This is a genomic window from Stomatobaculum sp., assembly GCF_057248925.1.
Window position 1 is genome coordinate 1 of sequence record NZ_DBHIHF010000001.1, and the last position, 57,671, is coordinate 57,671.

Genomic DNA, 57,671 nt, shown 5'->3' on the forward strand with positions numbered 1-57,671 from the left:
CGGTCTCGCCGCCCTGCAGGGCACCGAAGTCTCCGAAGAGAAGCTTACTCACGTCGAAGCTGTCGCTGACCGGCGTAACCGGCTGCCAGATTGCATAGAGTGTGACGGTTCCGTTGTTCTGCGTTGTGAGATTCAGCACGTTGTCACCGTCGTTCAAGTCGACCGTCGTGCCGCTCGTCGTGCGGCTCCACCCCGCAAAGTAGTAGCCGGGGTTCGTATAGCCGTTTGTTGTAAGTGCGCGTGTTTGGTCATAGACATGAGTGGAATCCGCCGTCGAGCCGCTTGCGCTTGTCGCATTTTTATCATACTTCACAGTATACGCATTCGGTGCATAGACCGCACGTATGGTCAGCGGACCCGTGACCGGGTTTCCGAAGGTGAAGGTACTGTGATTTGCGTCGTTCTCCCAGTGGTCAAAGTGGTAACCGGTTTTATTCTCCGGCGCGGTCGGCGCATTCAGCACCGTGCCGTGCGTCATCTGCGCACCGCCGTTGTTAAAGATGACCTCATTCGCATGCGGTGCGTCTGCCGATGCGGAGTCGAGCACTTTGACCGGGTAGGTATTGATCTCCCAGACCGCGGTCAGCGTGAGATTCGCTCTGACAGAGCTTCCGACAAACTGGAACTGTGTGCCGTCCGGCGCCTTCCAGTGCTTAAAGTGATAGCCGTAGCGCTCTCCCGCCGGGGAGGTCGCAACGCCTGCCGCATTGTTCTGTACCGGCGGCTCGGTCACGCGGTCGCCGTAGCGATGCGTCTGGGTCGGCGGCGTAAAGCTGCCCTGATCCGGATCGAAGGTAACCGTGTAACGCGGCAAGGTATAGGTATTCTCAAAACTTGCCTGTGTATCGGTCACCGCTGCGCCGCTCGTCGGATCGATGTGCGAAATGGTTCGGACTGCCGTCAGGCCGTTGCCGAGTCCGGCACCCGTCTGCGTCACCACGTAGGTAATCGTATAGACCTTCGCATCGTAGCCGTAATACTGGGCACTTCCTGCGTTCTCCTTTAACGTATAGACATAGGTGCCGGGCATCGTAAATGTCAGATTGCCGCTTGTAAAGGTAGCACCCGCTGTCGCATTGACCGTCGCATCCGGGGAGCCCGGTGTAATCAGCGAGAGGTCATTGGAGGAAAGCGTATAGTTCACAACCGGGTTCTGCCCCGGCGTCTCATCGCGAGAGCTCTCTTTCGCGGAACCGGTCGGCATCGGCTCTGCCGTCACATGTGCTGCCGTAAACGAAGTGCCGGTCAGCGTGAAGCTGAAGTTCTCTGCAGTGAGCGGAGCGCGCTGACCGTCCGGCAGGAGGCCGTAATCGCCCTTTAAGAGTTTCTCGATGCTGAAGCTATCCGTCGCCGGCGTCACCGGTCTCCAGACCGCGTAGAGTGTTAAGTCTCCGTCAATCTTGCCGGTCTTAATCGCAGCGCTCGCCGCATACGCGGTACCTGTGCCGTCCGGCTTTGTGTTCCAGCCGTCAAAGTAGTAGCCTGCACGGACTAACTGTGTGTCTACGCCCGCCGTTCCCGCTGAACTCTTCGCCGTCGTCTCATCCGTGTGCGCATCCGCGCCCGCGGCTGTCGTAGACGGGTAGAGCTGTTCACCGTTTGCCGAGATGCTGCCGCTGTCCGCGCCGTTGCTGTCGTACTTCACATCGGCCCAGACTGTGACCTTTACATCCTTGGTAATCAGTTCTCCGTAACCGTCGTCCGTTGTGAGTCGCACAGTTGTGATACCTGTCTTCTGTGGCGTCAATGTACCGCTTACCGTGCCGCTGCCGGTCGCCGTCACGAGGTCCGTCGGCGCGCCCGTCTGAATCGCATAGTTCACGACCGGGTTCGTCGGATCCACCGGGTTCGTGAGTGTCGGCGTCACCGTGGTCGCGGCATCGCCTACGTGGAGTACCTGGTCCGCGAGGTCAAGCTGCGGCACGTTATAGTAGCCCGCGTTTACATTGGGAAGATTAAACTGTCTCGCCGGAATATCTGCCATCACCGTGACCGTTGCAAGATCTGTATTCCGGTCAAAGCGAGAACTCACACTCGGATCGCTGCCCTGATCCTTTTTGACCAGCTTTCTCGCAGGCGATACCCCGGAACGGTCAGCCCAGACCGTCCAGTTGCCTTCGTGCGGAACGTAGAGACTGTAATACCCTAAGCCGTTGGTTCCGTTGGCAAACACCTGATTGTTGTCGTTTCGCAGCACTTCCGTGACACCGTCCGCCTCGCGAAGACGCATTTGGATGCCGCTCAGATAGCTGTCTGTCCCGGCATCATACACCGAGTTAAAATCGGTATCCTGGAAGACATATCCATTCAAGGTCAAGTCTCGCAAAATATAGCGCAGTGTATTGCTGGACTGTCCGCTTGCACCGTAAAACGGTGTCGGGTTCGTGCCCATACGGAAGTTTCCGTAGGTCACGATATAATCATCCATGTTGAGAATCTTATTTTTTCGCTCGTGCAACTGATAGCGAAGCGTGACCGATGCCTTTCTTCCCGCCGGCATGTTGCTCACATTCACCTTGACCATGGTAATATCGGCATCTGCAGGTTTGGCCGTGGTCCAGGTTGCAGCCTTTGCACCGGTGTAGCCGTTTGCTGCCGGGTTCGGGTCCGTCGTATACGAAATCGTGTAATTGAGACCCGTGAGCGCCGATGCATCGACACCATAGTAATCCATGGCAAATTGCGCTGCCGGGGTGGTCTGCGTCGTTCCGCCGCTTTGGTAACTGAACTGCTCTCCCTTCTTCGGCACCGGGATATAAATCTCCCAGTCGTTGGTCGGGTTCACATCGTCACTGGTGAGAAAAACCTTCGCACTGAAAATGTTCGGGTTGTTGTTCAAGTCTCGGCTCTCCACGACCGTTGCGCTCTCCGCAAAGGGCTTGGTTGCCTGCGCAAACGCGAGTAAGCCTAGTGCCGTCACCTGGTTGATCTTGTGCGTCGTGTCGTTTGCGGCATAGAGCATCTCCGCTTCGTTCGCACTCGCACCTGCCTTTGCAGCCGTCGCATTTCCGAACTGCGCGCCGCGCGGTCCGTCCTGTACCAACTGCCGGTTCTCATTGTTTGTCTCGACCGTGACATCGTCCGCATTGCCGCCGTTCCCGTCGCGGTTTGCGTCAAACTTGGTGTCGAGCCAAACGCCGGGCAGCGGCTTTACATTGACCGGATCTGCGGAATAACCCGCCTGCAATCGGAAATTTAATTGATAGGAAGTTCCCGTCCAAAGAGAGCCGTTGCTGCTGCCCAGATAGCGGCCGAGTAAAGAGAGTTCCGAATCCGGCGTCTGGTCCATGGAAACAACAAGAACACCGTAATCCGCATGACCGGACTCACCGGCCCCTGTTCCGGCAGGCACAAAATTCACGCTTGCACTGCTCTGCCCCCATACCCACGATCCCGCGGGATTTTTCTGATAGGCCTTAACCACCATGCTGCCGTCAACATAGGTAAAGCTCTTGTCGACCTTAATATAATAAGTCGGACGTATCTTCAAATTCTTACTGAGCGCATAGTTATACGTACTCGGCGTGAGTGCAAAGGGCAGCTCTCCGGCAACGGAGAGTTCCCGTCCCTGATAGGTCGTAATTCCCTGGTAGTTCAGTGAGTTCTGTAAAAAGCCGACATTGACCTGCTGTCCCGCAATTCGCTCGGAAGCGCCTTCCACCGTGAAGCGGTTCGCATCTGTGGTCATATCGTCGCCGTAGACATTCTCAAAGTGGAGTTTTGCCTTGACGGTCAGCTTATCGTAGTTCGCATCACTGTCTTTTTCGCTCAGCGAACCGACCGGGATCGTGGTGCCCGGATATTTTTTCGGAATGTCTTGTTTTACCAAGGAGAGACCGACCGTCGGCAGGAGTCCGTTTCCGCCGACCGAACCGTCCGCCGCCATCTTGGTATTGTTGACACCCCAGTTGAGTTCGTTTGGGAAACTGATCTTGAGCGCCGTGATGTAGGGGCCGTTTTTGACATCGACACCGGGAATCACATAATGGAGTCGTCCGTTAAAACCACTCGTCGCCTGTCCCATCAGGGTGTCTTCAATGTGCTTGGTCGTTCCGTCCGAAAGCGTCGCATCGATGATAAAGTTCTGATAAGTTCTGGAATACTGCACGCCGAAACTGATCGCATTGACCAGCGAAAGCAGCCTGGGACTAGTTCCGGAAAAATCCAGACTTGCATTCTGGTAATAAATCTCCGGCTGCGCGCTATTGGTATATGTCACGCCGGTATTATCTACCTCGATGCGTGTGAGCTCCAGTTCTCGGTAATTGACTTCATTCGGGGTTGTGCGTCCGAGTCCCTGCCCTATGGCATTGACTTTGTAGAGCGTCCGATTCAAATCCGTCGCAGCGCCCGGCGGGAAAAAATCCTGTCCGAGTCTGGATTCGTCAATCACAGACCAGGGATTCACATAGTAGTCGAGATCCAACACGGAAATTCCCTTGGCGCTGTCTCCGAGAATTAATTTCGCTGAATTTCCGTTCGCCTTTCGCGCCGTACCGTGATATTGGCTGATGCCGTGAATCGTGGTATCTTGCGGCGGATTGTGATCCACCACTTCACTTTTATAATCGCTGTAGCGACAATAGAGCGCATTGGAGTATCTCAGCTGCTTCGGCAAATCCGCGGCACCCGCGGTTCCGACCACCGCATCGTAATTCATGTGCCCCGGATATACCTTCTGGGTGAAAAAACGATAATTCTGCTTGTTTCCGCCCACCGTATTGCTCTTTACGCTGTTGATGTTCTCGAGCGCAACCACCATTCCGGTAAAATAACCGGTTCCGAGCTGATTTGCGATTGCCTTTAAATCGTAGACCTTGCCGTCAAACGGACCGTTGTCATTTGCATTTGTGAATACTGTCTCTCGCGTATTCGAATAACGCGAAATACCATCCTTTAAGTAGGCCGGATCCTCGGAGTTAATGCCCTCTGCTGCGAGGTCGTGGTAGGTTCCATTTTGATCCGTAACACCGAGGAGACGTAAATCGGATTTTTCGAGATACTCTGCGAGCGTGACGGCATCTCCCGCGATTTCCATGACAACCGGATCATAGTTCGGCTGTCCGAATGCAATCGGTGCGCCGTTCGCATCTACGTTGTAGTCCATCGTATCCGGATACTTGACCACACCGAAGAGGCCGAAGGCGTTAATCTCCGGATGTTTATTGACCTCCATCGGATTCAAGCCGTCTATGACCGCGCGAAGATTGTCCGAGAGGTGGCGTGTTCTGATTTTGAACTCCTTAGCAAACTGCGCCTCTCCGTTCTCTGCCGCAATCTGATCGGAGGTAACGCTCCGCTGAATCTTTGCCTCGTAGTTATCCGGGATATCGGTGCCGTCCGAAAGGCGGTGATGATAGGCGCGGAGCTTATAGGTAAACCAGTTCTTATCATTGCCCGCCCCCCACTGCCAGAGGCTGTAACTTCCTTTGTGGTTATAGTCGTACTTCTTCTTAAAGACTTCAATGCGGGAAATATACTTCCGGTTGCCCGCCGCATCGGCATCCGCAAAGGTGTAGTCCGTAATGCCGCTGCCGTCTATGACGGACTCGGTAACGGTCTGCCCTGCGTAGCTGATGCTCTGTGGCGTGTAAGTCGGATACTCGTTTCCCGGTACCAGCGTTCTCACTTCTACCTGCCCCGTCACGGCATCCTTGATGTAGAGCCGATAGCTGAGCCCGTATTTCGGATCGAGTCCCAAGTTATTCAGGTAATACGGGGCAAGTGCTTCCTCGTAATCATACTTGACGGAAAGATTGTCCTGAATTTTAAACGCATCGTCCGCATCGTCAAAGCGGAACGAAGCCTTCAATTCCTCGGTGTCGGCATACTCCGGAGAAGTCGTGCTGTACTGGGGAACAGAGTTCAGCACCGTCGGAATATAATCGGCTCCGAGCGTATGATCCAGGATATCGTTTCTCAAACGTATGGGTGTGGTTCCCTGTACTAAGGTAAACTTAAGCGGGGAACCTTCGGTCTTTGCCTTTGCACCGAAGTTCGTGTTATCCGGCTGCTCCAGATAGGAACCGGATGCAGCTGTATAAGTCGTATTCGCCCAGTTGCCTTCATAGAGACGGTTATAATACATCATCGGATAATAGCGCAGATGGAAAGTACCCGGCTTTCGATAGATGTCCGCATAGCTGAGTTGCGATCCCGGAACCGCTTCACGATATGCATTGGCCGTCACCTGCTGGTTATAGAGCGATACGCCGTTGATGGTCAGGTCGCGAATATTTCCGCCGATTGCAAAGGTATTGCGGTCCCCGATATTCGTCCACGGAAGCTCGATTCCGTCATCGGTCTTGTAAGCCCAATAGAGCACACCGCCCTGGTCAAAACGCACGCCCTCATCCGGTAAGACAAAGTGGATTCTTGTTCCGTCCGCAAGATAGCCCTCGTCCTTGTGCACCGTAATTTCAAATCCCTTGCGTCTCCAAGGCCCTTTGAGTCCCATATTTGCATCGCCGAGGATGTAGTAGGCATTGTCCTCTGCCGATGCGCGATAATCCTGGCTCGTCTTGACATTGCGCCCTACCATGTTTCCGGCAAAGGTTGCATTTGCGCTTTGGGCACCGGTTATCTCGCCGGGCATAAAGGTCTGACTGTCCGAGAGATTCGTAACGGTAACCGTCGGATTACCATGGACTGTTGTGAGCTTCAACTCCGCGGTCTTGTCGTGATCTCCGCTATTCAAGGCATAGAGTGTCGGCGGCTTGCTCGGATCGGTAGAACGGTAATTGTTGATAATGCGCATGCGGAACGGCAATTCACCGCCGGAGATCGGCAGCTCATTGATGAGTTTATTGGCATCCTGTGTGACGGTAATCTGACCGCTGACGCTCGCGGTTGTCGGGGTCGGAATGCCCACAAGGACCGTGCTGCCGTCTGCCTGACGGGCACTCGAAAATGACACGCCGTTTAGACTCGGAATTCCGTTTAAGTTAAAGCCGGACGGAATCCAGAGTTCCATCGCAAGGTTGTTTCTGACAAGATCCGAGACTTCACTCGGGCGAAACGCAAACTGCACGCTGAAAATACGCTCGCCGTACTTGCCGATGGCAAAATCCGCGGGCGTTTTCAAGACTGCATTCGCAGGATCCAGTTTGACATAGTTATTGCTCGCCGTGAGACTGGCATCTTCCACCGGTCCCGTCCAGGCCGCATATCCGCCGGTAGCCTGGCGAAATGCGCTGTACGGTGTCGCAAGCAACATATTTCGGAAGAGCGCATTGCTCATTGAGGCATTGGAGCCAGAGGCGCGGAGCGCACTGAGTGAAAACAGTTGCGTACCGGCACTGAGTACCGGCCTGTCATCAACGAGCTCGGCATCTTCGGTATAATCCTCCTCTTCGTCTTCATCCCGACTGCTAATCAACGGAATGTAGCTTCCCCACCGAGGGGCCGCAAATGTCTGAAGCGGTAACCCCTCCAATCCGAGGAGCAGCGCAAGAAGCAATGCGAGCGCACGCTTCCAGTACTTTCGACATCCTTCTTTCATCAAAACCTCCTTGTTGCACGGCAATACCACCGCATTATACATTTAATCTAATATTAATTTTTATCATAGTTTTATACGACTGTCCACCGTAAAGTAGACCAAAAATATCAAAAAAGGCGGAGATGTTGTTATGGCAACATCTCCGCTGAACTGTATCCTTTTCTACTGCCTCATTTACTGCTCTCTTCGCTTTTCTTCTGTGAAGAATACAAAGGTTGTGCTTGCTTCTCCCGTTCTCGGTAGGCGACGTTTTTTCTTTCGTCTGCCCTTCTCCGGGGTATCCTCAGTATATTTCTGTCTTTGCCGTCCCCGCGTGTCACTCTGCGCTACGGTCTCTGCCGTCTGCCTGCTCTCCTCCTCTCCGTTCTCCTCGGTCGGCTTTTCTTCCGTTGTCACGGGTGTAACCGGTACAGCCGGTGTAATCGGCTTGGCCGTCGGTTTCCCGCCGCCCTTTCCGCCGGTTCCGCCACCGCCGCCGCCGATGTTGTCGGGACTGTATTTGTACTCATACTCCGCTACCAGTGTGATGTCGTCATAGACCGGCGCATTGAAGTCATACGGCTGTCCGTTTAAATACCAGCCGATGAACTTGCTCTCGGTGCGGAGCATACGCTGCGCAGGATCCTTACCGTGCTCTCCCTCCTTGACCGACTGCTGCGGAATCCGCATCCAGGAACCGTTCGGATCAAAGGTGATGGTGTAGTAGGGTTTCTCGAACTCATTCGTGAAGACCGCCTCATTCACCGCCTGGCCTCTCTTCTCCATGGTCCGGGTCGCATTCAGAACAGAACCGCTCTGGGTGACCACATAGGTCACGGTCACAGGCTCCGTGTCAAACGTGAAACCCTTTCTGCCGAGCGGAAGCTCCCGAATCTCGTAGACATAGGTTCCCGGAAGGCGGAAGCTAATGTCTCCGAACTCTCCGGTTCCCGCGCCCTGAATTTCGAGCCGCATCTCCTGATTACTTCCCGCTGCGAGCGGCATCGGGAGAACCCCTGCCGCCTCCGGTGCTGTCGTGCTGACCGCGCGGAGCAGGAAGGTAAAGGTCCCCGCATTGTGCGGTGTGCCGCCGGTAATGATTTTTTGCACCGGCGGATCGTGAAGGACTGCCGGGCTCGCCGGATTCCAGACCGCATAGAGGGTCACGGTAACTCCGTCCGAAGTCGTGAGATTCGTAACCGGCTGACCGTCCGCATAATCAGGCGTCGTTGCGCCCGGCGTGCGGCTCCAGCCCCCGAAGGTATAGCCCGGACGCGCGTACTGATTCGGCGGAAGCGGGTTGGTATCTCCGCCGCCGAAGTGCGAATCTGTCATGCTGCCGACGGAATGCGGCGTGCCGGAATCGTAGCGCACTGTATAGCGCTTCTGCCGGTAGACCGCGTGAATCGTGAGATCCCCGGTCAGCGGCTCGTCGAAGTTGTAAGTCGAGCCGTCCGGTTTTGCCCAGTGGTCAAAGATAAAGTTTGTCTTGTTGTCCGGACGCGCAGGCTCGGTCGGCGTACTGCCGTGCACGGCATTCGTGTCTTGCGTGATGATCTGATTCTGATGTCCCGGGTCGGCATCCGGCGCATCCTGCACCGTCACCGTATAGTGACGAAGCGTCCATCCGGCTGTCAGAATCAGGTTGCCGGTCACCGGTGTCGCAAAGTTCACCGGGCTGCCGTCCGGGTTCTGCCAGCCGCCGAAATCATAGCCCGTGCGGGAACCCGCCGGAGAGCCGCCGACCGTGGGCGGTGCAATCACCGGGTCGCCGTAGACAATGACCTGCGGTGCCGGGGTTACGCTGCCGCCGTTCGACTGGAAGCTCACGGTATAGCGCGGCAGGAGGTAATCATTCGTAAAGGCCGGAGCTGTCGCCGTCGTATAGGCAACCGGTGCCGAGAAGGCACCTCCCGCCGTCTGCTTCTCAACCGTCACGCTGCCGTTCATCACCGTTCCGGCCCGCGTGATGTGATAGGTCAGCCGATACACTGCCGCATCATATGTGTAACTGCCCTGTACAGCCGCCGGGCTGCCGGCAAGCGCTGTGCCCGCAAGCTCGCGGAGCTCATAGACATAGTCGCCCGCAAACAGGAAGCGAATCGAACCGAGTTGTTCCGTGCCGTCCCCCGTATGCGTCACGGTGTAGGTCTGTGCGCCGTGTGTATTGGCCGGCATCGGCAGCGTTGTCATGCCCGGCACAGTCGTGCTGACAGCCTTCAGCTCAAAGCGGAAGGTCTCCGGTGTCAGCGGTGTGGTCTCACCGGTCAGCAATGTCCGGTGTGCCTCTCCGCCAAGGATCTTCGTGAGTGCCGGGTCGTGGTCAAACGGCGTCACGGCTGTCCAGAGCGCATAGAGGCGCACGGTCGCACCGTTGGTCGTCGTCAGGTTGTTGACCGAAGCACTGTCATAGTAAGCGGGTGTCGTCGCGGTTGGCGTGAGGCCCCAGCCCATGAACTGATAACCCGGACGGCTAAACTGGTTTGCAGGCAGGTTCTGCGCCGTATCGTAAGTCATGTTCAGGTTCGGCATGCTGCCGTTCACGGTCGCGCCGCCTGCGTTCGGCTCAAAACTCACCGTATACGTATTCGGCGTATAAACCGCATGTACCGTCGTATCGCCGGTTACCGGGGACCCGAAGGTATAAGCCGTGTTGTTCTGGTCTTCCCAGTGGTCGAAGTGGTAACCGGTCTTGTTCTCCGGCTGCACCGGTGCCGTGAGACTCGTGTCCCCGTGTGCAACATTGTTATGCTGTGCGAGCTGATTGTTTTGGTGCCCCGCATCTGCATCCGGCGCATCCTGCACTGTAACGGTGTAGCGGTTAATCTCCCACTTTGCGTGAAGAGTCGTGTTCGCATGAATCGGCGTCGAGCCAAACGCGAACTGCGTTCCCGCAGCATCCGTCCAGTAGAGGAAGTGGTAGCCTGTCTTCTCTCCTGCCGGGGAGGTCGGGACGCCCACTGCGTTGTTCTGAACCGGCGGTACCGTCGCATAGTCGCCGTAGCGCACGCTCTCGTTTGCCGGCGTGTGGCTGCCGCCCTCAGCGTCGTACTGCACCGTAAGGCGCGGCAGGGTGTAGCGGTTCTCAAACTGCAGCTCGGTCGCCGCTGTGCTTGCAGCTCCACTCTGTTTGGTAATGCTTCGCGTCACTGCAAGCGAATTGCCGGTTCCCGCGCCGAGCGCGCCAGCGCTCTGTGTCACCGTAAAGGTAATCGTGTAGACGGCGGGATCGTAGCTGTAGTACTGTGCGGAACCCGCGGTCTCCTTTAGGGTATAGACATAGGTGCCCGGGAAGCTAAAGGTAAAGAGGCCTGCCGGGAAGTTTGCAACCGCTGCCGCTCCTGCGGTCGCCGCTTGGCTGCCCGCACTCGGAACCTGCAGCTGCGCGCTCGGAAGCGCATAGCCCATGGTTCCGGCCCCCGGGGTCACCGTGATGCCCGAAGCGGCACCGCCGCCCGGAACCACCGGAAGCACCGTCGTAGCGCCCGCCGGGGTCGTGACCGACTGTAATACAAAGCGGAAGGTATCCGGCACCAGGGGTGCGGTTTCGCCGCCCTGCAGGGAACCGAAGTCTCCGAACAAAAGCTTACTCACATCGAAGCTGTCGCTGACCGGCGTAACCGGCTGCCAGACAGCATAGAGCGTCACCGTTCCGTTGTTCTGCGTCGTCAGATTCAGCACGTTGTCGCCGTCGTTCAAGTCGACCGTCGTGCCGCCCGCCGTGCGGCTCCAGCCCGCAAAGTAATAGCCGGGGTTCGTATAGCCGTTTGCGGTGAGCGCTCTCGTCTGATCGTAGACATGGGCGGAATCCGCCGTCGTGCCGGACGCGCTTGCCGCGTTCTTATCGTACTTCACCGTATACGCATTCGGTGCATAGACCGCGCGAATTGTGAGCGGTCCCGTGACCGGGTTTCCGAAGGTAAAAGTACTGTGATCCGCGTCATTCTCCCAGTGGTCAAAGTGGTAGCCGGTCTTATTCTCCGGCGCAGTCGGCGCGTTCAGCACCGTGCCATGCGTCATTTGTGCCCCGCCGTTGTCAAAGATGACCTCGTTCGCGTGCGGCGCATCTGCCGATGCGGAGTCCAGCACCTTGACCGGGTAGGTATTAATTTCCCAGCCTGCGGTCAACGTGAGATTCGCTCTGACAGAGCTTCCGACAAACTGGAACTGTGTGCCGTCCGGTGCCTTCCAGTGCTTAAAGTGATAGCCGTAGCGCTCTCCCGCCGGAGAGGTCGCAACGCCTGCCGCATTGTTCTGTACCGGCGGCTCTGATACGCGGTCGCCGTAGCGATGCGTCTGTGCCGGAGGCGTAAAGCTGCCCTGATCCGGATCGAAGGTCACCGTGTAGCGCGGCAGCTGATAGGTATTTTCAAAGCTTGCCGACTGGACATTAACCGCCGCTCCGCTTACAGGATCCTGGTAGCTAATCGTCCGAACAAAACTCAGCGCATTGCCGAGACCGCTGCCGCTCTGGGTCACCACATAGGTAATCGTGTAGACGCGGGCGTTATAGCCGTAGTACTGTGCGCTGCCCGCCTCTTCCTTGAGAGTGTAAACATAGGTGCCGGGCATCGTGAAGCTAAAGTTGCCGCTCGCGAAGGTGACGCCCGCTGTCGCATTCTCGGTTAACACCGGGGAACCCGGGGTAATTAACGAGAGGTCGCCGCTCGGAAGCGTATACTTGACCACAGGATTCTGTCCCGGGGTCTCGTCGCGGGAGCTTTCCTTCGCGGAACCGGTCGGCATCGGTTCCGCCGTCACATGCGCTGCCGTAAACGAAGTGCCGGTCAGCGTGAAGCTGAAGTTCTCTGCGGTGAGCGGGGCGCGCTGACCGTCCGGCAGGAGGCCGTAGTCGCCCTTTAAGAGTTTCTCGATGTTGAAGCTGTCGGTCGCCGGGGGCACCGGTCTCCAGACTGCGTAGAGCGTGAGATCACCGTCAATCTTTCCGGTCTTAATCGCAGCGCCCGCCGCATAAGCAGTGCCGGTGCCGTCAGGCTTTGTATTCCAACCATCAAAGTAGTAGCCCGCGCGGACTAACTGCGTGTCCACGCCTGCCGTTCCCGCCGAACTCTTCGCTGTCGTCTCATCCGTGTGCGCATCCGCGCCCGCGGCCGTTGTCGACGGATAGAGCTGTTCGCCGTTTGCCGAGATGCTGCCGCTGTCCGCACCGTTTCCGTCGTACTTTACATCGGCCCAGACTGTGACTTTTACATCTTTGGTAATCAGTTCTCCGTAGCCGTCGTCCGTTGTGAGTCGCACGGTCGTGATGCCTGTCTTTTGCGGTGTCAACGTGCCGCTCACCGCGCCGCTGCCGGTCGCTGTCACGAGGTCTGTCGGCGCACCGGTCGCAATCCCGTAGTTGACGACAGGATTCGCGGGATCCACCGGACTCAGAAGGCTCGGCGTCACAGTCGTCGCGCTGTCCCCGACATGCAGAACCTGGTCCGCTAGGTCAAGCTGCGGCACGTTATAAAATCCCGCATTCACGTTGGGAAGATTATATCTGCCTGCCGGGACATCTGCCGTGACGGTCACCGCAGCAAGATTTGTGTTCCGGTCAAAGCGGGAGTTGATGGTCTGATCGATTCCCTGATCTTTCTTGACGAGTTTCCGGAGCGGACTTAGCAGCGAGCTGTCCGTCTGTACAACCCAGTTGCCCTCGTGCGGCACATTGAGCTTATAGTAACCGCTCCCGTTGGTCGCTGTTACCAGTGTCTGGTTGTTATCGCTTCGAAGTACGTCGGTCACGCCGTCCGCTTCGAGCAGTTTCATCCGGACGGTGGCAAGTAGCGCCTCTGTCCCCGCGTCATACAAAGAATTGAAGTTTGCGTCCTGGAAGGCATATCCGTCCAGTGTCAGGTCTGTGAGCAGAAATTCGAGCTTATTGCTCGCCTGACCCGCCGCACCGTAGAACGGCGTGGGGCTCGTGCCCATGTGGAAGTTTCCGTAAGCAACCACGGCGTCCAGCCGGTCAAGAAGCTTATTCTTCCTCTCATGCAGCTGATACTGCAGCGTGACCGAAGCCTTTCTGCCCGGCGGCATGTTGGTGACACTCAGCTTCACCATGGTGATATCGGCATCCGCCGGTTTGGTCGTGGTCCAGGCGGCTGCCTTTGCACTGGTATAGCCGTTTGCGGCCGGGTTCGGATCCGTCGTATACGAGACCGTGTAGTTGAGTCCCGTGAGTGTCGAAGTGTCGACTCCGTAGTAATCCATGCTGAACTGCGCTGCCGGTGTTGTCTGTGCCACACCGCCGCTCTGATAGCTGTACTGCTCTCCCGCCTTCGGCACCGGAATATAGATTTCCCAGTCGTTGGTCGGATTCGTGTCGTCACTGGTCAGGAATACCTTCGCGTTAAAGATGTTCGGATTGTTGTTGAGGTCTCTGCTCTGAACACGGGTCGAACTCTCTTGGAAGGGCTTGTTTGCCTGTGCGAGGGCAAGCAGACCGAGCGCCGTCACCTGGTTGATCTTATGCGTCGTGTCGTTTGCGGCATAGAGCATTTCCGCTTCGTTTGCACTCGCCCCGGCCTTGGCTGCCGTCGCATTTCCGAACTGCGCCCCGCGTGGCGCGTCCTGCACCAACTGATTGTTGTCGTTTGTGGTCTCGACATCTACCCCCTGTGCGTTGCCGCCGTTGCCGTCGCGGTTGGCATCAAACTTGGTATCAAGCCAGACACCCGGCACCGGTTTCAGAACCACCGGGTCTGCAGAGTAGTCCGCCTGGAGCTTAAATCTGACATTGTAGTTCCAACCGTACATACCGGACGCAAAATTTTGATTCGGAAGTCCGAGTTCACTCTCCGGCGACTGATCGGTCGTAATGACGAGTACACCGTAATCCGTATGGCCGGACTGACCTGCCCCGGTGCCCGCCGGGATAAAATTGACCCCGATATCGTGAACCACGTTCCAACCGGCTCCGCTGCCTGAAGGATTGGTGCTGTAAGCCTGGACCTCCGCACTGTTATCGACATAGGTAAAGCTCTTATCGATTTTCAAATAATAGGTCGGGCGAGCCTTGAGCCCTTTTGCTGTGACCAGATTTCTTGTGTCCGCATTCGGCGCAAAGGGCAGGCGTCCGCTTACCGTGAGCTCGCGTCCCTGATAGGTATTTGTACTTCCGTAACCGAGTTGGTTTAACAGATACGGCACTTCCACCCGCTGTGAGGCAATGCGATTGCTCGCTCCTTCGGTCGCAAAGTGACTGAGATCTGTGGTCAAATCATCTCCGTAAATGTTCTCGTAGTGAAGCTTCGCCTTGACCGTCAGTTTGTCGTACTTCGGATCACTGTCTTTTTCACTGAGGGAACCGACCGCAATCGCAGTGCCCGGATAATACTTCGGAATATCCTGCTCCACCAGAGAGAGTCCTACACTCGGCAATACACGGTTTCCGCCCGTGCCACCGTAGTCCTCCATTTTACTGGTATTGGTGCCCCAATTTCGCTCATTCGGAAAACTAACTTTGAGCGCTGTGATATACGGACCGTTTTTCACATCGACACCGGGAATTATATAGTGAACACGCCCCTGGCGACCGGAATTATAGATATTCGAGTAATAAGCGGTATCCTCAATGTGTTTCACGGTCCCATCTGAGAGGGTCGCATCCAAGATAAAATCTTGATAGGTTTTAGGATCATGAACCTGAAAACTCACTGCATTGGTCAGCGACAACAATCGCGGACTCGTACCGGCAAAATCAAGACTCGCATTCTGATACGAAATCTCCGGGGTGCTGATACCGGTATTATCGACTTCAATCCGGGTCAGTTCCAGTTCCCGTGAACCCGGAATGGGACCGGCACTCCCCGTTCCCTGACCGATGGTGTTGATTTTGTAGCGTGAGCGATTCAGATAACTCTGCCATGCGGAATTCAGAAACTCTTCTCCGTAATGCGTCTTATCACTTCCTGCCCAAGGATTCACATAGTAGTCCTGATCCAATACGGAAATTCCCTTGGCGCTGCCGCCGACGACCAGGGTCGCAGATCTTCCGTTCGACTTCTTCGCAGAACCATGTGTGGGGCTGATGCCGTGAATGGTACTGTCTTGCGCCGGGTTATGATTCACCTGTTCGCTCTTGTAATCGCTATAGAGACAGTACAGCATGCTTGTAAACGTTAAGGTCTTCGGTAAATCCGACGCGCCTCCGGTTCCGACTGCCCCATCGTAATTCAGATGTCCCGGATAGACTTTTTGAACAAAGAAATTATATTGCTGAAATCCGTTCGTGATATTGCTACGGAACGAATTAATCTGATCCGCAGCCATGACGACGCGTGTCGCATACGGTGTGCCAAGCGCCTGGCAAATGGCATTCAAATCATAAACCCTGCCGTTGAAACTGCCGTAGTCATTGGAAGTGGAAAACACGCTCTCTGCCGTATCGGAATACATGGAGTGCCCGTCTTTCAAATAGGTCGCTTGCTCCGGGTCGATGCCTTCCTGCTGCAGGTCGTGATAAGTTCCCGCACTGTCCCAGATACCAAGCAGACGCAAATCCGATTTTTCCATATATTCGGTCAGCGTGACGGCATCTCCCGCAATTTCGATCACAACCGGGTCATATCCAGTTGCACCGAACGGGATTGTCTGCCCCGTGCTGTCCACGTTGTAATCCATCGTATTCGGATTCTTAACGATGCGGAAGCCGCCGAACATATTGATTTCCGAATGGCGGTTCACCTCCATTGTGCCGCCGTGGGTACTCTGTACCCACACATTGTCCGCCAAATGGCGCGTTTTGACCTTAAATTCTCTGGTAAAGGGCTGTCCGCCGTTCTCCGCGAGAATCTGCTTCGATGCAACTTTACGCACTACCTTTGCCTCATAGTTGTCCGGAATGTCCGTGCCGTCCGAAAGGCGGTGATGATACGCGCGCATCTTAAAGGTGAACCAGTTCTTATGCTCTCCACCGAACGGGGAATTAGCGGCAAAGAAAGAAAAACTACCGCGCTGGTTATATTCGTACTCTTTTTTGAACACCTCAACGCGGGCAATGTACTTCTTGTTTCCCGGCAGATTCGCATCGGCAAAGGTATAGTCTGTCATACCGGTACCATCAATTACCGTCTCCGTTACCGTCTGTCCGTCGTAACTGATAGACTGCGGTGTATAGTTCGGATAGACATCTCCCGGAACCAGGGTTCGAATTTCTACCTGTCCGGTCTGTGCATCCTTTACATAGAGTCGATAGCCGAGCCCGTATTCCGGTGCCAGTCCAAGCTGATTCAAATAGACCGGCGAGAGTGCTTCTTCGTAGTCATAGGTGATGGATAAATCATCCTGAATCTGAAACCCGTTGCTGTCATCATCAAAGCGAAAACCGGATTTCACTTCTTCGGAATCCGTATATTCGGGCGATGCCGCACTGTACTGCGGCACAGCATCCAGATTGTATCTTAAATAATTTCCGCCATAGGTCATATCCAGATAGTCATAGGCCGTCTTGATTCTGACCGGATCGGTGCCCTGTACAAAGTGAAAGTGCAGCGGTGTGCCGCTGTCCTGCTTCGTCGCACCGTAGGCGGTATTGTCCGCATATTCAATCGTCGATCCGGTCGCTGCCGTGTAGTCCGTGTTCGTCCAGCTTCCCTGATAAAGACGATTGTAGTGCACCAGCGGATAATATTTGACATGGAATGTACCCGGTTTCCGGAAAATATCAATATAGCTTAAGCCCGAACCCGGGACAGCTTCCTGAAAATTTCCGCTCGTCATACGGGAATAAAGGGAACGCAAATCAACCACAACATCCCGGTTTCCGGGTGTCGGCGGATCCTGAAAGATACCGATTCGATTCCATTCAAGCTGGTAGCCGTCATCCGTCACATAAGTCCAGGCAGCGGTTCCGCCCTGTTCAAAGAGCGTCCCCTCTTCCGGAAGAACCATGTGAATGGTTGCTTTTTCGCCGAGATAGCCCTCGGTCTTATGAACCTTAAATTCAAGCGCCTTGCGCGGAAAATTCGGATTCGTACCGCCGAAACCATAGGTAATCCAGCCCCCCATGCCGAGTGAAGCCAAGGCATCTTCCGTCGCCGAAGTTTCACGGTCCGTCATGGAAATCATACGGCGTCCCACCGGAGTGCCGGCGGGACTTCCCGCATTCACATTAACCACACCTGCTACCTCCCCCGGCATAAAGGTATAGCTGTCAGAGGGATTGCTAAAGGTCATCGTCGGATTTGATGCAGAAGTATTGAATACAAGTGCGGTCGTTTTGTCGTGATCACCGCTATCCAGTGTATAAAGGGTCGGCGGTGCAGCGGGATTGGTCGATCCGTAGTTATTAATGAGGCGCATTCGAATCGGCAATTCTCCCTGACTCAGCGGAAGATCCTTAATCAGTCGACTCGGATCCTGCACAAGGGTGATCTGTCCGCTCACGCTGGCAGTCGTCGGATCCGGCTTTGCGGTGAGTACCCAACTGCCGTCCGCAAGGCGACGCGAAGAGAAATTGACACCGGTAAGGCTCGGCGTACCGCTCAGATCGAGGCCGGCCGGAATCCAGAGTTCCATAACCAGGTTATTGCGAACCGTATCCGAAATCTCACTCGGCCGGAAGGCAAACTGCACGCTGAAGGTTCTGGAATTATACTTTCCGATGACAAAGTCGGAAGGCGTATGAAACACCGCATTTGCGGGATCGAGCTTCAAGTAATTATTCCCCGCTGTGATGGTGCCGTCTTCTACCGCCCCTGTCCACGGTGCATAACCGCCCGCTGCCTGTCGGAACGCACTGTAGGGGGTTGCGAGCAACATATTCCCAAACAGCGCATTGCTCATAGACGCATTCGAACCGGAGGCACGCAAGCCTCCCGCGGAGAATAGCTGCATCCGCGCACCAAGCGGTCTGTCATCCAGTAGCTCGGCGTCCTCGGTGTAGTCCTCCTCTTCGTCCTCATCCTGACTTCGAACCAAAGGAATATAGCTGTCTCGCCCAATGGCAGCCATGGTTTGTAGCGGCATTCCCTCCAAAGTCAAAATCAATGCTGTCAAAACGGCCAGGGCCCGTCTTCCGACCTTCCGACATCCCTTCAACATGAAAACCTCCCACCTGCATCACGCGCAAAGCTCTCTGAAAACGACTTGCATTCGCGCGTATATTTTTAAAATTATTTTAACTTTTCTTTTCATTTTCTTCAAGCGAAAGCAATGATTTGAAGCAAGTATACAAAAAAACACATAAAAAGAGGCACTGTCGAAACAGTGCCTCCTTCTGAGACCGAGATGTTTTGTTACTTTGTCTGCTCCCGTCTGCGCTTCTCTTCCGCCAGCAGTGCATACGCTGCAAGTATCGGCGTTACCAGTTGCGGGAGCGGGTTTGAAATTGGTGCCTCGCCGGTCTTAGGCAGCTTGCCCCGCTTACTTCTCTTCGTTGTACCTGTGACCACCGTTGTCTTGTGGCGCTCTGTCGGGGAAATTGCCTCACCGTGCGGTGTGCTCGTCGCCTCTGCCGGACGATTCGGTACCGGTTCCGTCGGAGATACCGGCGGAACCACCGTTGTATCCGAAATACCCTGATTCAACGGATTGGTGCTCGGCGTTGTCTTGCCGTCCCGGTGGGAGGATTTGCCGCCTCCACCGTTACCGCCTCCGCCGCCGTTACCGCCTCCGCCACTGTTGCCGGAATTGTCTTCGCTCGGCTTGTCCTCGTACATTGCAACCAGCGTAATGTCGTCATAGACCGGTGTATTGAAGTCATACGGCTGACCGTTTAAGTACCAGCCGATAAACTTGCTCTCCGTCCGCAGCATGGTAGTCTGCGGGTCGGTACCGTGGTTGCCCTCGCGCACCGACTGCGTCGGAATGCGAATCCAAGAACCGTTTCCGTCAAAGGTAATCGTGTAGTCCGGCACCGTGAAGCGGTTCATAAACGTAGCATCTGTAACGGGATTTCCGTTCTTCTGCGCGCTCGTTACCACATTCAGGTTCAGACCGTTCTGCGTCACGATATAGGTGAGTGTCACTTCATCCGGATCAAAGCTGAAGCCCTTTCTGCCCTCCGGAAGCTCCGCAATACGGTACACATAAGTGCCTGGGAAACGGAAGGTGATAGTTCCGAAGCTCCCCTGTCCGGCACCGTTTACCGTAATCCGGTCAGTGTCTCCCTGGGCCGCCGCCGGCATCGGGATATCCGTCTGACTACCGGAAGCCGTGGAGCTGACCGCTGTCAGCGTAAAGCTGAACTGGCCCGCATTGTGCGGCGTATCTCCGGTAATCTGCTTGATGACCGTGGGCACCGACACCACCGCAGGGGTAACCGGCGTCCAGATTGCATAGAGATGCACGGTATCACCGTCTGTTCCCGTGAGATTCGAAACTGTCTGTGCATCCGCAAAATCCGGTGTCGTAGCCACAGGCGTTCTGCCCCAGCCGCTGAATACATAACCGGGGCGCGCGTAGGTGTTGCCGGTGAGCGGCTTGGTCTCACCGCCGTTAAAGTGCTGATTCGGCATGTTGCCGATCACATTGCTTCCGTTTTGCTCGAAGGTCACATTGTACTGCTTCTGACGGTAAACCGCGTGGACGGTAATATTGCCCGTCATCGGCTCGTCAAAGCGATACGGCGTGCCATCCGGCTTCTCCCAGTGATCAAAGACGTAATCTGTCTTGTTGTCCGGGTGGGTGGGTTCTGTCGGCACTGTGCCGTGCGGAACCTGATTGTCCGTCGTGATAATCCGGTTCTGATATCCCGGATTTGCATCCGGCGCATCCGTAACCGTAATCGTGTAGCGGTTAATCTCCCAGATTGCGATGAGCGGCGTATCCATCGTCACCGGATCACCGAAATGATACGGCGTGCCGTCCGGCTTCGCCCAGTGCTTAAAGTGATAGCCTGTCTTGTCACCGGCCGGACTGCTGGTACCCGGCGCATTTCCCGGTGTCACAACCGGATCGCCGTAGCGAACCGTCTGCGTATTCGGTGTATTCGAACCGCCATCCGGGTTGAAGCTGACATTGAAACGAGGCAACTGATAATCATTGCTGAACGCAAGATTTCCTGCGACTGCTGTTGCTGTGCCGCCGTTCTTCTTCACGCTTGCAGTGCCGTTCATGGTGATGCCGGACTGGCTCACCCGCACGGTAATCTCATAAACCGCCGGATCGTAAGTGTAACCTGTAGCCGCACCCGGTACCTCTGTAAGGCGGTAAATATAATCGCCCTCATAGACGAAGTCAATCGGACCGAAAGTTCCGGTTCCGGCACCGTTAATGCTGATCTCCGTCTCCTGTGCGCCGACGGTGCCGTTCGGCATCGGCAATGCGCTGACACCCGCCGCGGTCGTGCTGACCGCGCTGAGCTTGAAGCGGAAAGCTTCCGTATTCAGCGGCGAAGTCTCTCCGGTTGCCAGGGAAAGACCGACTTCTCCGGTCAGAAGTTTCTGCACACCGAGATCCAGCTGATAAGGTGTAACCGGTGTCCAAATCGCATAGAGCGATACCGTATCGCCGTCCACCTGCGTGAGGTTAATCACAGACTGCTGGTCCGTATACTGCGTGCCCGTTCCATCCGGCCGGGTTGCCCAGCCTCCAAACTGATAGCCGGGTCTCGTATAGCTGTTCTGTGTGAGCGGTGCGGCAACATCATAGGTATGCTGCGAGTTCGCCACTGTGCCGCTCACATTGCTACCGTTTGCCTCATAGCGCACCGTGTAGTGATTCGGCGTATAGGTCGCATGAATCGTCTGATTCTCTGTGACCGGCGTACCGAAGGTATACGGCGTATTGCTGCCGGTCTGCCAGCCACCGAAATGATAGCCGGGCTTGTTGTTCGGACGATTCGGCTCCGTGGAAGGATCACCGTGCGTTACGGTCTGCGTCGAAATGTTTTGATTCGGCGTGGTCGCATCCGGTCCGTCATTGACCGTGACCGTGTAGGTATTCCGCGCCCAGACTGCCTTCAAATTGACATCTCTCGTAATCGGATCTCCGAAGTTAAAAATCTGACCTGTCTGGACATCAATCCAATGCTGGAAGTGGTAACCTGTTCTGTCGCCCGCCGGGGAAGAAGTTCCCACCGCATTGCCGGGCTGCGTCGCAAAATGACCGTATTTGATGTTGCTCTCCGTCGGCGGCGTGGCACTACCGAGGTCGGAGTCATAGGTGACGCGGAACTTCGGCAACTGGTAATCATTCGTAAAGCTTGCCGTTCCCGCAAAGTTCTGATAAGCATTGCTGCCTGTCTTACTCTGCGCCGCCACCGAAAGGGTGGTACCGCTCTGTGTCACTGTGTACTTCAGGCTGTAGACCGTCGGATCAAAGATAAAGCCCGCAGTTGTGCTCGTAAGTTCCTTCAACTCATAGATGTATTCGCCCGGCATCGTAAAAGTAATGTTACCGGTCTGAACACTGCCGCTTCCGGCCGTGAGATCGTTGGTGCTGAGCGTGAGGACTGCGGTCTGCGCCCGTCCTGCGGCTGCCGGCATCGGCAATGCCGTGATGCCGGTAGCTGTTGTACTGATTGCCTTCAGTTCGAAGCGGAAGGTCTCCGGGGTAACCGGAGACGCAAGTCCGCCCGGTGTTGTCGTGATATCACCCGTCAATGTCTTCTGAATCGTGACATTGGTCGTCACCGGCGTTGCCGCAGTCCAGACTGCATAGAGGTCTACCACTGCGCCGTCGGTATCGCTCAGGTTTACAACACTTGCCTGATTTGCAAAATCCACTGTTGTGCTTCCCTGCGTTCTCGACCAGCCCGCAAATTCATAGCCCGGACGCGTGAACGCATTGTTGTTCAGGTTCTGCGGCACATCATAGGTGTGACTCGAATCCGCCACCGTACCGCTGGCATCTGCCGCATCCTTGTTGTAGCGCACCGTATAGCGATTCGGCGCATAGACCGCATGTATGGTCTCATTGCCGGTGACCGGTGTGCCAAAGGTGTAGGGTGTGTGCGACGGATCGTTATTCTTCTCCCAATGGTCGAAGTGATAACCCGTGCGGTTATTCGGGCGATTCGGTTCCGTAGACGGCGTGTTGTACGGCACCGTCGTATTGGAAATCACCTCGTTCTGATGCGGCGGATTTGCATCCGGTGAATCCGTAACCGTGATGGTATAGCTGTTTGTGCTCCAGTTCGCGTTGAGGGTGATGTTTCCCGTGACCGGCGTGTGCTCAAAGTCGTAAGCCGTGGTCGCCGAATCTCCCTGTTTGTTCCAATGCAGGAAGGTGTGGCCCGCAAGGTCACCCGCCGGAGAACTCTTACCCGCCTGTGTCTGCGGTCTTGTCGCAAAGTGTCCGTACTTCACAGTCTGCGTGACAGGTGTCACATCGCCTCCCTGTGCGTTGAAAGTGACCGTATAGCTCGGAAGTGCATAGCTGTTGTCAAAGGCCAGTGCGCCGGTCAGCGGCACATATGCACCACTGCCTTCCTTGACCTCCTTTGTCACAGAGAGCGTTGTGCCGCTCTGCGTGACTTTGTAGTGAAGCGTATAGACCTTGGAGGCACCGCCGTACGTATAACCGGCTGCCGAGCCCGCAAGCTCCGTGACTTCATAGTAGTAGTCGCCCGGAAGCGTAAAGGTAATCAGACCGCTTGCCGCCGTTCCGGTCGCCGCTGTTCCGAAGCTGCCGTAGCTTAATCCCGCACTGGAAATCGTGAAATCTGCGGTCTGCGCACCTGCCACCGTGCCAAGCGGCATCGGCAGTGCGGTCAGGCCGGGCGCATTGGTCTGCTTCGCCGTCAGACGGAAGATAAAGCTATCCGCCACAATCGGCGCCGTCTCACCGTTCGGCAGCTGTCCCACATTGCCGGTCAGGGTCTTCTGAATACCAAATGCCTCCGTTGCCGGTGTGGCCTGCGTCCAGACCGCATAGAGCTTCACAACGCCGTTGTTCTGGGTCGTGAGATTAATCACGCTCTGCTGATCCGGATATGTGACCGTACCGGTCGGGGTAGTTGCCCAACCGGCAAACTCATAGCCGGGACGTGTATAGGTATTGTTGTTCAGATTCCGTGCAACGTCATAGACATGCGTGGAATTCGGTACCGTGCCGGTCGCATCGCTTGCGTTCTTGTCATACTGCACAGTGTAATTGTTCGGTGCGTAAGTCGCCGTGACGGTCGTGTCGCCCGTGACCGGTGTGCCGAAGGTGTACGGATTGCCGCCCTGGTCGACCCAGCCGTTGAAGTGATAGCCGGTCTTATTGTTCGGCGTCGACGGTGCGGTCACCGTGTCGCCGTGGTTCACGTTCGGATTGTTCAGGTACTCATGATCCCGCATGCCCGGATCCGCATCATGCGGCTCCTTGACAATGACGTGGTACTGGTTGATGTCCCACTTTGCCTTCAGGTTCTTGTTCCCTGTCACCGGCGTGTTGAAGTTGTACGGCGCATTGGTCGCCGTGTCAATCCAGCCGCCAAAGTGATAGCCGGTCTTCTCTCCCGCCGGGGAGGTATGGCCGGTCTGCGTCTGCGGCTCGGTCGCCTTGTTGCCGTGTTTCACGGTCTCGGTGGGCGGCGTCACATTGCCGCCGTCGGCATCGTAGGTCACCGTATACCGCGGACGCTGATAGTCATTCGTGAAGTCAAGCGCACCCGTGAAGGCCGTAAAGCTGCCGCCGTTTTCGCTGACCTCCTTCGTCACCGTGAGTATGGTTCCGACCTGCTGCACCTTGTACTTCAAGGTGTAGACTTTGTTGTCATAGGTGTAACCCGTGACACCGTTGCCAAGCTCCTTCACCTCATAGACGTACTCGCCAGGCATCGTAAAGCTGAACAGGCCGCTTGTCACAGTTCCGTTGCTCTCGCCTGCCTGCGTATCCGTCACACCGCGAACCAGGGTGAGGCCTGCGGTTCCGAGCTGCATCACATAGGTCTGCTGCCCGGCTGCCGCTGCCGGCATCGGCAACGCACCGCTCAAGCCGAAGGCCGTCGTGCTGACTGCCTTTAACTCGAAGCGGAAGTTCTCTGCCGTAAGCGGTGCCGTCTCGCCGTTTGCGAGCGGGCCCACATCGCCGGTCAGGGTCTTCTTCACACTGAATGCCTCTGTCGCACCGCTCACCGGTGTCCAGACTGCATAGAGCGTGACCGTGCCGTTGTCGGTTGTCGTCAGGTTCGTGACAGACTGCTGGTCCGTATAGGACTGGCCGCCGCCGTTCGCCTGGGTGTTCCAGCCGCCGAAGGTGTAACCCGGGCGGGTGAAGTTGTTCTGGTTCAGGTTCTTCGCCACGTCATAAACATGGTTCGAATCCGTCACCGTGCCGCTCACATTTGAGCCGTTCGGCTCGTAGTGAACCTTGTAGTTGTTCGGCGCGTAGGTCGCCGTGACGGTCGTGTCGCCCGTGACCGGTGTACCGAAGGTATACGGATTGCCGCCCTGGTCGACCCAACCGTTGAAGTGATAGCCGGTCTTATTGTTCGGCGTCGACGGTGCGGTCACCGTGTCGCCGTGGTTCACGTTCGGATTGTTCAGGTACTCATGATCCCGCATGCCCGGATCCGCATCATGCGGCTCCTTGACAATGACGTGGTACTGGTTGATGTCCCACTTTGCCTTCAGCTTTTTATTGCCGGTCAAAGGCGCCGTAAAGTCGTAAGGCGTCGAAGAGATATTGCCGCTCGGATCCTCCTCAAACCAGCCTACGAAGTGGTGGCCGGCCTTGTCTCCCGCCGGAGATGTGCTCGGGCTTGCGGCAGTCGGCTCTGTCGGCGTACCGCCGCGCTTAATTCCCGTCTGTGTGCCCGGCGTCACGCTGCCACCGTCCGCATCAAACTCCACCTGATACTTCGGAAGCTGATAATCATTCGTGAAAGCCGCTGTCGCATCGCCGCTCGTCACTGCGGTGAAAGCTGCGCCGGCACCGTCCTGCAGTTCTGTTGTCACATGAATGGTGGCACCGGTCTGTGTCGCCGTATAGCGCACTGTGTACACTTTATTGTCATAGGTATAACCGGTCGCGCTTCCCTGGGCCTCAGTCACCTCGTACTCATAGACACCCGGGAACCGGAAGCTGATATTACCGGTTTGCACACTCGCGCTACCGCTTGCGAGATCCGAAGTCGGAATCGTATAGGTCTGACTCTGTGCCCCTGCCGCTGTCCCTGTCGGCATCGGATAAGCAGTTCCGGCTGCGGCCGACTTCGCCTGCAGCGTAAAGCTGAAGGTTTCGGCCACGAGCGGCGCTGTCTCACCGGTCGCAATGGGGCCGCGATCTCCGATCAGCGTCTTCTGAATCGTGAGCTTCGCAACAGCCGGGGTCACAGGCGTCCACTTCGCGTAGAGATTGACAACAGCATTGTCCTGTGTGGTCAGATTCATCACGCTCTGTGCATCGGTATAATTGGTACCGCTTCCGTTCGCCTCGGTATTCCAGCCGTCAAAGATATAACCGGGACGACTGAACGCATTACTGTTCAGATTCTTGGCCACATCATACACATGGTCGGAATCCGTCATCGTACCTGTCGCATCTCCCGCATTTGCATTGTAACGAACTTTGTAGGCATTCGGCAGATATGTCGCGTGGATGGTCTCATTCTTGGTGACCGGCTGCGTGAAATCGTACGGATTGTTCGCATTGTCGAGCCAACGATCGAAATGATAGCCGACCTTGTTCGACGGCTGTGTCGGCTCTGCCGTTGTCGTGCCGTAGGGAACATCGTTTTTCCGGAAGATTTCCTCATTCGCGTGTGTTCCGTCCGCATTCGGTGCATCCGTCACCACAACGACGAGTTTCCGGAGCTCCCACTTCGCCTTGAGCGCATAGTTCTGCTTGACCGCAGTGGTCGCAAAAGCAAACGGAACTTCCGTCATGGTGCCGGTCAACGGATCCGGAACTTCGTAGACCCAGCCTCTGAAGTCATATCCGGTCTTGTCTCCCGCCGAGCTGCTCTTGCCCGCCGGCGTGGTGGGCTCACCCGCATAGTGTCCGTATTTTACGGTCTGCGTTGTCGGGGTGACATCGCCGCCCTGCGGGTCAAAAGTTATCTGATACGTCGGAAGGTCATAGGCATTGTCGAAGACCACCTGACCGCTGACTGCGCTCGTCGTGAGATTCTCAATACTCCGCTGAGCGGCAAGTGTACCGCCGACGCCTGTCGTGACAGTGTAGGTCACCTTGTACTGTGTCGAATCATAGGAATAATTCGTTACACCGTCATTCAGCTCCTGCACCACATAACTGTAAGTGCCCGGCATCGTGAATGTCAGAAGGCCGGTTGAAATTTCCTTGCTTGTGACAGTCGCCGAGAAGTCACTGCTGCTCATGCTGAAGAGCACCGAGTCAATCGCTCCTGTCACATTCGACGGATTGGTCGTACTCGTTGCACCTACCGGCATCGGCGCATTCGCGCTGATGCTGGTCATGACAAACTTGAAGTTCGAAGGCAACAGCGGCGACACTTCCGTATTCGGCAGTGTTCCCCAGTCACCGGAGACATTCTTCTTAATCTTAAATGCCTCGGCCACCGGCGTGAGCTGCTGCCACTGCGCATAAAGTTTCAGCGGTGTCGTTCTCGCCCCCGTCTTTACGGTATCCCCCGGTGCATAGTTCTGGCCGCTGCCATCGGCCTCGGTATTCCAGCCCGTGAAAAGATAGCCCGGGCGCGTAAAGCCCGTGTCCGTTCCGGTTCCGCTGACCGACTTTGCGATGCCTTCATCGGTACGCGCGTCCGCCCCCGTATTATCCGTGGAAGGATACAGCTGATCCCCGTTCGGAGAGACTGTACCCGTTCCGTTGTTCGCGTCATATTCGATGTCGGTGTAGACCTGAACGGTCGCCGTGGTCTTCACCTTGCCGCCGTAACCGTCATCCGTTTCCGCCGTGACCGTAACCATACCGGTCTTCTGCGGTGTTGCACTGCCGGTCGCGGTTCCGGAATTCTGAATTGTAACAATATCTGTCGGCTGGCCGCTCAGGAGGCTGAACGTGACGCCCGGTGTCACCGGATCCGTGACGACTGCCGTAATCGGCGTCGTGCCGCCGTTAACCGGAATCCGGAGATTGTTGAGCGTAATCTTCGGCGCCGTATAGAAGCCTGCATTTACATTCTCTCTGCTGTAGAGATTTCGGTAGGGATCGACAACCACAGAAGTCGTCACGCGATTCGTCTCGCGGTCAAACGCAGAGTCAATCGCCGGTCTGCCATTCTTATTCTGCAACACCAGCTTCTTTTCCACCCCAAGACCGCTTGTATCCGCTTCCACAATCCAGTTGCCGTCATGCGGCACCAAAACTGTATAGCTACCGTTTGCTCCGCTGTTGACCAGAAAATCTCCGTTCGGCGCAGAGTTCAGTTGTACCTGTGTATTGGTCGCCGGATCATATACACGGAAGCGAACGTTCTGTAAGAGGCTGTCGGTTCCGGCATTGTAGGTCGAGTTTCGGTCTGTCTCATCCCAGGCGAAACCGCTGATTTCCATATCCTTCAGCGTATAGGTAAGCGGAAGGCTGGCCTGACCGGTTGCGCCGAAGTACGGCGTCGTGCTACTGCCCATGTTGAAGTTACCAAAGACCACATTCTGGTTCTTCATGTTTCCGAGAAGTGACTTCGGATCGTGGAGCTTGTACTGAACCTTTACAAACGATTTCTTGCTCGGATTCACATTGTCAATCTTCACACGAACCATCGTGACATCCGCCTTATTGGCCGGAACTGTCGCCGAATAGTTTGCCGCTTTTGCTGTTGCATAGCCGCCGGCTCCCGGGTTCGGATCCGTCGTATACGCGACGGAATAGTTTAAGCCCGCAAGCGTTGAAGTGTCGACGCCGTAATAATCCAATTCGTACTCATTGGGCGCGGTCTGATTGGTCGTGCCGCCGCTCGTATAGTTGTAGCGCTCTCCCTTTTTCATGACAGGGATATAGAGCTCCCAGTGACTCGTGTTCTGCGAGTTATCGCCCGTAATGTAGACCTTCGTGCTAAAGATGTTTTCGTTCGAGCGAATGTCCCGGCTCGAAACTTCGGTCGACGATTCGTTGAACGGAATCGTGGACTGCGCGTACGCAAGTAAACCGAGAATTGCCTGCTGGTTAATCTTGTGGAGGGTTGTTGTGTCCGCATAGAGCATCTCGGCTTTCCCTGTTGCCGCCGAAATCTTTGCGGTTCCCTGGTTAAAGAAGTCCACACCGACCGGACCGTCGTTCACAAGCTGGTTCCGGCTGTTGGCGAGTTCAACCGCCACCCCCTGCGGATTTCCGCCCTGAGATCCGTCGCGGTCTGCGTCAAAATCTGTGTCCATCCAGACACCCATGACAGGTCGCACATTGACCGGTTTCGCATTGTACTTTGCCTGCAATTTGAATGAAAGGCTGTAATAGCCGCCGTACAACGCCGTTCCGTTGTAGTTTTCCAGCTGAACCTCGCCCGATGCCAAATCCGCCTCCGGCACATTCTCATACGAGACTGCAAGAATACCGTAGTCATCGCTACCGGACTGACCGGCTCCCGTGCCCGCAGGCACGAAGTGCGTGACAACTCCCGAAGGAATCGTCTGCGGATTCAAGCCCGGCGGGTTATTGCCATTCTTCAACCCTGCAGTTGCTACAAGTGAACCATCGACATAGTTAAAATTCTTGTCAATTTTATAATAATAGGTCGGCCGTATCTTCAACGCCTGTGCTTTCACAATGGAAGAGGTCGTGTCACTGGCAGTGAAGCCATTCACCAGACCTACCTGAAGAATGTTTCCCTGATAGGTATTGGTGGAACCGTAGCTCACCGAAAGTCCCATGTGATCGACCAGCACTCTCTGCCCTGCAATTCGCTCGGATGTTCCCGTCGCGTCATACGAAGTGGTCGTACCAAAAACATCCTCAAAACTGAGCTTCGCCTTAACGGTCAATTTGTCGTAGGAATCGTCGCTCTCGTGGTCGCTGACAGAGCCGATTTTATCATTTGTGCCCGGATACTTTTTCGGCACGGAGACATTGTACATGCCGAGGCCGATTTCCGGCAGCATGCGCTTTGAGTTCTCTGCGGGATCCTTTCCGTACTTCTGGCTGTTCTGTCCCCAGTTGTAGTCGCTCGGCACCTTCACCTTCAGGGCGGTCACATAGACCCCGTTGGCAATATCCACATCCGGCAACTGCACGAACATGCGCCCGTGCGAATTCGGTGCATAAGAATACTTCGCGAGATCCGAGATTGTCTTGGTCTGTCCGTTCGAAAGTGTGTATTCGATTTCAAACGGCACCGAATAGCGGTTGCTGAGCAAGGGACCGAAACTCACCACATTCGTCAGGGACAAAAGTCTTGCATCCGTCCCTGTAAAATCATATACGACATTGCGATATGCGAGCTGTGCCTTCGTTGTGACATTATAGTTCGTCGGCACATCACTGTTGTCGACACTGATTCGTGTGAGCTCAATCTCTCTTTTGCCGACAACATCCTCGGCGTTCTGATCTGCACCGAGGCCCTCGGTATTGACCTTCATCTTGGAGCGGTCGTACTCGGTCGCTGTTCCGGGATTCACAAGATCGGTCTGCTTATAATAAGTCGTAGTGGGTGTAAACGGATTGATGTAATAATCAAAATCCTTGACCGAAATTCCCTTTGCCTTATCACCGAGCACAAACTGAGCGCTCTGCAAGGTCTGCGGCCAGGCCGTGCCGTGACCGGACGGTGTGCCACCCGGCTTATTCGCATCGTGCGGTGCACCGCCGTTGACTCGCTCGGACTTATAGTCGCTGTATTCACAGTAGAGTCTGCCCTCTGCGGAGACGCGCTTCGGAAGATCCGCGGCACCGTTCGTGCCGATTACATTGTCATAGTTCAGATGTCCGGGTGTAACCTGCTGCGCGAAAAGGCGTGTCCAGCGCGTCTCAAAGAGTCCGCTGATTTTCCAGTCGTTTAATTTCTCCTGCGCAAGGACAAGTCGCTTAGCGTAGCGAACACCGTAGTGATTGAAAATCGCCTCCAGGTCATAGACCTGACCTTCAAAAGCACCTGTATCGTTCGGATCTCCCATGACTGTGAGCTTGGTGTCCGAATACATGTTGACACCGTCTTTCAGATAGGCGGGCTGATCCGGGTCGAAGCCATCTGCCTGGAAATCATGATAGACATCGTTCTCGTCCCAGAAACCGAGAAGGCGCTGGTTTGCCTTCTCGAGATGATCCGTAATTTCAACACCTGCCCCGGAGACTTCCACGACAGGCGGATTATAGTTTGGATCACCGTAGGCATACGCGTTTCCGCTCGTGTCCACATTGTAATCCATGGTCTCGGCGTACTTCGTCACACCAAAGCGCAGGATGGGATTGATCTCAGAGTGCTTGTTGACCTCAAATACGCCATAGGTATTCAGCGGAACCACATCGAGGCGGTCCACCAGATGACGCGTTTTGATTGTAACATCCTTGGTGAGCGGCTGACCGCCGTTTTCGAGAATCTGCTTCGAACTGATGCTCCGGTTCACATGTGCTGCAAAATTATCGGGAATATCCTGACCATTCGACATTCTGTGGTGATAAGCGCGGAGCTTATAGTTGAACCAGACATTGACCGGAATACTCGCATAGTCGCGGTTATAATAGGCACCGCGCGTATTGTAACCGTAAATATCCTTGAACACCTCTACGCGGGCAATATATTCCGTGTTTGAAGTGTTGTCCGCCTCGGTAAAGTCATAGCTCGTCACACCCGTGCCGTCGACGATGCTCGCCGCATTTTCGGAGTAGTTTACGCCATCATAAGAAACCGTCTGGGGCGTATAGCTTGCGGAAAGTCCTTCTGCAAGTATGGTCTTTAAGCGAATCGCACCGGTCACCGCGTCTTTAATATAAAAGCGATAGCTGAGGCCGTTATCCTTACCGGTGCCCAGATTCTCAAAGTGAACCGGCGCGAGCTCCTCTCCGAAATCATAGACTACCTTCAGGTCATCCTGAATTTTGAAATTATTTGCGCCATCATTAAAACGGGCCTGTGCCTCCAACAATCTGGAGTCGGACCACTCCGGATGCGTCGAATCATACTGCGGCAAACTGTTAATATTGCTACCGTTAAATGTACCCGCAATTGCCGCATCCAGCAGGGTAAGCGTATCCAGCGTAATCGGCTGTGTTCCCTGAATGAAGTTAAACTTGAGCGGCGTTCCGGTTACACTCACGTCTCCGAGCAGTTCGTTGTCAGGTGCCTTGAACTCGGAACCGACTGCTGCCGTATGATTGGTCGCTGTCCAGTTTCCCGTATAGAGCTGGTTGTAACGCACAACCGGGAAAAACATAAAATGGAATGTACCGGCCTTGCGAAACAAGTCCACATTGGAGACATTCGCGTTTTGTCTCTCGACCTTGGCATAGTCCGTACCGCTGAATCTCGTATAGAGCGTGTTGGCATCAAAGCGGTAAATGCCGTCACTCCACGGCACAGTTGCGGTCAGCGACGAATTATAATCACCTATGTGACGCACCGGCAGCGTGATGCCGTCATCGCTCTCAAACCAGTAGAACAAGACACCGCGCTTCTCAAAGAGATTTCCCTCATCCGGAAGCTTGAACTCAAACTGTGCACCGGGACCGATATAGCCCTCTGTCTTATGTACAGAGACCTGGAAACCCTTCCGCTGATGTGTAACCAGATTGTCATTGCTGTAGTTGCCGGAAGCCAGAAGCATCTTTGCATCGCTATCCGCGCTGGTCGTCCCGGAGTTCGTGGAGCCCGCTCTTCTACCCACATTGGCGAACGAAATATCACCTGGCATCCAGGAGAAGCTGTCCGAGTCATTCGTAATCGTATAGGTCGGATTCTGGTTGCTCGTCTCAAGCGAAAGCGAAGCCGTCTCAATGGTCTCGGTCGTCGTTGTAAGCAGCGTCTGCTGCGGCGTACCGTAATTCTTGAACACGCGAATCTGGAATCGATACTTACCCTCCGTGAGCGCAAGGTCATTGATTAACTGAAGCGCATTCTGCTGCAGCGTAATCTGACCCGACACACCCGCGACTGCTACATTTGGTCTTGCAATCAAAACCTGACCGTCTGCCGTATTTTGCTTCGTAAACGGCGAACCGCTCGGCGTCGGAACCGACTGCACATCGAATCCCGCCGGAATCAGAATCTCAATTCCGACTTTGGACCGGTCGGCCGGCGGAATCTCCTCAGGGCGAACACCGAACTCAAGGTTAAAGGTACGCTCTCCGTATTTGCCGATGGCAAAGTCAGAGGGCTGCTTTAACACTGTATTCGCATTGTCCAGACGGATATAGTTATTTGCCGCCGTCAGCACGCCTCCCTCTGTCGGACCTGACCAGGCACCGCTTCGATAGGCATTGGTCGCAGTGGCCGGCATAGCGAGAAGCGAAGTCATGAGAAGCGCATTGCTCATCGATGCATTGTTTCCCGATGCCAGACGATTATTCCAGCCGAGCGACAAGGTTCCCAAAGCACTGAGATCTCTGTCATCTATGAGATCACCGTCTCGGTCTTCCTCATCCCAGCCGTCATCGTCATCCTGCGATGAAACCAACGGGATATAGCTGTTATTTCCCGCTGTGCTGTAGCGGTGATAGGCCGCTGCGAGCGCATTCAAAGGCATCGACTCTACAATGAGCAGAACCGCCAGAATGAGCGCTACAACTCTCCATATCCCTCTCCTTCTTCCTTCTTTCATCTATCTTCCGATCCTCCTTTGTTCTTTGCTGCCGCAGAGATATACGCTTCTCTACGGTCATTCCCCAAATCAGTAATTAATACTAATTCTTGACATTCTCGGAATAGAATAGCATATTTTTCTTTTCTGTGTCCATTAAAACACGCTGACATCTTAATTTTTATTGATTTTTATCCGTAGCATCTGCTTGGAATAAAGTAATTTTTGCTTTCTTTTCATAAAATGCATATTTTTCACAGATATAGAACGACTATTTATTCACTCTATGCTTTTTTGCATAATATTATTTCGGTTCTTCATTTATAACTTGTCATAAATGTAAAAAACGGAAAGGGCTGTCCGCACACAAAAAGAGAGCGACTTTGAGGCCCGTAATTCCGCTTCCGGTCTCAAAGCCGCTCTCTGCCACTTCACCGCAGGAGCTTTCCTGTACTGTTTTTCGGCAACTCTTCTGCCGACAAATTAACTTTCCGAATCTGTTCTGCGCGCGGCAATGTGCGATTCAGTTCCTTGATGAATGCACGAACCTCTTCTGCCTTGCTCTCCTCTGCCGCCGCTGCCACAGAGAAAATATTGACTGCAATTTCTTCTCCGTCGCCAAAGACAATGCACTCGTCGATCAACCGGCAGGCATAGAGCTTATCCTCAAGAACTTCCGGGCTCACATTCTCTCCGTTCGAGAGGACAATGATATTTTTGCGCCGTCCTGTCACAAAGAGATAGCCGTCTTCATCGATGCGACCCAAATCGCCGGTGTGGAACCAGCCGTCGCGAATTGCCTCCGCTGTCGCCGCAGGATTTTTATAGTAACCCTTCATCACATTCTTGCCGCGGACACAGATTTCTTCGTCCTCAATCTTGATTTCGCAGAAATCAGCGACCGTGCAACAGGCGCCGTCCCGATAGGGGCCGCGATATGTCACCGTACCGGTAGTCTCGGTAAGACCGTAATACGTGCGCGGCATAATGTTGCGCGCATGCAGTGCCTGGATGAGCACGGGGCTCATTGCGGCACCGAGGCAAAGCGCCTCCTGTACGGAGTCAAGCGTCTTTGCGACTTTCTCATTTTTCTCGGCGCGCTCCAGAATCCGCTTCATCATCGCCGGTGCGACAATGAGCTTCCCGAACTGCCGCGCACTGAGATCCTGCAGGAACTGCCGCGCATTGCTGATAAAGAGACAGTTGCCGCGTGCAAGTTCTCCCATAATCGGAATCACGCCGCCGATATGGAAAAACGGCAGGATAATCAGATTTTCATAGTGCTGCAGCGTTCCGCGCTCTCTCTCCGCGCGAAGTCCATTGAAAACTTCCGCCGGATAAGCACAGAGATTTCCGTTGGTAATCTCTACAATCTTCGAGCGCCCGCTGGTACCCGATGAGAGCAACATGAGGATGGTGTCGTCCTCTTCTCCTCGATACAGTTCCTCGAGCGCCTCACACTTTGAACTCTCCGCAAAAACGTGGTCGAGCGGCAACAAGCGCCCTGCCGGATAGGCTGCGTTCAGTTCTGCCGCATACTCGCTGTCTGCGAGCTGAGCCGCTCCTGCCATCATATAGGGAATGCCGATTTCCGCGGCAAATTCCAACACGCGCGCTGCCCCGAAACTCTGATTCAACGGGACGAAAACACCGCCTGCCGCAATTACACCGAGATATTCGACAAAGTACGGATAGGAGTTATCGGCCGCGATACCGACGCGGAACGGTTCCTCCGGCGACAGACACTTCTGCTTCTCACTCCAGTATGCCGCTGCACGCGACACATCTTCCAGAAAACGTTCAAAGCACACGGTACAGATTTCTCCGCTCTCCGCATCCCGATAGCAAAAAGCCTCCCGCTTTGGATAAGCACGAACAATCTCTTCTAAAATATCGACAAATACCATGCTTTACTTCCCCATGCGACGAATCACTGCGTCCGCAATGTCACCAACGGTCTCCGTGTTGGCAAGTTCCTTCTCCGGCATGCGAATGTGGAAATTGGATTCCAGCGCGCCGAGCAGGCTATAGAAATCCAGCGAATCGATGTTCAGATCTTCCTGCATCTCCGTGTCCTCGTCAATCTCGACCTGATTCACATCCATCACATCCCGGATAACTGCAATGACCTTCTCAATGACTTCTTCGCGTTCCATACTGTTTGTCTCCTTTCGATTCTAAACCCATTCGTTACCAGCTGCTTATTGTCTCGACGCCTCTTCGTGGGTCAGCCACTCCTTCAAGGCATCGGTCAGCTCATTTAAATCACTCTCCGGCCTGCGTCCAAGAAGTATGATCTGCTCTTTGGTGTTCGTGTCATAGAGCATATTGGAGCGGTACAGGTGTGTCGCACCGGCATGCCGGAACACACCATCCTTTCGGTTAAGTCCCATATGATAGCCGTTCTCTTTGAACAGGTCCTGCGGCACAATGCCCGGAAAACCACCGCCGTAGAGATAGTTCTGCCAGAGGTAAAGGTCTATGACAGTCGAGGTCATTTCGCCTGCCGAGAACGTAAATGCCGGTGCAAACTCTCTGCCGTCTCCGTTCTTCTGCGGGTCAAAGGGTCTCACCTCTGCATCATTCCAGTTGAAGCCTGTATGCCGCATTCCAACCGCTTGGATGATGTTCTTCCGGATATAATCCTCATACTTCTCACCGCTCAGCTGTTCAATGATGAGTCCCAATAAATAGTAGTTCGTATTGGAGTATTCAAAAGTCTCTCCCGGCGTTGTCTTGAGTTGCAGCGCAAAAACATCTGCGCGCAAAGCCGCCAGATCCATACCGCTGTAAATCTGATCTCCGTACTTGTCTCGAAGCGACTGCTCATCCGAGAAATTCGGCAGACCTGATTTCATCTCAAGCAACTGCTGTACCGTCACCTGACCGCCGTAAGGACAATCGGGCAGATATGTGCCGATTGGTGCGTCTAAGCGAAGCTTGCCCTCATTCAAAAGCTGATAAATCGCAACACCCGTGAACTGTTTGGTCAGCGAGTTGATCGCCACTGTCGAATCGCGTCCGATAGGTGTCTGGTTGTCCGCCGAAACGGTTCCTCTTCCGCCGGAAGCGATAATCTTGCCGTCTCTGGCGAGCAGGTAGCTCCCCTCAAACTTTGCATCGCTGAGAATCCGGTCCAGTTTTTTCGAGTAAGCCCGGTCGCGACGCTCTGCACCACCTGCCAAATATATGCGAATCCCGACAAGCAACACGAATACAAACATCGCAACCGAGGCAAGTGTAAAAAGATGTTTGCTCTTCAACACATTACTCCTTTTCTAAAAGCAGACGACGCACCAGAATGCCCGACGGCGTCAAATCTCTGCTCTCCCAATTGCTCTTTTTAGAGGAAGACGGCAACACAATGCTATGTGCCTCTGCTTTATTGGAGAGCGACCAGTAAGTCCAGGAAATCTGATTTTTCCGCAAAAAGGCAGCAAACTCTTTTGCCTCCTGAAACGAGAGGCGGCTGTCCTGCGGGCTCTTGATGTGGGTATCATCGAGCTTGCCGTAGCTGATGCCCCATTCGCTCACAAAAATCGGAAGTTTCGCCCGCAACAGCTTTTCTTCGTAGACCGCATCGAAATGCTTCTCTTTCGAGACATCCGCATAGAAATGAAGATCATACATGAGATTGGAATCGTCAATCGGATCCCGCAGCGGGCCGTCGAGATTCGCCGAGTGGTCCTGTGTCCCGCATAGGATGAGTGCCTGCGGCGCGTTTGCACGGATCTCCGGAATTACCTGTTCGGCATAACGCTTCACATCCTCCCAGCTCGTGTCGCCATTCGGCTCATTACAAATTTCATAAATCACGCCGGGATTGTTCCCGTAGTGCGCCGAGACTTCACGGAAAAAGCGCTTCGCCTCTTCCACATGATCGAGCGGGTTCTTATCCTTTAACGTGTGCCAATCCGCAATCGCATACATGTCTTCCGCGAGCGCATTGTCCACCGCTGTATACAGCCTTTTCTTGGCCGCTTCCGGCTCGTAGAGATAGCCGCCCTCCTGATCCGTATACATAGCCGCGCGAAACAAATCGGCCCCCCACTGTTTGACACTGCGCAGCGCCTCACGCGTGGTAAATTCCGGATACCAGCTGAGTCCGTGGCTCGAGATGCCTCGCAGCTGTACCGTCTTTTTTGCCTTCTCGCTGTACAATTTCCCGTCGCGGACACTGAGCTGTCCGTAGGACTTTACGCCGTGATAGCCTTCTTCCGCATTGGCATAGAAAAAGCCGCCCGCGAGTACACTGGCCAGAATCCCGGCGAGCACAACGACGACCGCTTTTTTGGACTGATGTTTCGCTGTGCTCATTTCTTACTCCACTCCTTGATTTTCTCTAAAAACACCGGATTTTCCAGGAGCGCTTCGCTGTTTTGAATGCGATACAGTCCCTCCCGGATTTCACTCTTTTCACATTGCATCGGATACTCAGTTCCTTCAAACAGCGTGAGCGTCTCCGGAAGCGCTCCTCCCTTCACGAGCCGCAAACGCACATATTTGAAATTCAGATCCTCGACCATGACGACCGTGCCGTCGGCGAGTTTCTCCTTGCTTCGCACGCGGAAACGCGGCATTGTGCGGCGCTGCGGCGCCCGTTCCTTGTTGCCCTCTTCCATAACGCGAAACAAGTCGTCGAAATAACTGGTATCCTCGGCGAGTTTCTCCGGCAACGGATTCAGACGGTCATAGACAATCTGGAAAAACTCTCGCTTCTCGGCCGTACTCATCTCGCCGACGCGCTGTACCCGGTAAGTCCAGACCTTACCGCGCTTCGGCTTGCTGACCGCAATGATTTTGCCGCGCAGCGACGCACAATATTTCCGGTCTTTGATGACAAAATGCAGCACTGTCCCGCGATCCGTCGGGAACGGCAGCGGTTCTTTTCGCTCAAAGGCAAAACCACCCTCGGAGATATTGATGACCCGCGCCGCAAATCCCTCTTCCTGTTCCGCCTCCTGACGCACTTCCATCTCAAGGTCACAGTCGAAACGCTCAAACTCTCGCTCATTGACGCGGCCGCGCATGAAGAAAACAGCCATCAACAAACTGAACGAGTTAATCAGCATCCACATGATCATGATAATCAGACCGAAGGCGCGGTTGATGATGAGCTGCTGCACCGCAAAAATCAGCGAAATTGCGGAGACAACAAAGAGGCAGATATGCGGAATGGCAAGATAAAACTCATTGCTGTCATTCCAGGAGCGGGACTTTGCCGTAACCGAGAACTTTTTCTCATTGATGTGGAAGAACTCCGCCCAAATCGGAATGAGAAGGTAAGGAAACATAATGGTATCGATGGTATTGCTCCAGCGCGTATCGCGGATTTCCGAACTCACCTTCGTGAGCAAGAAGCTGTAAAAGATGTAGTAAGGAAGCCAGAGAAACAAGAGCTGCCTGAGATCCATTACGACCAGCGGAATGCCGAGCAACAAGAAAAGCACCGGCGACAGAATATAGACCAGGCGCCTTGAAAAACTCTCCCAATAAATGCGGCAGGCATAGTAGCTGAGTTTCAACTTCAACGAAAATGCCGGATTGCTCAGAAGGTGCACACGGCGAAGCGAGTAGATACAACCGCGTCCCCAGCGCACGCGCTGTTTGATCAGCGACGAAATGGTAATCGGCGCCAACCCCTGGGCAAGCGGCTTCTTGACCGCATAGCAACGATAATTCAGTGCCTCGATCCGGAGTCCCGTCTCAAAGTCCTCGGTAATCGTGCCTGTTGCGATACCGCCGACACCTTCCAGCGCTTCGCGCGAAATCATTGTATTGGAGCCCGCATAAAGCACGGCATTGTTGCGATTCTTGCCGAGATTCACCTCGCGGAAAAAGTAGTCTTGTTCGTTCGGAACCCTATCCTCCGCATAGAGATTGTACTGGAACAAGTCGGCGTTATAAAAGACCTGCGGCGTCTGAATGAAACCGATTTTTCCGCAGTCCTTCTGTGCTTCCTTCGGCTTGACAACCCAGGAGCCGTCCTCCTTCTTTTCCATGATGGGCAAAAAGAAATACGGAACCACCTCCATCAGGAAGTTGCTCTTCGGAATCATATCGGCATCGAAAGTGGCAATCAGCGGAGAAGTCGTGCGACTCAGCGCATTGTTGATGTTGCCGGCCTTCGCGTGCTTGTTGTTGCTGAGACCGAAGTACCCCACACCGAGTTCCTTCGCAAGAGCCGCGACCTCCGGGCGATTGGTATCGTCACAGAGAAAAACATGCACCTTCGAGGGATCCGGGTAGTCCATGGCCGCACAGGCATTTGCCGTCTTGAACAGAATGTCCGTCTCCTCGTTGTGCGTCGAAATGAAGACATCGACGTCCGGAAACAGTTCATGCGGCACATCCGGCATCTCCGGCTCATAGACGTCGCGAAGTGACAGGTAATGTGACAGTGCCTCGTAAGAGGACAAAAGCTCCGCAACCAGAAGAAAGATGCCGCCGATGAAGGCCAGCCAGCCGTACTGTGAGGCAGAAGGCAGGGTAAACCCGATACGCCAGATTCCGTAGCCCACCATCACAATGCCGACCAGCACCGCAAGCCAGAGCGGCTGTTTCTTCTTTAATGTGATGTTGGCTGACTCCGGCGGCGTATACAGCGGAATCTTCTCGGTCTGCAGTTTGAATTCGTGTTTCTCGTACATGTTATTTCACTCTCTTACCCAGAAGGTAGGCGGATGCAATGAAGAGCAACAAAAACGCAAGTGCCAGATTTGCGTAAGTCTCACGGCTGCGTTCCGCAAGCGGCTCCTGAATAAAGCCGTTCAGATAATCGCCCATATAGAGATCCAACCATTTGCCGTGCCCCTTAATCATGTCCTTTAAGCGCACCAATTCCTCCGCATAGGTTTCGCGGTTTCGGTCAATCATATAGCCGTGACCTTCTTTGACCAGCGCCAGCTGGTGGTTCTCCTTATAGACCTCTCTCCAGCGGCTGCGGTCTCGCTTCGAGGCATTGCCGAGATAGGCCACCGTCTTGTCGATGAACTGCATCACATTCTTATCGGAGAATATCCCCTTCCGCAGTTCCTTATAACGCTGCACCACCCTCGCATCGAAATCCGGATCGCGCACCATGCGCTCAAACCAGGGGCGCTCCGGCATGACCATGTACTCCGCACCGCCTGCCGCAAACTTGTAGTTGTCCCAACAGTTATCATAGTCCCAGAGCGGTCCCATACTAAGTTGATGCGCCGGATCCTGGTAATAGTAGGTCGAATTGTCACCCGAGTCATAGTTCATGAAATACTCGTTGATGACAAAGTAATCGATAAAGCTCGGCAGATTGATGAGATGCGGATAACTCAAGAACTGGCGATAGTTATCACTGTACAGCGTTTTCTCGATTTCTGTGAGTTCAGTCTCCAATTTCTGTTTAACTTCCGGCGTCAGCAGAGAATCCTTCGGATACTTGATGGTGAACCAGCCGTATGTGAGCTGCTGATCGGAAGCCCAGGTCGAAAGTGTCGTTTTGGTGTCATCCGCGCGGTCACGCACCAGAATGACTGCGGGACGCTTGTCTCTGGGATTGTAGTCCTGAATGTCCACATGTCCTTTGCCTTGCTTGACCGGCTCGGTCAGGAGGTAAAGTCCCCGATAATTATAAGTATCACCGTCTTTGATAAACATCTCGACGAAGCGGCACTCCGGCGTAAACGGCATGAGCTGACCGGCCAGATTATAGGCGATGTAGTTGCGAATCTGGCTTGCGTCCAGAATACTGTTGGAAAGCACCCAGTCTTCATCCGCATCCATGCCAAGGAGCGGCGCTTCGAGCTCTTTGCCCTCATCGTCGAGGAGCTTAATGCCATACTGCTTCTTCTGGAAGGAACGCGAAGAAGCACCGCGAAGCTTTATTTTGCCGTGATTTACAAAGGACGGTGCATCCGTAATCTTATTGTGGTCGTTCGGATTGTCCACCAAGGTGAACGTCATGGGAATCCAGGGGTCGGTCACATTCGGATCTCTGTATTCACGCTTCTGTCCGTCGCCGACCATCTTGTAAATGTCTTTCGGCTCTTCTCCGTTCATATCCAGAACGACAATCGGCAGATGCGTCTCAAAGGTGGCGACATCGACACTGCCATCTCCGGGCATACTGTCCGGCCCCAGACTGCTGTCCGCGTTCTGATGTACCTCATGCTGATAACTTCGATAGTGCATCGAGAGTGCTGCTTTTAAATAGGAAAAAGCTGTGACAAAAATCGTCAGCACTGCTAGGACAACCGCCGCCGTAATCAGCGTTTTTCTTGTTGGAGTTCTCATGTTACCGCCAATCAGCGCGTAATCTCGTCGTTCTGGCAGACGAGATGCACTGCCTCTACACCTTCAATCTGGAAAAGTACGTCTTTCAGTTCTCTGCCTTCATGCTTCTGCAGGCATTTTTCGCGAAGCTTTCCGGAAATCTCATAAATCAACTCAATCCGATCCTTCTCCGAATTATCCACACGGAACTGCGCCTTGTGCTCATAGTACTCATTGACCGTCTTCATGATTTCGTCGCTCTTGCCGCTGCCCCGCACAATCAGGAGATATCGGTCATTGGAGCGCACATTGCCGAGTACTAGGAGCACGAGGAAAATCACACCCGAACCGATGCCGGCAATCTTAAAGTCCTGGATGCCACAGCAGATGCCGGAGGCGATGCACCAGAAAATATAGGCCGTATCTCTGGGGTCCTTAATCGCGGTGCGGAAACGAACAATCGAGAGCGCACCGACCATGCCGAGCGACAGGGCGACGTTGTTTCCGATGACGCTCATGACAAGCGTTGTCACAATGGTCAACATGACCAGCGATACATTGAACTTAGCGCTATAGACGGTGCCTGCATGTGAAAACTGATAGCTCACAAAAATGACCAGCGCAATCACAATGGCCGCAATAAAGCTCATCAAAATTTCGCCGGTGGACAAGGTGCCCGACTGTGCGGACAAGTACTGATACAGTGCGTTTCTCATAATTCTCCCCCTTTACACTCTGCCGATGACCGGCAGCAAACCATAGCGTCTGCCCGCGACATACTTGGAATAGCTCTCTTCCGTGAGATCTGCGAGTTGCAGCGCATCTTTGATATAGCTGAGCAAAAAGTTATTGTACTTGACCTCCAGCACGACAAAACTCTGTGTGTCCGCCGGATAGAAGATTCCGGGATGTTCCGAAAATAAATCGAAATTGCCCTCGGAAGTCTCAATGTGGCTGTCAAAGGTAATCCGGATGTTATTAATCGGCACGGCAAAAGCTCTGCGCTTGTATTGAATCAATGCGGCGGGCCGGTACTGCTCCTTGTGCATGATACCGTAAATATTTTCGGCAAGTTCCGACCCCTCTTCGAGTAGGCAGTCATAATTTCCCGCGATCATCTCCTGTGCCTGTTCCCGCGTAATACCGAGCGAGAGCTTATGCTGATTTTCCCCCTGCTTCTGCTTGAGTTCCAGTTTTGCCTTGGTGTCCGTCGGATGGTAGATTCGGATGCGTATCTTTTTCCGGTCTTCAAGACCATCCATCTTGTCGACATAGTCCTCGTTGTAAAACGAGTCAAAATAGAGCGAACGAACGTTGTAAGGCTCATACCCCTGAAACGGATCGCCGGGCAAGAGATATCGGAGTCTTCCGTAGAGGTCTTCCGCCATTTTAACCGGCAAGACAAACTTTCGCTCCACACGGCTTACTTCTGCCGCAATGCTCATGTTTTATCCCCTCCTCTCTCAGTGCGCGGCGGGATCCTGTCCCTGCGCAGCCACATCGGCATCTCCGGTTTCCGCCGCTTTCGGGTCATCGGTATAGAACGGTGTACCCTCGTTGGTGAAGTTATCCAGCGCAAGCGCCACGAAGACATAGTCAAAATGCTTTTTCTCGAGCATCTTCTGAATGCTTCCATCTCCGGTCGGGCTAAAATGCAGGGACCAGAGTAATTCGATGCGTGAGAACATCGGTGACAGGAAGGTCGCGACCGGCGAGGAGTAAGAATCTCGAATAAAGAGCGCCGTCGGTCCGTTCGGATTCAGCTTGTTGTCAATCTGGTCAAAACGGACTACACCCTGCAAGTAGCTGTTATTCATCTCGCGGTCGTAGGGATCGGCATAATCCAGATACTTTCGATCGATCAGCGTGCGTTCTATCGGTCCGTCCTTGTTCGCCTCTTTGCCGCCTTTGTAACGCGAATAGTAGTGATAATTGGTTTCGAACTTCGGGTAGACGAAACTATAATCGTCGAGCCTCCGCGAATAAATCAGACCGGCATCTCTGCCCTGCGATCCCATATAGATATGCGAGTAGGTCTCAATCGTATAGTTGTTCAAATCCCGGTAATACCCATCGGGGTCCAAGTTTGCCTCAAACTTTTGATTCAGATGGTCAACAATCTTTCCGGTCGCATAAAAGGCCGAAGGAACGGTCCAGTGGTGGTCGGTATGGTAGAAAATATCCTTTGCCTTCATATCGGCATCCCGAAAGACATCTCGCACATCGACATAGTCCACATCGTAACGGCGCAGATAACGAAGCACTTCATCGCCGTAGGCATTCAGATTGTTGTAGGGTATGCCGTAATATCCTCTCGACCAGTCCTCGCGGAATTTGGTCGGATACATAATGACCACCAGCCTAGTGCCCTTATCTTTCAGACTGTCCTGTAAGCGACGCATGCGTCCCGCAATGCCGGGAGCACTGAGATTCGAATTATTATAGAAGTTTCCCGAATAGAGTACCGAATCTTCATCTCTCACATACTTGAATGAGTTTTCCTCATTTTTGCCGAGCGCCCTGTACACAGTGCCGTAGAGCTCGTTCCAGCGGTGCCCGCCGACCAGCGTCTGCGAGAGAATACCGTCAAGCTGCTTTGTGTACTTCTTGTATTCGGACACCGCCTTTGGTTTTTCAATGTCCTGAATTTTCTTTTGCAGAGCGTCTCGCTCCCGGTATAAGTTTAAAGCCGAGAGCGAAAACAGACCCGCGAGAAACAGTGCCGAGAAGACTGCCTGATATCGTTTCATCGTTTCGTCTCCTCCTTAGAAGTTGAAGTAAATGAACGGGTTGTAGCCGCCCTTCGCCAGTATTGCAATCGAAAAGAGCATGCAGGCTCCGAGGCAAATCACATAAATGACTCCGCAGCTCCGATAGAAAATTTCATGTCCCTCGCTGTCTTCCGTCTTCTCCAGAATGTAATTGCGAACAGGCAGTGCAAACAGCACGGCGCCGATCAGAGAAATACCGTACTCTTTCAGAAACATGACGACCGACGGACTGTAAAAACCGTTTCCGCCGAGCGCGAACAAATCCGCAAAGAAGAGAGACATCTGCTCTCCTGTCTCGCAGCGGAAAATGACCATTGCAAAAACCGTTGCGACAACCACATAGGCATGCCGAAGGACCTCATGCCCCTCTCGCTCGTCGAGACGGAACATAATTTCGAATATGATTAAAACAAAGAAGTACAACCCCCACCAGATATAAGTCCAGTTCGCACCGTGCCAGAGACCGGTCAGCAGCCAGACGATGAAGAGATTTCGTATCATAACATCTTTTTTCTTGCTACTTGCGCCGCCGAGCGGTTTATAGACATATTGGCTGAACCAGGATGCAAGACTGATGTGCCAGCGCGTCATAAACTCACGGATCGAACGGCTCACAAACGGGTAGCGGAAGTTCTCGGAAAAGCGGAAACCGAACATGAGACCAAGTCCGATTGCCATATCGGAATAGGCGCTGAAATCGTAGTAGAGCTGGAACATGTAACTCACCGCGCCGAGCCAGGCGAGCAACATGGGCACCGGAATTGTGGAGTCACCGCCTTTCGTCAGATTAAATACGGTATCCGCAATCACCGCGAGATTGTTCGCAATCAGAATCTTTTTACAGAATCCCTCACAAAAACGGCATATCCCTTCGGTCAACATGGTCAGATCCGTGCGCCGCGTTTTAATCTGCTCTGCAATTGCCGAATATTTGACAATCGGGCCCGCAATAAGCTGTGGAAAGAAAGCGATATAGAGTGCGATATCCAACAGATTCTTCTGGGGCTCAGCGTTTCCCATATAGACATCTATGACATAGGACAAAGCCTGGAATGTGAAAAAGGAAATACCGATCGGAAGAACAATATTCGGATACGGGAGAAAGGGGCGCTCCATAATGCCGTTGACCGTCTCAACCACAAATCCCGAATACTTAAAAATACCAAGCATGCCAAGATTCAGAACGCAAGCAATGATCAAAACCAGACGCCGCGCTTTGACCCGGTCTTGCCGAATCCAAAGCAACATCATTCCGAACAGCCAGTTGCATGTGATGGACGCGAGCATCAGAAACACATAGATAGGCTCACCCCAGGCATAGAAAAGAAGGCTCGTAATCACCAGCCATATGTTTTGCAAGGGACGAGAAAACGCAAGAATATAATAGACCAGAAAAACAATCGGCAAAAAATAAAGCAAAAATGTGATGCTGGAAAATACCATGCGCTTCCCCTTTTATATCTGTTTTTGTTTCTTGGCACCACGATACCGTCCGGTGCCGTTTTTATCGCGGTACATTTCGGCATCAGCTTCATCCAGTGCTTCCTGTACCAATCCTTCTCTCGCGCGCCACGCTGCCCCCATTGCAGCCTGCGGCGCTGTATGCGCTTTGAGTGCCTTTCGTAAATCCCGGACACGCGCTGAGAAACTCGTCTCTTGCAGTCCGGATTCCAAAATAACAAATTCATCTCCGCCCGCGCGATAAATATGTTCACGCGGAAAATAAGCAGCAAAGAAATCCACCGCCCGCTGCAACAACCGATCACCTGCCTTATGGCCGTACCGGTCATTTGTCTGTTTTAGCCCGTTCAAATCGAGATAAACCACTCCGACGGAACGCGGCGCATTCCGTTTCATCAGCGCCCTTCGATGTGCTTCCATTGCATTTCGGTTCTTGATGTTCAGAAACGCATCGGAATGTGCCGCACGCCGCAAGCTCTCTTCTCTTCTTTGGTTACCGAGCTCGGTCGAGAGCAGAAGGGCCAAAGAACGACAACTTTTTCGGACACGGAGATTCTGAAACAGAGAACTGCAACCTACGACCAGAGTTCCGATTGTCACACCGCGGCTCTCCAGCGGAAGGCGGAACACAAACCTGACCGCCTGCGTTCCGGCGGTCCGACAGCTCAACCGCCGCCTCCGTTCGCCCTGTTGCAGGTGAAGCGCCAATGCCGGAAGTTTTAATCCGCGCGCTGCCGTACGCAAAAAGCGCTCCAGTCCCCGCCTTGTGCTGTCTTCCTTCAAGATTTCCAGGCACTGGATCACCAAATCCATACTATCTCTCATGTCCTTACTCCTGAAATGTCTCTGCTCGTATCCTTAAGATATCCGCAAGAAAGCATACTCTAAATATGACGGGAAGTCTACGATTGCGCCCGAACTGTAAACAAATTGTAAACTTTTTCTTTATTATGTATTCATTTCAGAAAATGTATACAGTTTAAAAAGAGGGCGACGGAAACACAGCTTCCATCGCCCTTCTTGCAAAATCGGTTTTAGTTATTAATCAGCTTGGAATCCTCATTGTTCCAGCTATAGAGCTTTCTGATCTCCTTGCCGACAGACTCCGAAAGATGCTCAGAAGCCTTTCTGCGCATTGCCTTGAAGTGCGCCTGGCGTCCGGCCGGGCTCATATCAAGCAGGAACTGATTTGCAAATGTTCCATCCTGAATATCGGAAAGGATCTTCTTCATTGCCTTTCTCGTCTCATCCGTGATGAGCTTCGGTCCGGAGACATAGTCACCGAACTCAGCCGTGTTGGAAATCGAATAGCGCATGCCCTCGAAACCGGACTGGTAGATGAGGTCGACAATGAGCTTCATCTCGTGAATGCACTCGAAATACGCATTTCTCGGATCGTAGCCTGCCTCAACCAGCGTATCGAAACCTGCCTGCATCAGTGCGCAAACACCGCCGCAAAGGACAGCCTGCTCGCCGAAGAGATCGATCTCGGTCTCGATGCGATAGGTCGTCTCCAGCAGACCCGCTCTCGCGCCACCGATTGCCGCGCCGTATGCGAGTGCCTTCTCCAGTGCCTTGCCCGTTGCATCCTGCTCCACCGCAATCAGCATCGGAACGCCCTTGCCATCAAGGAACTCACTGCGAACCGTGTGGCCCGGTGCCTTCGGTGCAATCATCGTGACATCGACGAACTTCGGCGGTGTGATGAGACCAAAGTGAATGTTAAAGCCATGTGCGAACATGAGCATGTCGCCCTCGTTGAGATTCGGCTCGATGTCCTTCTTGTACATATCTGCCTGCAGCTCATCGTTGATCAGAATCATGATGATGTCTGCCCACTTTGCAGCCTCGGCATTGGTCTTCACCGTGAGCCCCTGCTTCTCTGCCTTCTCTCTCGACTTGGAACCCTCGTAGAGACCCACACAGACATCAACGCCGGAATCTTTCAAATTCAGCGCATGCGCGTGACCCTGGCTACCGTAACCGATAATCGCAACCTTATGTCCCTTTAAAACGGAAACATCGCAATCTTCCTGATAATAAATCTTCAGTGCCATACTATTTTCCTCCATCTTTTTCGTGTCAACAAAAGCATTATCAAAAAAGACCGAATTCTGCGACTCTCAGTCCGCGAAAGAACCCAGTTCTGATAACCGAATTTACGGCAGATATCTCACATCTTCCGCTCCGCGCGAAAGTCCTGTGATACCTGTTCTCGCAAGCTCCAGAATCTCATACTCTTCCAGCAGCTTGAGCAGTGCATCCAGCTTGCTCTGATCCCCGGTTAATAATATCGTGAGAGAGCTCTTGCCCACATCCACAATACTAGCGCGAAAAATCTGCACAACCGCATGAACAGATTCCCGCTGTCCCGCATTCGCACGTATTTTGACCATCATGAGTTCACGGTAAACACTTCTGTCTTCCGGCAAACGCTTGATATCCTTGACATCCTCGAGCTTTCGAATTTGCTTCTCAATCTGCTCCAGCACATCATCGTCGCCGTTCGAGACCACCGTCATTCTTGTGTAGCGCGGATCTGCGGTGACGCCCGCCGTAATGCTCTCGATATTATAACCCCGCCGCGTAAACAGACCCGCAATGCGGCTCAGAACGCCGGGCGTATTGTCCATCAAAAGCGAAAAAACGACTCTCATCTGCATTTCCTCCGTGTATACGCAAAATATGATAGCAACGGGGCCAAAAAAAGTCAACTTGCCCTCCTGTCATCTTCCTTCACCGCTCTACCGCGTTTTGCTGTCTTTGCTTGCACTTTCTCTATCGACTTTGTAAGGATTTCACAGTACTTCTCTAAAATCCGCCGAAATATGTCGATTTGTCCAAACAATCAAAACCATTCCGCCTTCTTTTTTCCAAAAGCAAGAATTCCGCGCACGAAATAGCTCAGATTGCTTGCGAGCAAAGAACACAACAAAAGAAAGGCCGGGGGAATGCGGAAAGGCGTCTCTCCGGTTTTCGGCAGTCGGGCGCGCCTATGATACTCGACAGATTCTGTTGCGGCCACAAGTTTGGTACCTCTCTCCCCGTGTTCCGGAGAGACGCTTTCATGCACTACCTCCACCCGCGCATCTGCCCTCTTCTGCGGCGTCGGTTCTATGACTCCGCCTTCCCTGCTCTCTGTACTCCCTGTTTTCTGCCTCTGCGTTTTTTTGTTCACAGTTCCGTCCGGCAAAGCCTGCCTCTGCCTTCCGCCGTTGCCGCTGCTGTTACCGCCACCAATATTGTCGCTCTCCTGTTCCTTCTGATAACGAGCCACCAGATCGATATCGCGTGTCGTTCCCGCCGGTATTGTGTGAATAAATTTTCCGCCGACAAGCTGCCAGGTCCAAAAGCGCATGCCCTGCTTCACCGGACCATAAGGAGAAATTTCATCTTCAATGGTAAACTCGGTCGGGTTTTGCGTGTTGTTCACGCCGCCCGCCGTATCGTAACGGATGCGATAGCGTATTGGTTCCCAAATCGCACGGAAGGTCAGCTCTCCCGCGCTGCCCGCTTGAATCCGATTGTCCGCGACCCCGGGAGCGCTGCTCTTCTCCCAACGGAGGAAGGTGTACCCGATGCGATGAGGCGTAGGCAACGTGAAGCCTGCATCTTCCGCGGTATAAGACTGCGGCAACGCAGGAAGGCCCTCCACGCGACTGTTTAAAGTCTCGCCGAGCTCATAGCGAATCGGATACCGATTCAACGTCCAGATGGCAGTCAGTGTTCGGTCTCCCGTGCTCCCCGCCGGAATATTCGTGACGGTCTGTCCGTTCTCGCTCCAAATGCCGGTATACCCCTGTCGCTGCGGCGGCGCAAGAGACACCGCCCCCTCAATCGTATAGCTGTCCGGATTGACTGCCGGATTGATCGGCATGTTACTGCCGCTACCGCTGTTCAAATGATACCGCAACCGATATGATTTGATCTGCCATTTCGCATAGTAAGTCTTCGGCATTGCGTCCGTCGCCGGAAAGTCTGTGACCGGCACTCCCGCAAAAGCGGCATTATCGTACCAGCCAAGGAAATCATAGCCCTGACGGAAAGCCGGACTCAGATGAATTGTGCCTCCCCCATTGGTCTCTATGCTATAGCGCAGCAGATTACTCGCCGGAACGACTGCCGGATTCGCTGCGGAATCATTCAGCTCATACCGCACCGGATATTGCAGCGGCGCGCTCCACTTCGCATAATAATGCTTGTTCTCTGCATCCATGGTGCGGAGCGTTGTGATCGGCGTACCGAGCAGCGCGGCATTGTCATACCAGCCCTCAAAGGCATAACCTGGTCTGCTTGCCGACTGCATCACAAAATCCGCATCTTCCACCGTATACCCTGCCATACCGCTGTTCGGATTCACCGCCGGGGGGCCGGCCAGTGTCCCGTCATTCAAATCCCACTGTACCGTATAGCGTATCGGATTGCTCCATTTTGCATAAATCGTGTAATTCTCTGCACTGGCCGGATCAATGGTCCGGATAGGCATCGTTAAACCCGCATCTCTGTACCAGCCTTCAAAAACATACCCTGTCCGAACAGGTGCCTGCAGGGAGATGTCGGGATCCGTGACCCGGAAGCCGTTCGGATTCGACACGGAATTGCGCGCAGCATGTCCTGCAGGTGTATCATCGTTGAAGTGATAGTCGATTGTATACGGGAGCGCAGCGCCCCACTTCGCATAATAGTCGGTCGGATTTGTGTCGCCCTGTGTTGTATCAATCACTGTAGGCGCCGGAACGGTCAGCGCGGCGTCGGTAAACCAACCCTCAAAGGGATACCCTGCCCGGACCGGATCCGCAAGTGCGTAATTCGGCGTCTCAACCGTATATCCCGTAAACCCGGCATTCGGATTGCTTGCCGGATGTCCGACAGGCGTTGCATCATTTAAATGGTAGGTGAGCGCATAACGCTTTTGTGTCCATTTGGCATAATAGTGGCGATTCCCTGCCGGTGCGTGATTCGTGACAAGCTTTGTGACCGGCGTACCTGTGAATGCCGAATCTTCATACCACCCGTCAAACGTATAGCCTTGCCAGACCATAGGGACAAGATTGATGTCGGCATCCGTGACCTCATAACTGCTCACTGTGTTTGAGTTTATGCCGGGTGCCGTCCGGGAGGCTACCTGCACATTATTTGTATACAGGATTGTATAGGTGTTTTTCGTCCAATTTGCTGTCATGGTGACCACGGCTCCGTTTTGCCGCGAGAGCAATGACGGCGTCACTCCATCCGCATAAGTCTGACCGTCTGAACCTGTCCATCCGCTGAAGGTATACCCGTTGACGGCAAAGCGGTTTCGTAAATCGGCTGCTGCGTTGCCGGTAATATGCTGATCCGGCATATTGCCAGTGACTGTCTGACCGGCAGGCGCATTGGCAAGAAACTGCACTGTATATTGATGCGGATTTCGTGTGACTGTACCCGGCAGGTATGTAATGGTATATGTCCCGATTGCAGTACTGCCCGCGCTTCCGTTGTCAAAACTTGTCGGATTTTCCGCAATGACCGGCAAGGTCGGATGCACATCTGCGGTGGAACTGTTGTCAAAGTTCACGGTGAGCGCACGCACGCGATCGTTGCCCAAGAGGCCGGTGACGACCGCATCTGCCGTACTCCAGGTAAGCGGTTCGGTCGCTGTCACGGTTCGGTCGTTCATTCGGACTGTGAGCTGCCTTGTCACTCTTCCGCTTCCCGCATTGCGGAAGCCGCCATAGCTTCCCTGAATATACAGTTGACTCGCCGGATTACTTGCATCTATACTGCCATGATTTACCACACTGCTGCTTGCGGGAACGGTCAGTATGTGTCCGTTTAAATCCAGACTCACATTGGCCGGGATATCCCCTGTTAGCGTTGTGTCACCGATCAAGGTAAGCGGCGCATTGCCGTTCTGTCCCGCCCAGATTACAGCTTCATCCGCAGTCTGAAAATAATACCGCTGCGTGCTCCGCTCGGCATACACCGTCGATGCGGTATGCAACGGAACTACCTGCTCGCTCGTGGAACCCGTCTTCTTGTAACCGCTAAACTCGATATAAAAACCTTTGACGTCCAGACCGCCTCCCGTGTATTCACTCACATTGTGGAGGTCGTTCCAGTGTCCCGCATTGTGTACCTGCATGACGGACTCATAGCCCGAGACATACGGGCCGCCGTGCATGCCGCCCGATGAATTCGGCTCGTAGGTCACACCGCCTGTCGGCTCGAAATGCGAATAACTGCCGTAGGGCGTGTTCAGTGCATGACCATTGCCGGTGGGCGTGGATCCGCCGTTTCCTTGCTCGTAATACTCAATGCCCGTCTCCGGTCCGTTCTGCCAGCGAAAACGCCGATGCGCCCCGCTGCCTGTGGAGCCGCTGAGGCTCTGGTTGGCAAAAACGGAACCGGCCGTTCTGCCCGGCGCCAGATTATCGGTCCAGTTCGGCACCGAATCACTGTCGTTGATGCCCTCAAAGCGTGCGCCGCCGGACCAAGCCCCGATATTTGTCGCCGTGACCTGATTCAAGATATTGTCCTCTGCCGCCGAAGTGACCGTGACCAAGTAGCCCTGCATCCCGTCAAGGTAGGTCTGCTTTGCCAGATTATAGCTTTCCGCCCAACTGATTAAACGCTTTGGCTGCGGCTCTACATACATATAGTAGTGTTCCGCACTGTCGCCCGGCATGGGATTCGGAATCGTGGCTTTTGTGAGCTTGATTGTCGCATTCTGCGGAAAACGGCTCGGGCCGTTTCCGAGACTGATTGTGAGCTGTTGATTGGCTCCCTGACTCACAAGGTGAAAGTGAAGCTTATTCTCGAGAAAGGTCTTCGCCTCTGCCGGGGTGAGCGGCGTCGGAAAAATGATCTGATAAAACCGGTGATTCGCATTGATGTCCGTAAACAGCTTGTAGTCATGCGAGTCTGCCCCCGGCGCATAGTCCGGAATGGACTCAATATAACCGGAGTCCACCTGTATGCTCATAGAGCTGATGCCATTACCGGCCGCGTCCAAAACAGTCACATCCTTCAGACGGTAATCCAGGCGATTATCATTGTCGTAATCCAGCATCTTAAATTCCACGCCGAGCGTCGGGGTAGTCGCAGGCCTGTAGTTGACAACCGCAAAGGGCGAGAAATGCTCCGCAGCCACCTGCAAAACGGGAAGATTTGCGGGTAGCCCTTCGCGAAGTGTATCGACTTTACGCTCCGCTTCATCGATATGGAGTACCGAGACCGTATCATCTATGCTATACGCTTTGTCGTCCCCCATTTCGGTCAAGTCGGCAGCAACAATGCCGACATTCCGGAAGGAAACGACAAGCTGACCCTTGCTACTATCCGGCTGCACAGCTTTTCCTGCCGCATTAAATACCGTCAGATCACAGAGAAACTGTGTCGTCACAGACTTGCCTTCCGTATCCGCATGCTCGCTTATTCGGTTGAGGACTTCTCTCTCTTCTTCATCGGTCAGCCGCCGCGCTTTAAGCACTGCTCCTTCCGGCAACACACCGGCCGGAGCACTGGCATCAATTAAAACGCCATCGAGCTCCGTGCGCAATATCTTTGTCGCACTCGATGGTGTCCCCCAACCGGCCGCGCCTGCAAAAAGGGCCTGTCGCTCCTTGGCAGCTGTCGCTTCGGAGGGGCTCGCATTCCTGTTCCGTGATTTTTTTTGCACGGCCGCCGGCAATACCAAATCATTGATTAATTCCGCATCTTCCCGAAAATCCTCAATCGCCGGAGCGGCATAGACGGATGTTGCCGCAAAAACATTCCATACAACCATAGCCGCACTGAGCAGTGCAGCCAGTATACATTTGGAGCGGTGGATTCTTGTCATCATCGCTCTTCTCCTCTCCGATCGGTTCTAAAATCAACCTTCTAAGTATACTTTGCATCTCTCTGTCTGACAAGCTGCAGATACAGTGGGAGGCGCTGTGCTCCCGCACAGCGCCTCCCACTGTTCTTGCGGATACCGCTTTTCCGCGATCCGCTGTTTCACTTTACTGCTCTTCTTTCTTTCTGATCGCTGCGAAGCCTGCGAGCAGTATGCCGAGTGCCAGACCTGCATAGTTCAGTGCGAGCGGTGCCTCACCGGTCTTCGGAAGACGACGCTTGCCGCTCTTCCGGACCGTACCCTGATTCACTGTGCTCTGATTCACCGTTCTCTTTGCGCCGTCGTTGTCCGACACATACTTGTTGCCCTCTCTCTGGTCCGCTCTCTTCTGCGGCGTGGGCTCTGTGCGGTCATCGCTCGTGTTAACCGTTGTGTTGTCAGCCGGATTTGTATTTGCCGTATCCTGCTTCGCACCGCTGTGATTCGAAATCGGTGCGACATTGTTCGGGCTGATGGTCGCGCGGTGTCCGCCGTTTCGGGTTCCGCCGCCGCCACCGGCACCGCCGCCACCGCCGCCGCCGACGTTATCGGTATCCTGATCTTTCTGGTAGACCGCAACGAGGGCCACGTCGTGCGTGGTTCCGGCCGGAATCGTGTTCAGGAACTTGCCGCCGACCACCTGCCAGGTCCAGAAGCGGACGCCCTGCTTCACGGCACCGTAGGGGTTAATCTCGTCCTCGATCGTGAACGTGGTCGGGTTCGCGGCGTTGTTGACACCGCCCGCCGTATCGTAGGTGATGTGGTAGCGGATCGGCTCCCAGACTGCCTTGAAGCTCACCTCGCCGTCGCTCTCCGCCGTGATCTGATTGTCCGCAACGCCCGGTGCGGAGCTCTTCTCCCAGCGGACAAAGGTGTAACCGACACGGCTCGGGGTCGGCAGCGTGATGGTCGGATCCTCAATCGTATACGAAGTCGGGAGGTTACTAAGACCCTGAATCGGGCTGTTTCTCGTCTCGCCGAGGTCATAGTTGATTGCATAGTGGTTCGGCGTCCAGCTTGCCGTGATGGTCTGGTTGCCCGTCGTGCCTGCCGGAATACTCGTCACGGTCTGACCGTTCGAGGTCCAGCTGCCGGTATAACCGCGGCGCACCGGTGGCGCCAGCGGGACATCATCCTCGACCGTGAAGGTCGGGACATTGTTGGTCGGGTTGGTCGGCGTGCCGATGCCGCCGCCCGGGTTTAAGTTGTAGTTCACATTGTAGTTCGTGAGCTGCCACTTTGCGTAGTAGGTCTTCGGCGCTGCGTCCATCGTGTGCAGGGTCGTAATCGGCGAACCGCTGAACGCGGCATTGTCATACCATCCCTGGAAGGTCGCGCCGTTCCGGGTCGGAATACCGAGTGCAAAATCGGCGTCCTCAACCGTGTAAGAATTCGGCGTCACTGCGCTTGCCGGACTCGACGGCTTGTCATTCATTACATAGGTAATCGGATAGACAATCGCCGGGCTCCACTTCATATAGAAGTTCTTGTCCTCAAGGTCCTGGACGCGAAGTCCCGTGACCGGCTGCGTGAGCGCTACATCGCTAAACCAGCCCTCGAAGGTGTAACCGGTTCTCGTCGCCGGAGCGAGCGTAAAGTCGGAACTAAGGACATTGTAGCTTGTCACCGTGTTCGGGTTCGTCGCCGGGTGTGCAACTGTATCGTTTGCATGATAATAAATCTGATAGTCGTTCGGATTACTCCAGCGCGCGTAGTAGTGCTTGTCGACTGCATCCATCGTGTGGAGGTTCGTGACCGCGCTTCCCATGAAGGTCGGGTTCTCAAACCAGCCCTGGAAGGTAAACCCTGCTCGGAACGGATCGTTAATGGTAATATCCGGATCCTCAACCGTGTAGCTCGTCACCGTATTCGGATTTGTGCCGCTCGTGCCTGCCGGTGCGCCGTCGTTCATATCCCACTGCACCGTATAGCTCTTTGCCGCGCTCCACTTTGCATAATAATGCTTGTCGGTCGCATCCATCGTGTGGAGATTTGTGACCGGTGTACCCGCGAAACCGGGGTTATCGTACCAGCCGAGGAAATCATAACCCGTTCTCGTCGCCGGGGCAATCGCTGTGTCGGGATCCAGAACCGTGTAGCTCGTCACCGTGTTCGGGTTCGTCGCCGCATGGCCTGCCGGGGTGCTGTCGTTCAAATCCCACTGCACGGTATAGGTCTTCGGCGCGCTCCACTGCGCAAAGTACTGCTTCGGTGCAGCGTCGGCCGTGTGAAGCATCGTAACCGGACTACCCGCAAAGCCGCTGTTATCGAACCAACCGAGGAAGTCATAACCCGTTCTCGTTGCCGGGGCAATCGAGACATCCGGCGTCAGAACCGTATAGCTCGAAACCGTATTCGGATTCGTCGCCGGATTTGCCGTCGTGTCATTCAGAACAAAATTGACCGGATAACTGACGGCATTACTCCACTTCGCATAATACGTCTTCGGTGCTGCATCCATCACAGAGAACTGTGTAATCGGTGCGCCGGTGAACGACGCATTGTCATACCAGCCTTCAAAGGTAAAACCGTTCCGGAGCGGGGGGACAACCTGCAGTGTAGACGGCGTTGTCTCAACCGTATAGTGTGTCGGATTGACCGCCGGATTGGTCGCCGGCGTCGACGGCATGTCATTTAACACATAGTTGACCGGATAAATCTCCGCTGCGCTCCACTTCGCATAGTAATGCTTGTTCTCGGCATCCATCGTGTGGAGCGTCGCCGGCGCCGGGTTCGTGAGCGCGGCATCCGTAAACCAGCCGAGGAAGGTGTAGCCGGTGCGGGTTGCGGGCGCGATTGCGACATCCGCATCCTCGACCGTGTAACTCGAAATTGTATTCGGGTTGGCAGCCGCATGACCTGCCGGGGTGCCGTCATTCAAATCCCACTGCACGGTATAGTTCTTTGCGGCGCTCCACTTTGCGTAAACGGTATGGTCCGTTGCACTCGCGGGGTTAATCGTCGTAACCCGCGTTGTAAAACCGGGATCCGCATACCATCCCTGGAAGTCATAACCCGTGCGGGTCGGATCCTGCAACGTGATGACCGGATCCGTGACGCTGAAGCCCGGGCGGTTTGCACTCGGATTGTTCATCGGATGCGCAGCCGTATCATTTCCGACATAGGTAATCGTATACGGCGTTGCCGCCCCCCACTTTGCGTAGAGATCCAGCGTCGGATGTGTATCGCCCTGGGTCGTGTCAATGACCGCCGGTGCCGGAATCGTAAGTGCCGCATCCAGATACCAGCCTTCAAACGGATAGCCCGAGCGGGTCGGTGCAAGCAGCGTGTAATTGGGGGTCTCGACGGTATAGGTCGGCCCGAAAAGGGTCGCATTCGGATTATTCGCCGGATGACCTGCCGGCGTTGCGTCATTCAGATGATAATTCACCTGATACGACTTCGGCGTCCACTTTGCGTAATAGTGTCTCGGGCCCGCCGGGTTCGCATTGGTCATAATCTGCGTAATCTGGGAACCACTAAAGCTACTGTTGTCATACCAGCCGTCAAAGGTATAACCGGTCCATGTCATAGGCAGCAGCGGAATGTTTGCATCCGTCACCTTATAACTCGTGACCGTGTTCGGATTTGTGACCGGCGCAGTGCGGGAACTCGTATTCACATTGTCTGTGTACTGAATCGGATAACTGTTCTCCGTCCAGTTTGCGGTCATCGTAACCACACCGTTATTCTGTGTCGAGAGCAGATTCGGTGTCGCGCCGTTCGCATAGGTCTGGCCGTTCGAACCGGTCCAACCGTTAAAGCTGTAGCCGTTCACCGCAAAGCCGTTCGTAAGGTTTGCCGCCGCATTGCCGGTGATGGTCTGATCCGGCGTCGTGCCCGTTGCGGTCTGACCCGCCGGTGCGTTTGCAACAAACTTAACCGTATAGTGATGCGGATTTCTGGTCACGGTGCCCGGCAGATAGGTAATCGTATAGGTGCCGAGTGCTGCGCTGCCCGCAGTGCCGTTGTCCAGAGTCGTCGGATTTTCAGCTGTAACCGGCAGAGTCGGATGCACATCTGCGGTCGAGCTGTTGTCAAAGTTCACGGTGAGCGCGCTCACGCGGTCGTTTCCAATCAGACCACCCGTGACAGTCGCATCCGAAGGGCTCCAGGTGAGCGGCTCGGTTGCGGTCACGGTGCGGTCATTCATGCGAATGGTAATGTTCCGCGTAATCTGTCCGCTGCCGCCGTTGCTGAGATTTCCGTTCGAACCCTGTACTGCCAGATTACTTGCCGGGTTCGTCGCATTGATGGTGCCGTTGTTTACTACCGTGCTGCTCGCCGGAACGGTGAGTGTGTGACCGTTC

At 54.3% G+C, this 57,671-nt stretch carries 18 protein-coding genes (1 of these 18 running past the window's edge); all 18 read right to left on the reverse strand.

The window, feature by feature from the left end; translation table 11 throughout:
- A partial coding sequence (locus tag ACO4XG_RS00005; RefSeq protein ID WP_485129621.1) for an InlB B-repeat-containing protein occupies positions 1-7,501 on the reverse strand: 7,501 nt, incomplete at its 3' end.
- A 174-nt stretch (positions 7,502-7,675) separates the two neighbouring features.
- Positions 7,676-18,529 (reverse strand): InlB B-repeat-containing protein, encoded by a 10,854-nt coding sequence (locus tag ACO4XG_RS00010; RefSeq protein WP_485129622.1) that lies wholly within the window; start codon positions 18,527-18,529, stop codon positions 7,676-7,678.
- A gap of 194 nt (positions 18,530-18,723) precedes the next feature.
- Entirely contained in the window at positions 18,724-33,042 is a 14,319-nt protein-coding gene (locus ACO4XG_RS00015; RefSeq protein WP_308509264.1) for an InlB B-repeat-containing protein, read from the reverse strand.
- A gap of 410 nt (positions 33,043-33,452) precedes the next feature.
- Positions 33,453-34,928: a class I adenylate-forming enzyme family protein gene (locus ACO4XG_RS00020; RefSeq protein WP_308509265.1), complete on the reverse strand. Its 1,476-nt coding sequence runs from the start codon at positions 34,926-34,928 to the stop codon at positions 33,453-33,455.
- A 3-nt stretch (positions 34,929-34,931) separates the two neighbouring features.
- Positions 34,932-35,177 (reverse strand): acyl carrier protein, encoded by a 246-nt coding sequence (locus tag ACO4XG_RS00025; protein ID WP_308509266.1) that lies wholly within the window; start codon positions 35,175-35,177, stop codon positions 34,932-34,934.
- 45 nt (positions 35,178-35,222) lie between these two features.
- Positions 35,223-36,284 carry a serine hydrolase domain-containing protein gene (locus ACO4XG_RS00030; protein ID WP_308509267.1) on the reverse strand — a complete coding sequence of 354 codons (1,062 nt, stop codon included), beginning with the start codon at positions 36,282-36,284 and terminating at the stop codon, positions 35,223-35,225.
- Between the two features lie 4 nt (positions 36,285-36,288).
- Positions 36,289-37,338: a glycoside hydrolase family 5 protein gene (locus tag ACO4XG_RS00035; RefSeq protein ID WP_308509268.1), complete on the reverse strand. Its 1,050-nt coding sequence runs from the start codon at positions 37,336-37,338 to the stop codon at positions 36,289-36,291.
- Positions 37,335-39,671 (reverse strand): glycosyltransferase family 2 protein, encoded by a 2,337-nt coding sequence (locus ACO4XG_RS00040; protein ID WP_308509269.1) that lies wholly within the window; start codon positions 39,669-39,671, stop codon positions 37,335-37,337. The genes ACO4XG_RS00035 and ACO4XG_RS00040 overlap by 4 nt, the downstream gene beginning before the upstream one ends.
- A 1-nt stretch (position 39,672) precedes the next feature.
- Positions 39,673-41,292: a CotH kinase family protein gene (locus ACO4XG_RS00045; RefSeq protein ID WP_308509270.1), complete on the reverse strand. Its 1,620-nt coding sequence runs from the start codon at positions 41,290-41,292 to the stop codon at positions 39,673-39,675.
- Between the two features lie 11 nt (positions 41,293-41,303).
- Positions 41,304-41,987: a DUF4956 domain-containing protein gene (locus ACO4XG_RS00050; RefSeq protein ID WP_308509271.1), complete on the reverse strand. Its 684-nt coding sequence runs from the start codon at positions 41,985-41,987 to the stop codon at positions 41,304-41,306.
- A 12-nt stretch (positions 41,988-41,999) separates the two neighbouring features.
- Entirely contained in the window at positions 42,000-42,716 is a 717-nt protein-coding gene (locus tag ACO4XG_RS00055; protein WP_308509272.1) for a polyphosphate polymerase domain-containing protein, read from the reverse strand.
- Positions 42,717-42,734: 18 nt separating this feature from the next.
- Entirely contained in the window at positions 42,735-44,021 is a 1,287-nt protein-coding gene (locus ACO4XG_RS00060; RefSeq protein ID WP_308509273.1) for an alginate O-acetyltransferase AlgX-related protein, read from the reverse strand.
- A gap of 15 nt (positions 44,022-44,036) precedes the next feature.
- Complete coding sequence (locus ACO4XG_RS00065; protein ID WP_308509274.1) at positions 44,037-45,485, reverse strand: MBOAT family O-acyltransferase; 1,449 nt, start codon at positions 45,483-45,485, stop codon at positions 44,037-44,039.
- Positions 45,486-45,497: 12 nt separating this feature from the next.
- Positions 45,498-45,977: a GGDEF domain-containing protein gene (locus ACO4XG_RS00070; protein ID WP_308509275.1), complete on the reverse strand. Its 480-nt coding sequence runs from the start codon at positions 45,975-45,977 to the stop codon at positions 45,498-45,500.
- A gap of 560 nt (positions 45,978-46,537) precedes the next feature.
- Positions 46,538-47,560: a ketol-acid reductoisomerase gene (gene ilvC, locus ACO4XG_RS00075; protein WP_485129623.1), complete on the reverse strand. Its 1,023-nt coding sequence runs from the start codon at positions 47,558-47,560 to the stop codon at positions 46,538-46,540.
- Between the two features lie 102 nt (positions 47,561-47,662).
- A complete protein-coding gene (gene ilvN, locus ACO4XG_RS00080) occupies positions 47,663-48,166 on the reverse strand; it encodes an acetolactate synthase small subunit (RefSeq protein WP_040799150.1) in 504 nt (167 codons plus the stop codon).
- Between the two features lie 185 nt (positions 48,167-48,351).
- Positions 48,352-53,328 carry an InlB B-repeat-containing protein gene (locus tag ACO4XG_RS00085; RefSeq protein ID WP_308509276.1) on the reverse strand — a complete coding sequence of 1,659 codons (4,977 nt, stop codon included), beginning with the start codon at positions 53,326-53,328 and terminating at the stop codon, positions 48,352-48,354.
- Between the two features lie 160 nt (positions 53,329-53,488).
- Positions 53,489-57,671, reverse strand: partial view of an InlB B-repeat-containing protein gene (locus ACO4XG_RS00090; protein ID WP_485129624.1) — the 3' portion only. The gene runs 2,018 nt beyond the window's last position; 4,183 of the gene's 6,201 nt are visible here — the last part of the coding sequence; the start codon falls outside the window, past its right edge; it ends in the stop codon at positions 53,489-53,491.

Coding starts and splice junctions, on each gene's coding strand:
- ACO4XG_RS00010 (WP_485129622.1), bottom strand. CDS start 18,529: ATGTTGAAGGGATGTCGGAAGGTCGGAAGACGGGCCCTGGCCGTTTTG.
- ACO4XG_RS00015 (WP_308509264.1), bottom strand. CDS start 33,042: ATGAAAGAAGGAAGAAGGAGAGGGATATGGAGAGTTGTAGCGCTCATT.
- ACO4XG_RS00020 (WP_308509265.1), bottom strand. CDS start 34,928: ATGGTATTTGTCGATATTTTAGAAGAGATTGTTCGTGCTTATCCAAAG.
- ACO4XG_RS00025 (WP_308509266.1), bottom strand. CDS start 35,177: ATGGAACGCGAAGAAGTCATTGAGAAGGTCATTGCAGTTATCCGGGAT.
- ACO4XG_RS00035 (WP_308509268.1), bottom strand. CDS start 37,338: ATGAGCACAGCGAAACATCAGTCCAAAAAAGCGGTCGTCGTTGTGCTC.
- ACO4XG_RS00040 (WP_308509269.1), bottom strand. CDS start 39,671: ATGTACGAGAAACACGAATTCAAACTGCAGACCGAGAAGATTCCGCTG.
- ACO4XG_RS00045 (WP_308509270.1), bottom strand. CDS start 41,292: ATGAGAACTCCAACAAGAAAAACGCTGATTACGGCGGCGGTTGTCCTA.
- ACO4XG_RS00050 (WP_308509271.1), bottom strand. CDS start 41,987: ATGAGAAACGCACTGTATCAGTACTTGTCCGCACAGTCGGGCACCTTG.
- ACO4XG_RS00055 (WP_308509272.1), bottom strand. CDS start 42,716: ATGAGCATTGCGGCAGAAGTAAGCCGTGTGGAGCGAAAGTTTGTCTTG.
- ACO4XG_RS00060 (WP_308509273.1), bottom strand. CDS start 44,021: ATGAAACGATATCAGGCAGTCTTCTCGGCACTGTTTCTCGCGGGTCTG.
- ACO4XG_RS00065 (WP_308509274.1), bottom strand. CDS start 45,485: ATGGTATTTTCCAGCATCACATTTTTGCTTTATTTTTTGCCGATTGTT.
- ilvC (WP_485129623.1), bottom strand. CDS start 47,560: ATGGCACTGAAGATTTATTATCAGGAAGATTGCGATGTTTCCGTTTTA.
- ilvN (WP_040799150.1), bottom strand. CDS start 48,166: ATGCAGATGAGAGTCGTTTTTTCGCTTTTGATGGACAATACGCCCGGC.
- ACO4XG_RS00085 (WP_308509276.1), bottom strand. CDS start 53,328: ATGATGACAAGAATCCACCGCTCCAAATGTATACTGGCTGCACTGCTC.